56 protein-coding genes and 1 pseudogene (1 of these 57 running past the window's edge) are annotated in these 57,671 nt (G+C 40.4%); 45 read left to right on the top strand and 12 right to left on the bottom strand.

Annotation, left to right across the window (positions count from 1 at the left end; translation table 11 throughout):
- Positions 1-185: 185 nt before the first annotated feature.
- A pseudogene (locus tag ACNQGS_RS15700) lies at positions 186-665 on the top strand (transposase); the annotation flags it as partial.
- Positions 666-937: 272 nt separating this feature from the next.
- Here ACNQGS_RS15700 and ACNQGS_RS15705 read toward each other — a convergent pair.
- Entirely contained in the window at positions 938-2,107 is a 1,170-nt protein-coding gene (locus ACNQGS_RS15705; RefSeq protein ID WP_491488130.1) for a pyridoxal-phosphate-dependent aminotransferase family protein, read from the bottom strand.
- A 154-nt stretch (positions 2,108-2,261) separates the two neighbouring features.
- On the opposite strand from ACNQGS_RS15705, the gene ACNQGS_RS15710 reads away from it, so the two are divergent.
- The 3 genes from ACNQGS_RS15710 (at position 2,262) to ACNQGS_RS15720 (ending at position 6,373) form a co-directional block, all read left to right on the top strand.
- Positions 2,262-3,140, top strand: coding sequence for a GNAT family N-acetyltransferase (locus ACNQGS_RS15710; protein ID WP_491488131.1), 879 nt, complete (start codon positions 2,262-2,264; stop codon positions 3,138-3,140).
- Positions 3,141-3,240: 100 nt separating this feature from the next.
- Positions 3,241-4,407, top strand: a complete 1,167-nt coding sequence (trpB, locus tag ACNQGS_RS15715) for a tryptophan synthase subunit beta (RefSeq protein ID WP_491488201.1) — start codon at positions 3,241-3,243, stop codon at positions 4,405-4,407.
- 325 nt (positions 4,408-4,732) lie between these two features.
- A complete protein-coding gene (locus ACNQGS_RS15720; RefSeq protein ID WP_491488132.1) occupies positions 4,733-6,373 on the top strand; it encodes a long-chain-fatty-acid--CoA ligase in 1,641 nt (546 codons plus the stop codon).
- Between the two features lie 95 nt (positions 6,374-6,468).
- On the opposite strand, the gene ACNQGS_RS15725 is transcribed toward ACNQGS_RS15720, so the two are convergent.
- Complete coding sequence (locus ACNQGS_RS15725) at positions 6,469-7,272, bottom strand: alpha/beta fold hydrolase (RefSeq protein WP_491488133.1); 804 nt, start codon at positions 7,270-7,272, stop codon at positions 6,469-6,471.
- Between the two features lie 481 nt (positions 7,273-7,753).
- Between ACNQGS_RS15725 and ACNQGS_RS15730 the strand changes: the two genes are divergently transcribed.
- From ACNQGS_RS15730 to ACNQGS_RS15755, 6 genes are all read left to right on the top strand, one after another.
- Entirely contained in the window at positions 7,754-9,388 is a 1,635-nt protein-coding gene (locus ACNQGS_RS15730; RefSeq protein WP_491488134.1) for a long-chain-fatty-acid--CoA ligase, read from the top strand.
- A 23-nt stretch (positions 9,389-9,411) separates the two neighbouring features.
- Entirely contained in the window at positions 9,412-10,191 is a 780-nt protein-coding gene (locus ACNQGS_RS15735; RefSeq protein WP_213116569.1) for an SDR family oxidoreductase, read from the top strand.
- Positions 10,192-10,326: 135 nt separating this feature from the next.
- Positions 10,327-10,785: a hypothetical protein gene (locus ACNQGS_RS15740; protein WP_491488135.1), complete on the top strand. Its 459-nt coding sequence runs from the start codon at positions 10,327-10,329 to the stop codon at positions 10,783-10,785.
- Positions 10,786-10,788: 3 nt separating this feature from the next.
- Positions 10,789-11,394 carry a hypothetical protein gene (locus ACNQGS_RS15745; RefSeq protein ID WP_491488136.1) on the top strand — a complete coding sequence of 202 codons (606 nt, stop codon included), beginning with the start codon at positions 10,789-10,791 and terminating at the stop codon, positions 11,392-11,394.
- Positions 11,395-11,408: 14 nt separating this feature from the next.
- The gene (locus ACNQGS_RS15750; protein WP_241114071.1) at positions 11,409-11,972 is read left to right on the top strand and encodes a polyhydroxyalkanoate biosynthesis repressor PhaR; all 564 of its coding nucleotides are present in this window, start codon (positions 11,409-11,411) and stop codon (positions 11,970-11,972) included.
- Between the two features lie 24 nt (positions 11,973-11,996).
- Complete coding sequence (locus tag ACNQGS_RS15755; RefSeq protein WP_491488137.1) at positions 11,997-13,064, top strand: alpha/beta fold hydrolase; 1,068 nt, start codon at positions 11,997-11,999, stop codon at positions 13,062-13,064.
- Between the two features lie 84 nt (positions 13,065-13,148).
- On the opposite strand, the gene ACNQGS_RS15760 is transcribed toward ACNQGS_RS15755, so the two are convergent.
- Entirely contained in the window at positions 13,149-13,928 is a 780-nt protein-coding gene (locus tag ACNQGS_RS15760) for an alpha/beta fold hydrolase (protein WP_491488138.1), read from the bottom strand.
- 211 nt (positions 13,929-14,139) lie between these two features.
- On the opposite strand from ACNQGS_RS15760, the gene ACNQGS_RS15765 reads away from it, so the two are divergent.
- The 4 genes from ACNQGS_RS15765 (at position 14,140) to ACNQGS_RS15780 (ending at position 17,633) form a co-directional block, all read left to right on the top strand.
- Entirely contained in the window at positions 14,140-14,691 is a 552-nt protein-coding gene (locus tag ACNQGS_RS15765; protein WP_491488139.1) for a hypothetical protein, read from the top strand.
- A 164-nt stretch (positions 14,692-14,855) separates the two neighbouring features.
- On the top strand, positions 14,856-15,998 hold the full coding sequence (locus tag ACNQGS_RS15770) for a sensor histidine kinase (RefSeq protein WP_491488140.1): 1,143 nt from the start codon (positions 14,856-14,858) through the stop codon (positions 15,996-15,998).
- The gene (locus ACNQGS_RS15775) at positions 15,991-16,590 is read left to right on the top strand and encodes a response regulator (RefSeq protein WP_491488141.1); all 600 of its coding nucleotides are present in this window, start codon (positions 15,991-15,993) and stop codon (positions 16,588-16,590) included. Before ACNQGS_RS15770 ends, ACNQGS_RS15775 begins: the two co-directional genes overlap by 8 nt.
- Positions 16,591-16,754: 164 nt before the next feature.
- Entirely contained in the window at positions 16,755-17,633 is an 879-nt protein-coding gene (locus tag ACNQGS_RS15780; RefSeq protein ID WP_491488142.1) for a processed acidic surface protein, read from the top strand.
- 61 nt (positions 17,634-17,694) lie between these two features.
- Here the strand turns inward: ACNQGS_RS15780 and ACNQGS_RS15785 are convergent, their stop codons facing one another.
- On the bottom strand, positions 17,695-18,543 hold the full coding sequence (locus tag ACNQGS_RS15785) for an alpha/beta fold hydrolase (protein WP_491488143.1): 849 nt from the start codon (positions 18,541-18,543) through the stop codon (positions 17,695-17,697).
- Positions 18,544-18,727: 184 nt separating this feature from the next.
- Between ACNQGS_RS15785 and ACNQGS_RS15790 the strand changes: the two genes are divergently transcribed.
- From ACNQGS_RS15790 to ACNQGS_RS15835, 10 genes are all read left to right on the top strand, one after another.
- Positions 18,728-18,922, top strand: a complete 195-nt coding sequence (locus tag ACNQGS_RS15790) for an IDEAL domain-containing protein (protein WP_213140957.1) — start codon at positions 18,728-18,730, stop codon at positions 18,920-18,922.
- Positions 18,923-19,075: 153 nt separating this feature from the next.
- The gene (locus ACNQGS_RS15795) at positions 19,076-19,846 is read left to right on the top strand and encodes a nucleotidyltransferase domain-containing protein (RefSeq protein ID WP_491488144.1); all 771 of its coding nucleotides are present in this window, start codon (positions 19,076-19,078) and stop codon (positions 19,844-19,846) included.
- A gap of 79 nt (positions 19,847-19,925) precedes the next feature.
- Positions 19,926-21,101: an aminotransferase class I/II-fold pyridoxal phosphate-dependent enzyme gene (locus ACNQGS_RS15800; RefSeq protein ID WP_491488145.1), complete on the top strand. Its 1,176-nt coding sequence runs from the start codon at positions 19,926-19,928 to the stop codon at positions 21,099-21,101.
- Between the two features lie 91 nt (positions 21,102-21,192).
- Positions 21,193-21,642, top strand: a complete 450-nt coding sequence (locus ACNQGS_RS15805; protein WP_213140954.1) for an SRPBCC family protein — start codon at positions 21,193-21,195, stop codon at positions 21,640-21,642.
- A gap of 129 nt (positions 21,643-21,771) precedes the next feature.
- Positions 21,772-22,650 carry a cadherin-like beta sandwich domain-containing protein gene (locus tag ACNQGS_RS15810; RefSeq protein WP_491488146.1) on the top strand — a complete coding sequence of 293 codons (879 nt, stop codon included), beginning with the start codon at positions 21,772-21,774 and terminating at the stop codon, positions 22,648-22,650.
- Positions 22,651-22,811: 161 nt separating this feature from the next.
- Positions 22,812-25,565, top strand: a complete 2,754-nt coding sequence (gene ppc / locus ACNQGS_RS15815; RefSeq protein WP_491488147.1) for a phosphoenolpyruvate carboxylase — start codon at positions 22,812-22,814, stop codon at positions 25,563-25,565.
- A gap of 196 nt (positions 25,566-25,761) precedes the next feature.
- A complete protein-coding gene (gene adhE, locus ACNQGS_RS15820; RefSeq protein WP_491488148.1) occupies positions 25,762-28,365 on the top strand; it encodes a bifunctional acetaldehyde-CoA/alcohol dehydrogenase in 2,604 nt (867 codons plus the stop codon).
- A gap of 29 nt (positions 28,366-28,394) precedes the next feature.
- A complete protein-coding gene (locus ACNQGS_RS15825) occupies positions 28,395-29,009 on the top strand; it encodes a hypothetical protein (RefSeq protein ID WP_491488149.1) in 615 nt (204 codons plus the stop codon).
- Between the two features lie 18 nt (positions 29,010-29,027).
- Entirely contained in the window at positions 29,028-29,759 is a 732-nt protein-coding gene (locus ACNQGS_RS15830; RefSeq protein WP_491488150.1) for a hypothetical protein, read from the top strand.
- A gap of 20 nt (positions 29,760-29,779) precedes the next feature.
- Positions 29,780-30,859: an alpha/beta fold hydrolase gene (locus tag ACNQGS_RS15835; protein WP_491488151.1), complete on the top strand. Its 1,080-nt coding sequence runs from the start codon at positions 29,780-29,782 to the stop codon at positions 30,857-30,859.
- Between the two features lie 74 nt (positions 30,860-30,933).
- On the opposite strand, the gene ACNQGS_RS15840 is transcribed toward ACNQGS_RS15835, so the two are convergent.
- Entirely contained in the window at positions 30,934-31,716 is a 783-nt protein-coding gene (locus tag ACNQGS_RS15840; protein ID WP_491488152.1) for an alpha/beta fold hydrolase, read from the bottom strand.
- A 146-nt stretch (positions 31,717-31,862) separates the two neighbouring features.
- Here ACNQGS_RS15840 and phaQ point away from each other — a divergent pair, with 146 nt between their 5' ends.
- The 4 genes from phaQ (at position 31,863) to ACNQGS_RS15860 (ending at position 33,360) form a co-directional block, all read left to right on the top strand.
- Positions 31,863-32,300 carry a poly-beta-hydroxybutyrate-responsive repressor gene (gene phaQ, locus ACNQGS_RS15845; RefSeq protein ID WP_213140945.1) on the top strand — a complete coding sequence of 146 codons (438 nt, stop codon included), beginning with the start codon at positions 31,863-31,865 and terminating at the stop codon, positions 32,298-32,300.
- Complete coding sequence (locus tag ACNQGS_RS15850) at positions 32,281-32,883, top strand: hypothetical protein (protein ID WP_213140944.1); 603 nt, start codon at positions 32,281-32,283, stop codon at positions 32,881-32,883. Before phaQ ends, ACNQGS_RS15850 begins: the two co-directional genes overlap by 20 nt.
- 228 nt (positions 32,884-33,111) lie before the next feature.
- Positions 33,112-33,207, top strand: a complete 96-nt coding sequence (locus ACNQGS_RS15855) for a YjcZ family sporulation protein (RefSeq protein WP_213116542.1) — start codon at positions 33,112-33,114, stop codon at positions 33,205-33,207.
- A gap of 21 nt (positions 33,208-33,228) precedes the next feature.
- Positions 33,229-33,360: a YjcZ family sporulation protein gene (locus ACNQGS_RS15860; RefSeq protein ID WP_213140942.1), complete on the top strand. Its 132-nt coding sequence runs from the start codon at positions 33,229-33,231 to the stop codon at positions 33,358-33,360.
- A 60-nt stretch (positions 33,361-33,420) separates the two neighbouring features.
- Here ACNQGS_RS15860 and ACNQGS_RS15865 read toward each other — a convergent pair whose 3' ends face one another.
- A complete protein-coding gene (locus tag ACNQGS_RS15865) occupies positions 33,421-35,145 on the bottom strand; it encodes an AAA family ATPase (RefSeq protein WP_491488153.1) in 1,725 nt (574 codons plus the stop codon).
- A gap of 131 nt (positions 35,146-35,276) precedes the next feature.
- A complete protein-coding gene (locus ACNQGS_RS15870; RefSeq protein ID WP_491488154.1) occupies positions 35,277-35,537 on the bottom strand; it encodes a hypothetical protein in 261 nt (86 codons plus the stop codon).
- 168 nt (positions 35,538-35,705) lie between these two features.
- Here ACNQGS_RS15870 and ACNQGS_RS15875 point away from each other — a divergent pair, with 168 nt between their 5' ends.
- The 3 genes from ACNQGS_RS15875 (at position 35,706) to ACNQGS_RS15885 (ending at position 39,469) form a co-directional block, all read left to right on the top strand.
- On the top strand, positions 35,706-37,286 hold the full coding sequence (locus tag ACNQGS_RS15875; RefSeq protein WP_491488155.1) for a peptide chain release factor 3: 1,581 nt from the start codon (positions 35,706-35,708) through the stop codon (positions 37,284-37,286).
- A gap of 420 nt (positions 37,287-37,706) precedes the next feature.
- Positions 37,707-38,453 carry an RNA polymerase sigma factor SigI gene (gene sigI, locus ACNQGS_RS15880; protein ID WP_491488156.1) on the top strand — a complete coding sequence of 249 codons (747 nt, stop codon included), beginning with the start codon at positions 37,707-37,709 and terminating at the stop codon, positions 38,451-38,453.
- Positions 38,450-39,469, top strand: a complete 1,020-nt coding sequence (locus ACNQGS_RS15885; protein WP_491488157.1) for an anti-sigma factor domain-containing protein — start codon at positions 38,450-38,452, stop codon at positions 39,467-39,469. The genes sigI and ACNQGS_RS15885 overlap by 4 nt, the downstream gene beginning before the upstream one ends.
- Before the next feature lie 46 nt (positions 39,470-39,515).
- On the opposite strand, the gene ACNQGS_RS15890 is transcribed toward ACNQGS_RS15885, so the two are convergent.
- The gene (locus ACNQGS_RS15890) at positions 39,516-39,710 is read right to left on the bottom strand and encodes an alpha/beta-type small acid-soluble spore protein (RefSeq protein ID WP_213116535.1); all 195 of its coding nucleotides are present in this window, start codon (positions 39,708-39,710) and stop codon (positions 39,516-39,518) included.
- A 107-nt stretch (positions 39,711-39,817) separates the two neighbouring features.
- On the bottom strand, positions 39,818-40,171 hold the full coding sequence (locus ACNQGS_RS15895; RefSeq protein ID WP_491488158.1) for a DUF3905 domain-containing protein: 354 nt from the start codon (positions 40,169-40,171) through the stop codon (positions 39,818-39,820).
- Between the two features lie 134 nt (positions 40,172-40,305).
- Between ACNQGS_RS15895 and ykzP the strand changes: the two genes are divergently transcribed.
- Positions 40,306-40,467, top strand: a complete 162-nt coding sequence (gene ykzP, locus ACNQGS_RS15900) for a protein YkzP (RefSeq protein ID WP_213116533.1) — start codon at positions 40,306-40,308, stop codon at positions 40,465-40,467.
- Position 40,468: 1 nt separating this feature from the next.
- The gene (locus ACNQGS_RS15905; protein WP_277398204.1) at positions 40,469-40,594 is read left to right on the top strand and encodes a hypothetical protein; all 126 of its coding nucleotides are present in this window, start codon (positions 40,469-40,471) and stop codon (positions 40,592-40,594) included.
- Positions 40,595-40,950: 356 nt separating this feature from the next.
- Here ACNQGS_RS15905 and ACNQGS_RS15910 read toward each other — a convergent pair whose 3' ends face one another.
- Positions 40,951-42,693: a B12-binding domain-containing radical SAM protein gene (locus ACNQGS_RS15910; protein ID WP_491488159.1), complete on the bottom strand. Its 1,743-nt coding sequence runs from the start codon at positions 42,691-42,693 to the stop codon at positions 40,951-40,953.
- Between the two features lie 462 nt (positions 42,694-43,155).
- On the opposite strand from ACNQGS_RS15910, the gene ACNQGS_RS15915 reads away from it, so the two are divergent.
- The 3 genes from ACNQGS_RS15915 (at position 43,156) to ACNQGS_RS15925 (ending at position 47,717) form a co-directional block, all read left to right on the top strand.
- Entirely contained in the window at positions 43,156-44,169 is a 1,014-nt protein-coding gene (locus tag ACNQGS_RS15915) for a 2-oxoacid:acceptor oxidoreductase family protein (RefSeq protein WP_491488160.1), read from the top strand.
- A complete protein-coding gene (locus ACNQGS_RS15920) occupies positions 44,169-46,463 on the top strand; it encodes a thiamine pyrophosphate-dependent enzyme (protein ID WP_491488161.1) in 2,295 nt (764 codons plus the stop codon). Before ACNQGS_RS15915 ends, ACNQGS_RS15920 begins: the two co-directional genes overlap by 1 nt.
- A gap of 147 nt (positions 46,464-46,610) precedes the next feature.
- The gene (locus ACNQGS_RS15925; RefSeq protein ID WP_491488162.1) at positions 46,611-47,717 is read left to right on the top strand and encodes an ATP-binding protein; all 1,107 of its coding nucleotides are present in this window, start codon (positions 46,611-46,613) and stop codon (positions 47,715-47,717) included.
- Positions 47,718-48,453: 736 nt separating this feature from the next.
- Here ACNQGS_RS15925 and ACNQGS_RS15930 read toward each other — a convergent pair.
- On the bottom strand, positions 48,454-49,362 hold the full coding sequence (locus ACNQGS_RS15930; protein WP_491488163.1) for a carbon-nitrogen family hydrolase: 909 nt from the start codon (positions 49,360-49,362) through the stop codon (positions 48,454-48,456).
- Between ACNQGS_RS15930 and ACNQGS_RS15935 the strand changes: the two genes are divergently transcribed.
- The 6 genes from ACNQGS_RS15935 (at position 49,354) to ACNQGS_RS15960 (ending at position 55,080) form a co-directional block, all read left to right on the top strand.
- Positions 49,354-50,535, top strand: coding sequence for a pyridoxal phosphate-dependent aminotransferase (locus tag ACNQGS_RS15935; RefSeq protein WP_491488164.1), 1,182 nt, complete (start codon positions 49,354-49,356; stop codon positions 50,533-50,535). The two genes, ACNQGS_RS15930 and ACNQGS_RS15935, sit on opposite strands and share 9 nt — an antisense overlap.
- A 364-nt stretch (positions 50,536-50,899) precedes the next feature.
- Positions 50,900-51,160, top strand: coding sequence for a Spo0E family sporulation regulatory protein-aspartic acid phosphatase (locus ACNQGS_RS15940; protein WP_491488165.1), 261 nt, complete (start codon positions 50,900-50,902; stop codon positions 51,158-51,160).
- A 451-nt stretch (positions 51,161-51,611) separates the two neighbouring features.
- Positions 51,612-52,436: an electron transfer flavoprotein subunit beta/FixA family protein gene (locus ACNQGS_RS15945; RefSeq protein ID WP_491488166.1), complete on the top strand. Its 825-nt coding sequence runs from the start codon at positions 51,612-51,614 to the stop codon at positions 52,434-52,436.
- A gap of 40 nt (positions 52,437-52,476) precedes the next feature.
- Positions 52,477-53,508 (top strand): electron transfer flavoprotein subunit alpha/FixB family protein, encoded by a 1,032-nt coding sequence (locus tag ACNQGS_RS15950; protein ID WP_491488167.1) that lies wholly within the window; start codon positions 52,477-52,479, stop codon positions 53,506-53,508.
- The gene (locus ACNQGS_RS15955) at positions 53,501-54,796 is read left to right on the top strand and encodes an FAD-dependent oxidoreductase (protein ID WP_423801561.1); all 1,296 of its coding nucleotides are present in this window, start codon (positions 53,501-53,503) and stop codon (positions 54,794-54,796) included. The genes ACNQGS_RS15950 and ACNQGS_RS15955 overlap by 8 nt, the downstream gene beginning before the upstream one ends.
- Positions 54,796-55,080 carry a ferredoxin family protein gene (locus ACNQGS_RS15960; RefSeq protein ID WP_040204690.1) on the top strand — a complete coding sequence of 95 codons (285 nt, stop codon included), beginning with the start codon at positions 54,796-54,798 and terminating at the stop codon, positions 55,078-55,080. Before ACNQGS_RS15955 ends, ACNQGS_RS15960 begins: the two co-directional genes overlap by 1 nt.
- A 202-nt stretch (positions 55,081-55,282) precedes the next feature.
- Here ACNQGS_RS15960 and ACNQGS_RS15965 read toward each other — a convergent pair whose 3' ends face one another.
- Complete coding sequence (locus ACNQGS_RS15965; protein ID WP_491488168.1) at positions 55,283-55,630, bottom strand: hypothetical protein; 348 nt, start codon at positions 55,628-55,630, stop codon at positions 55,283-55,285.
- Positions 55,631-55,853: 223 nt separating this feature from the next.
- On the opposite strand from ACNQGS_RS15965, the gene ACNQGS_RS15970 reads away from it, so the two are divergent.
- The 3 genes from ACNQGS_RS15970 to ACNQGS_RS15980 form a co-directional block, all read left to right on the top strand.
- The gene (locus ACNQGS_RS15970) at positions 55,854-56,396 is read left to right on the top strand and encodes a hemerythrin domain-containing protein (RefSeq protein ID WP_491488169.1); all 543 of its coding nucleotides are present in this window, start codon (positions 55,854-55,856) and stop codon (positions 56,394-56,396) included.
- 170 nt (positions 56,397-56,566) lie between these two features.
- The gene (locus ACNQGS_RS15975) at positions 56,567-57,007 is read left to right on the top strand and encodes a MarR family winged helix-turn-helix transcriptional regulator (protein ID WP_213116522.1); all 441 of its coding nucleotides are present in this window, start codon (positions 56,567-56,569) and stop codon (positions 57,005-57,007) included.
- Between the two features lie 95 nt (positions 57,008-57,102).
- Positions 57,103-57,671, top strand: the 5' portion of a protein-coding gene (locus tag ACNQGS_RS15980) for a M3 family oligoendopeptidase (protein ID WP_491488170.1). Its footprint extends 1,126 nt past the window's final position; only the first 569 of its 1,695 coding nucleotides appear in the window; it begins with the start codon at positions 57,103-57,105; its stop codon lies off the right edge, out of view.

Consider the following 57,671-nt stretch of genomic DNA (forward strand, 5'->3'; position numbering starts at 1 on the left):
AAATCAACAGGTGTTATTAAGAGGACGTGGAACTCAACCATAATGCTAAAAAAGTGGTGAAATCAACGTTTAAACCAAAAGAGTCTAGTCAAAGTGAATATGAATTTGTATGTATTGATGAATTAGTTCCGGATGATCACCTTCTTCGTTTAAAGAGACAAAAGAATTTCGGGTAAGCACAACAGAGAAGATTCCATCCTACTAACGGCTTATTCCCTAAATGGAAATTTACGTATGACAAAGAACAGGATCTTTACATTTGTCCCAATAACCAAGAATTACCCTACAAGACAACAACCCGAGAGGTCTATAGAGAGTATAAATCGGATTCAAAGAAATGTGAAACCTGTCCGTTTTTATCTCAATGCACACGATCAAAAAATAAAGTGAAAGTTGTCACCCGACATGTATGGGAGGAGCACAAAGAGAAGGTAAGAATAAATCGCTTATCAAAATCAGGAAAAGAACTTTATAAATTTAGAAAGGAAAAAATTGAGCAAAGCTTCGCAGACTCAAAAGAGCTGCACGGGCTTCGCTACTGGAGGTTAAGGGGAATAAAAAAAGCAAGTGAGCAGGCCCTTCTTACTGCAGCTTGCCAGAACATGAAAAAGATTGCAACACACCTATTCAGACTGGAAAAAGTGTGTTGCAATTCTTTAGGTTGATTATCTCCTGTTGATTGGAGCGGAAGGTGCGAAGACTCCTGCGGGAGTACGGGACTGGGGAGACCCCGCAGGCGCGGAACGCGCTGAGGAGGCTCCCCGAACCGCCCGCGGAAAGCGTAGCACCTGGAGCGGAAATCAACAGGCCCATTAGCAGGGACAATTTTGAAAAATATCGGACATTCAAATTACTATAAAATAAAAAATTGCCGAGAAAAATACACTTTCTCGATAACCTGAAGACCTGTCCTTATTTTGGGACAGGTCTTTCTGCATTACATTTTCAATGGAGTCAGGCACTGCTGGAAAATTACAGCTGCCTTTTCCGGATTTACTGGAAAGCCCATTTCCTTCATCGTTTCCCCGATTAAAACAACTGCTTGCTCAAGCATTTCATTTGTGGTGTTGCCCATATGGCCGATTCGGAACGCCTTTCCTGCTAAATGCGCAAGTGCACCGGCGACAATGACACCTTTTTCGGCAAGGGCAGCGCGGAAGGCTGCATCGTTCAAGCCTTCTGGGTACAGAATACAGCTAAGAGTAGCGGCAGCTACATTCTCATCTGCGATTGCCTTCATGCCGTATTCGGCAAGAGCGGTCCGGACTGCTCGTCCGTAAGCTTTGTGACGTTTATAGCGATTTTCCATCCCTTCGGCAAGCACCAATTTCATTCCTTCGTCATAGGCGTAAATGAGGTTTACCGGCGGTGTTGCAAAGTATTTGCCAGGATCATTCATAATGGGGATCCAATTATGGATGTCACAATAATAGGCTGGTACACGCCCGATTTTTTCACGTGCGGCCAATGCCGATTGGTTAAAGGCGACAACTGCCAGTCCTGGAGGTACACCGATTGCTTTCTGCGACCCTGTTAACACAACATCGATTTTATATTCCGGATGTCCGTACGTCTTACTCATGTCTTCTTCCATCGCCGCAGTGGCGCAAACGCCATCCAAAATAACCAATGCCCCATGTTTTTTAATAACAGGAACAAGTGCATCCAAGTTTGCGGCTACACCTGTTGAAGTATCGGCATGGGTAATGGTAACCGCTTTGTAATTCCCGGCAGTTAATTTTTCCTCTACATCCTTTGTCTGAACCTGACTGCCCCATTCTGACTGAATGACGTCAACCTCAATTCCAAATGCTTTTCCTAAATGGATAAAGCGGTCACCAAAGTAGCCTTGACTGATGACAAGTATTTTCTCTCCTGCAGCCACTGTATTTACAAGGGCCATTTCCATCGCAAGGGTACCGGACCCGGAAACAACAAACACTTCCCCGTCTGTTTTAAACATCTCTCTTGTTTTTTCAATAGCACTCTTAAATATTTTCACAAATCTTGGGTCAGTATGACCCCGGGTTTCCTGTGCCAGCGCATCATAAACGGAATCAACGACAGGTGTCGGGCCAGGGATAAGCAGCATCTCTTCGTTACGCATTTTTCGTTCCTCCTAAATAGACTTTTTGGATGAAAAATAAACCAACATTTACCTCTTCTATATCATTTTCGAAAATCCTTTAATATTTTTATGGATTCATCTATTATATGAAATGGTATAATATGGTTTGGTTTCCAGGAAGGATGGTGTCCGCATGAAAGAATTGATATTCGCAAAGGGCTATCAAGAAAACGAACTCTTAAGAAAAAGTTTTAATGAATTAGCTTCCTCCATCTTTGGCATTGACTTCGAAGTTTGGTATCAGCATGGCTTCTGGACAGAAAAATATATACCATATTCGTATATTGAATGTGATAGAGTCGTAGCAAATGTATCAGTAAATCTTGTGGATTTAATCATTGATAACGAAAAAAAACAGTCTGTCCAAATCGGTACAGTTATGACGCATCCCGATTATCGAAATCAAGGTTTGTCCAAAAAACTGATGGATCAGGTTTTGGAAGATTACAAGGATATAGATTTAATGTATTTATTCGCTAATCAATCTGTGCTAGATTTTTACCCAAAGTTTGGTTTTAAAGAATATGAAGAACTCCGATTTTCAATGGATCGTTCGTTCGAGGCAAAAGACGAAACCGGCATACGAAAATTAAATGGGAGAAACGTTGAAGATTTAGCATTTATTTATAGATTGGCAGCTGATCGGCTATCAGGGTCAGCTGCCTTTGGGACACACGGAACAGAGGAGCTGCTAATGTTTTATTGTTTGATGGTCTTTAACCGAGACCTCTACTATGCCCAGGATGAGCAGGCTGTGATCATCATGCAGCATGAGGAGGATACGCTCCATCTTTATGATGTTATTAGTAAGGAGAAAGTAGAATTAATAACGATCTTAAGGAAACTTGTTAATAAGAATACTGCAAAAATTGTTTTTCACTTCCAGCCTGAGGATGACGTGCTGCCGCTTAAGACTAAGGTTGATAAATCTAGTAATGTTTTATTTATCAAAAATCTTAAAGGTGTTTCATTGCCAAATGGCTTTAAACATCCGCTTACCTCACAGGCCTAAAGCTGATTATTGGCAGAATATTAAAATAGTGATAATATTTTAATATTCAGTTATTGTTTTGCTTATAAATTGTTTTTGAAGGAGACGAGTAGAGATGAGTATGGAAAATTTGAGCGTAGCAAGCAAAGGATATTTTGGCGAATTCGGAGGCAGTTTTGTTCCAGAGGATTTACAAGGAGTTCTAAACAAATTGGAACAGCAATTTTTAAAATACAAGGATGACCCCGAATTCATTGAAGAATATAATTATTATCTCAGGGAGTACATTGGAAGAGAAAATCCATTAACATTCGCCGAAAACTTAACCAAACAAATTGGCGGGGCGAAAATCTATTTGAAACGGGAAGATTTAAATCATACCGGGGCCCATAAAATTAATAACGCGATTGGGCAGATTTTGCTGGCAAAACGGATGGGAGCGAAGCGGATTATCGCAGAAACGGGCGCTGGCCAGCATGGTGTAGCAACCGCAACCGCCTGTGCGATGTTTGACATGGAATGTATCATCTATATGGGAAAATTGGACACAGAGCGGCAAGCGTTAAATGTTTTCCGTATGGAATTATTGGGGGCAAAGGTGATTCCAGTAACCAAAGGACAGGGGCGTTTAAAGGATGCTGTAGATGAGGCTTTAGGGGACCTTGTCCAAAACTATCAAAATACCTTTTATTTGCTTGGTTCAGCAGTTGGCCCGCATCCATACCCAACCATTGTGAAGCATTTCCAAGCGATTATCAGTGAGGAATCAAAGCGCCAGGTTCTTGAAAAAGAAGGAAAGCTCCCAACAGCCGTGATTGCCTGTGCAGGTGGGGGCAGCAATGCTATCGGTGCATTTGCCCACTATATCGATGAGAAAAATGTCCGGCTAATTGGTGTTGAACCAGCAGAGGCTCCGACCTTGACAGAAGGGGTGCCGGCTGTTATCCACGGTTTTAAATGCTTGACACTAATCGATGAAAAAGGGGAGCCAAAGCCAACCTATTCCATTGCGGCAGGTCTGGACTATCCAGGTGTTGGTCCAGAACACAGCTATTTAAAAGAGAGCGGCAGAGCGGAGTATGTTACAGCAACCGGTCAGGAAGCGTTAGAAGCGTTTCAACTTTTGAGTAAAACAGAAGGCATTATTCCAGCGCTTGAAAGTTCTCATGCGGTTGCCCATGCAGTGAAGCTGGCCAAAGAATTATCATCGGACGATGTGTTAATTGTAAATCTTTCAGGACGCGGGGATAAAGACGTTGAGCAGGTTTTCCAGATGTTAAAACAATAATGTAAATGAAGGATGACCCTTTTAACGGGTCGTCCTTTTTTTTGTCAAAAGTTATTCACAAAAAATTGTTAAAGTTTTGTGAAATACTTCTGATAAATTGCCGAATTTCGACATCTTTCTGTCGTTGACAGCTCCAGAGGCAGATAATTAAGGGAGTTTAGTCCGTAAATAACAGGGGACATGCCGAAATGTGTCGAGATTATCGCGTTTACAATTTTTCCAAACCTATCAATAATTTAAATTGAATTATATTCCAATAAGTATTTTTTATGAAAATTGCCTGTTGGAGTATGACCATTCATTAAATTTTTGAGGAGGATGTGTAATGGTGTATCAGCAAAAGCCTTGGTTGAAATGGTATGATCCTAGAGTGGAAGAGCATGTAAGTGTAAAGCACGAGTCTCTTTATGATTTTTTAGAAAGTGCCGTAGATCGTTTTAGCGAAAAACCAGCATTTACTTTTTATGGGAAAGTTTATAGCTTCAAGGAAACAAAATGGATGGTCGACAGACTCGCGTCTGCTTTACATAAAGAAGGCTTTAAAAAGGGCGACCGAGCCGCAATTATGCTTCCTAATTGCCCTCACTATATATTCAGCTTATTTGCAGTTTTTCGTTTAGGCGGGATTGTTGTCCAAATGAATCCAATGTATGTCGAAAGGGAAATCGAATACGTTTTGGAGGACTCGGGTGCTAAATATATGATTGTGCTGGACTCATTCTATCCTAGGGTTAAAAAGGTCCAGCCGAGCACATCTCTAAAAAGGGTCGTAGCAGTGAACTTAACCGGTAACCGAGGCGAGCTCGGCGAAGGAGATTATTATTTTGAAGCAGCACTTCAAGATGATGTCAATCTTCCTGAAGTGGAAATAGACCCGCATGAGGATGTCGCGGTCCTGCAATATACTGGTGGAACAACTGGTGTGCCGAAAGGCGTTATGCTGACCCACTACAATCTTTTAGCGAATTTCAATCAGGTCTGCGATTTTATTTATAATACCTGTGATGATGTCCCAGACTCTTTTAAAATGATTACCGTCCTGCCTATGTTTCATGTCTATGGACTGTCAAGTGTAGCTCTTTGCGGAATTCGCGAAGGCGCTAACCAGATTATCCTGCCTCGCTTTGATTTAAAAGAGGTTATGGAAACCATTAAGCGGGAAAAGCCATTTATCTTTGCTGGAGTTCCAACCATGTATTTTGCATTGAATAGTTTGCCTGAAGCATTAAAGGATTGCGGTTTTGCAGATGTATATTATGCAGGCAGCGGCGGGGCGCCGTTACCAGTGGAGCAGGCGAAAGCATTTGAAAACATTACAGGTGCAACCCTACGCGATGGCTACGGGCTTTCTGAAGCAGCTCCAACGATTGCATTCAATCCGCCTTTTTTACCAAGAAAGTATGGAAGTATCGGCATACCGGTACCAAGTACAGTGGTTAGAATTGTCAGGGAGATTGAAGACGGAGAATATGTGGATGTCCCTGTTGGTGAATCAGGAGAATTAATTGTTAAAGGGCCTCAGGTCATGAAAGGATATTGGAACCGTCCGAAAGATACGGAAGATGTAATCAAGGATGGCTGGCTGTTCACTGGTGACATTGCAAAAATGGATGAAGATGGCTATCTTTATATTCTTGACCGGAAGAAGGATATGATTATCGCCAGCGGTTACAATGTTTATCCGCGCGAGGTGGAGGAAGTCCTTTATAAGCTGGAGGGTGTAGAAGAGGCGATCGTGATCGGTGTCCCCGATAGCTATCGTGGGGAAACGGTGAAGGCGTTTATTAAACTAAAAGAAGGCTGTGGACTTTCTGTAGAAGAGATTATTGCGTTTGCAAAAGCCAACTTGGCACCTTATAAGGCTCCTAAAGAGGTGGAAATACTAGCGGAATTGCCAAAATCATCAGTTGGAAAGCTGCTTAGAAGAGTTTTGCGGGATGAAGAGATTGCAAAAGTGAAGGCTTGATATCTTTATATTCCATTTGCTTGTATGAATAAAATTTAATAGTTTTAGCTGCACAGAAAAATGCCCAGTCGTGATCGATAGGGCATTTTTCTGGATTATTGTTTTTTTAGAAATTCCAGTGCTTTTTGATTAACTAGCTCAGTGGCTTCGGTAACATAGATATGCCCTGCACCTTTAACTGTCAGGAATTCGGCATTTTCGATATTCTCTGCCAGGGTAACGCCATTTTCATATGGGACTAAACGATCTTCATCGCCGTGAATAACTAGAGTTGGTACCTTCAGTTGTTCCAGTTCACTGTAAGTGTCGTGGGCAAGGCATGCTTGGAGCTGAAGCATGTATGCGTATGGAAGAATCGGCCTTTCGATTCTTACTTTAATATCCTCTGCTACGAGATTGCGCTGATTTTCAATAAATGATTGGCTGTATAGGATGGGTGCTGTGGCCCAAGCCATTTCCTCAGGAGTCGCAATGGACGAAGCCCTGGACAGCATAAGCATAGAGACATCCGCCCCTGGCTGAACATGATTTGTACCGCCGGAAGTGGTACACCCAAGGATAAGGGATTTAATCCGTTCTGGATATTTTATTGCCAGCCTTTGGGCAATCATGCCGCCCATGGAAATACCATAAACATGTGCGGCTTTAACTCCTGCAGCATCGAGGACTGCCCGGGCATCCTCTGCCATCAATTCAATAGAATACGGGGTATTGGGCTTATCGCTTAAGCCTACACCGCGATTATCAAAAATAATAACTTTATAGTGTTCCGATAGAGCTGGCAAAGTTCTATACCATGACCTGGAATCAAGGGATAACCCCATAATCAATAAAAGCGGCTCCCCTTCACCATGAACCTCATAATAGAGATCAATTCCATTTGCATTCGTAATCGGCACGCAAGCACAACTCCTTTAATCATAATATTAAAATATATGACCATAGCCCTAAGGACATGTCTAAAAAATCACAAATTCATGGACTGATTGTCTGCACCTCCAACGGAACAAGGACAAATGTCTTTTTGTGGCGCATGATACCTTTTTGTTATTCACCTCAAAATGAAAGCGTTTTCCTAAGATAGTGTCATTCAGTCGGCTTCGGCAGGGGGATAGATTGTGCGGGGAGTGATTGGGGAAAAATTCCAACAATATTCGACAAAGAACTATTTTGGGTAAAAGGGATTTTATTTAAAAAACCCATGAATTAAATATGGAATGAATTTAATAAATGGCACCTTAAGGGTATTTGGTGCTATTTGTGGAATTTTGTCGATAAGCATTGGTTTACAAATCTAAACTTTGCTTCAATAATTAAAATTATATTAATATTCTAACAATCTTTGTTTTACTTTAATATCAAGAGGAGGCATAGTTTTTTATGGTTTATCAGCAAAAGCCGTGGCTTAAAGTTTATGATTCAAGGTTGGATGAGCATCTTCAGATTGAGTATAGTTCTCTTTACCACTTTCTGGAGGAATCGGTAAATCGTTTTAATACGAAACCGGCAATGACGTTTTTAGGAAATGTAACCAGCTTCAATGATACTAAAACGATTGTTGACCAATTTGCTTCAGCCTTACATAGAGCAGGATTTGTTAAAGGCAGTCGTTTAGCCATAATGCTGCCAAATTCACCTCATTACTTATTTACTTTATTCGGGACTTTTCGCCTTGGTGGGATCAATGTCCAAGTTAATCCCATGTATGTTGAAAGGGAAATAGAGCATGTTTTAAATGACTCCGGTTCAGAGTACATGGTGGTCCTCGATGCGCTTTACCCAAAAGTGAAAAAAGTCCAGTCAAATACTTCGTTAAAAAAGGTGATTGTTGTTAATTTTGGCGGTGCCAAAATTGATCTTGCAGATGGTGATGTTTATTTCGATGAATTCCTTGATAAGGAAGCTAGTCTTCCAGAGGTAGACATTGACCGTGATGAAGATGTCGCTGTGCTTCAATATACCGGTGGCACAACCGGTCTCTCCAAAGGGGTAATGCTTACCCATACGAATCTTTTAGCCAATTTAACACAGGTTTGTGATTTTGCTTATAAAACATGTGATGACAAACCAGAAGATTTTAAAATCATAACTGTATTGCCGATGTTCCATGTCTATGGATTATCAAGTGTTGCACTTTGCGGAATCAGAGAAGGTGCCAACCAAATTATCCTGCCGCGCTTCGATCCAAAGGAAGTAATGGAGATTGTCAAACGTGAAAAACCATTCCAATTCTCAGGTGTTCCAACCATGTTCTTTGCATTAAACAGCCAAGAGGGTCTAGAGGATGCTGGTTTTGATTCACTATACTACGTGAACTGCGGTGGTGCTCCACTTCCAATAGAAGCAGCCAAAGTGTTTGAAAAGAGGACAGGGAAACAGCTGCGTGATGGATACGGTTTATCTGAAGCAGCACCAACAGTCATTTTTAGTCCTCCATTTGTGCCAAGAAAGCACGGAAGTATCGGCATTCCAGTTCAAAGTACAATTGCCAGAATCGTTCACGAAACAGAAGATGGCTTTGTCGATGCACCGGTTGGTGAGGCTGGGGAGATCATCGTCAAAGGGCCGCAGGTAATGAAAGGATACTGGAATCGTCCTGAAGATACGGATGCAGTAATAAAGGATGGCTGGCTGTTTACTGGCGATATGGCAAAAATGGATGAAGATGGATACTTTTATATTGTTGACCGCAAGAAAGATATGATTATTGCAAGCGGCTTCAATGTTTATCCAACAGAAATTGAAGGGGTTCTCTATCAGCTGGAGGAAATCGAAGAAGTGGTGGTAGTGGGCGTTCCAGACCCTTACCGCGGCGAAACCGTAAAGGCTTATGTAAAGCTAAAAGCGGGTTATTCTATTAGCGAAGAAGAAATCAAACAGTTTGGAAAGGAAAACCTAGCACCATATAAGGCACCAAAAGATGTAGAAATCCTTCCTGAGCTGCCAAAATCTTCAGTTGGGAAACTGCTAAGAAGAGTATTAAGAGACCAAGAAAAACAAAAAGTAAAAGCCTAATAGTCAACTAGGAGGAATTTAAGATGAGTTTGCAAGATTTATTTAGTTTACAAGGAAAAACGGCGATTGTTACAGGCGGCGGCAGAGGCTTAGGACAGCAAATTGCCACTGTGTATGCAGAAGCAGGTGCTAATGTTGTTGTTTGTTCAAGAGATGTTGAAGCATGTCAGCAATTAAGCGATGCCCTTAAGGAAAAAGGTGTTCGCTCACTTGCATTTAAATGTGATGTATCAAATCCTGAAGATATCCAGCATGTTGTGGACGAAACGCTAAAAGAATTTGGCTCAATAGATATCTTGGTTAATAACAGCGGCACAAGCTGGGGAGCCCCTGCACTTGAAATGCCAGCAGATAAATGGGATAAGGTAATGGATATCAATCTGAAAGCAGTGTTTTTATTTTCTCAGGCTGTTGGAAAAATTATGGTCGAGCAGCGTTCCGGAAAAATCATTAATATTGCTTCGATTGCCGGTATGGGCGGTCAGAAACCTGAAGTAATGGATGCCATTGGTTATTCTGTCAGCAAGGGTGCCGTCATTACATTAACGAAAGATTTAGCAGTAAAATTGGCACCGCATAATGTCCATGTGAATGCCATTGCACCAGGGTTTTTCCCAACAAAAATGACCAAAGCCATTTTGGGCTATTCTGGTGAAAGTATTCTTGATCGTACACCTGCAGGACGTTTTGGTTCCGATGAAGATATGAAGGGGCCGGCGCTATTTTTAGCATCATCAGCATCAGACTATGTATTCGGTCATGTACTGGTTGTTGATGGTGGAACGACTGCAAGTGTGGAATAAGTCCGCAAGCACTTTTTAAAATTTTTCTGAATTTTTAAGAGATACCCTTGAAGGGTTGCAGTATATATGTTTAGATTGACATATTAGTACATATGTTAAGAAGAACATACCAACCGGTTAGTAAGAGGGAATCAAATGGAAACCACGCACCAGGACGAAGTTGCTTTTTCCAGAGAACTCGAAGCGAAAATAAATAAAAGAATCCATGAACTCACTAATAGCCGGAGCTTTACCCTAGCATGGGGGAGGGCAATGGATGCCCATTTGGCTCGGTTAAAAATTCACAGAAAATTAACAACTAGATGGTTAAAACGATTAGACCTTCCCAATAAAGATGAAGTAGCAGAGCTTTCAATTAGATTGGTAGATTGTGTGGAGAAAATCGACCTGCTCGACGACACAATCTATAGTTTTAAAAAAAGGCAGCAAATAAATTTAACTCATTTAAAAATGATACGACAATCATGGGAAGAACTGCTGGTTGTTTTGCGGACGGAAGAAAAAGAATTAAAAGCAGGTAATCTTACATCGCTTGAAAAGGAATTAATACAACTAAAGCGATTATTTCAAATAGAATTCGAAATGGAGGAATAACCAATGACTGAGAAAAATGAAAAAGAGTTAGAGGTTGAGGTTAATGTTGAAAATCAATTGTCAAGCCTTGAGCTGATTTGGAAGATTGGCTTTGATGAATTAGATGTATGGGCTAATCGTTTTAATAAGCGCGATGAGCTATTCTTGTCAGCGGTTAAGAACTATGTAGAAAGCGTTAAGCGCAATCAGGACAATCTAAAAGCGGTCACTGAGCAATTTGACAGAGAAGTCAAGGAATGGGAAAAAGCTGCGCGTGAAGAATTACTTGTGACAACCACGACTTTGCAGCATTTCTTCCCTGTTAAATCTTATGAGGAAATCAATAAAGTTGTGGATGACATTCAACAAAAAACGGCAGCTCTACTGTTAACTCCGGTAAAGGCGTTAACCGGCGGTCAGGCACTAGACAAGTATCTGGATGCCGTCGAGCAATATCTGGCTTTCAGGAAAAAAGCACGTGAAAAATATATTGATAGTGTAAAGAAAACTACTAATGTACTATATGAAAATCAAAAAATATTTGTTGATTTATTCTCAAAACAATTAAAAGCAGCCATTTTTCCTTTTCAAAAATTCATGAAAAACGCGGTTGAATCAACAAAATCATAACGAGGTGAATGTTAATGTCAGAGAAAAAATATGATCCGTATGAATCCTTTCATAAGTTAAGTCTTTTGTGGGAAAAGCAAATCAATGATTTTATCTACCTGTGGACAAATAACAATGAGTTTGTCAAAATGTCCAATTTCGGAACTGAAGTGCAAACCCGTTATCTGGAGCAATTGAAAAAAAATCAAGAAGCCTTCGCAAGTGTCCTAAATTTACCGACGAAGAGCGACGTTACAAATGTGGCAAACTTAACGATTCAAGCAGAAGAGAAAATGGAGGCTCTTGAAGAGCAAATTTGGGATTTACAAGATTCTGTAAAATCACAGAGTAAAGAGATTGAAAGTGTCGTAGAAGTCTCCAAGGAAATCATTAAACTGACAAAACAGCTAAAACAAGATCTGGTTAAGTCAAAAAAAGAACTGTCCGATACAAAGAGCCTGCACGCCGAACTTCAGGAAATGAAATTTGAACTATTGAAGTTAAGTAACTTTAAAGAAGAACTTGACGCTATTAAGGGTCTGATTGAAAAGGAAAAAACGGAGCAACCTGTGTTTTCTAGTGCAGGATCATCTAAATAATTTTAAAGGGAGGGAAACATTACCGTGGCTGTAGAGACACCTTTTAGGAATTTGATTCCGGAATTGAATTATGAGAAAGAAACGGCTCGTTGGAAGAATGTTGTTAAAGCATTAACTGGACCTGCGCCGAAAATGGGGCACTCGCCAAGAAACGAAGTATGGCGGAAAAATAAATCGGTATTATGGCATTATCCAGCTAAACAAAAAAAATATGAAATTCCATTATTTTTTGTTTACTCCTTGTTTAATAAGCCATATATATTAGATGTTGCTCCCAAGACCAGCGTAATCGAGGGTCTCACAAATTTAGGCTATGAGGTGTATTTGTTAGATTGGGGTGCACCAGGCTATGAGGACAAAAAAATTGGTCTCGATACTTATATCGACAAGTATTTAAGAACTGCGGTCAAGCGTGCAATCCGCCATTCAGGTGCGGATGAAATTACCGTGGTAGGCTATTGCCTGGGCGGAACGATTGCTGCCATTTATGCGTCAATTGCTGATGAGCCGATTAAAAATTTAATTGTTGCAACTGTGCCAATTGATTTCAAACCGGCTATCGGTCCGGATAAATGGACAGAAGCCATTAGAAATGGTGATATTAACCTAGACAGCTTTATTGATGTTTATGGCAACATCCCGCCTAAAATGGTCGAAGGCATGTTCAGGGCAATGCAAGCACCTGTTTATTTTACTAACTACACAATGCTGCTTTCGAGGGCACATGACCAGCGTTATGTTGATAAATGGCAGCGGATGAACAAATGGACAGTTGATCAGGTTCCATTTGCAGGCGAAGCCTATCGTCAATTAACTAATGAACTTTTTAAAGAAAATAAACTTGTTAAAGGTGAGTTAGTTATTGGCAATAAAAAGGCGGACTTAAAAAATATTAAAGCCAATTTATATGTTATTTCTGGTTCTAGAGACCAATTAATCCTGGAAGAACAAAGTAAACCAATCATGGACCTAGTTTCCAGCGAGGATAAAACGTATGTTGTTGTTGAAACGGGGCATGTAGGCCTGGCGCTTTCTGGATTATTTGGCAAAATTGTAGATCAATGGGCATCCAGCCGTTCCAATCCCCTATAACAAAGAAATAGGAATATAGTACGGTACAAGGGCATATATAGTAAATAGTGTTGCATAAAAGAGGAAGGAGTAATTTCCTTCCCCTTAACTTGCAGCCTGGTGTTTATTCAAAAAATTGCGAAGCACTTCATTAAACGCGTCTTTTGCTTCAAGTTTAGCAACATGGCCGGTATTTCTAAATACGACAAACTCGGAGTGGCGGATTTGTTTATGCATTAAATATTGAATCCAGACAGGTGTAACGGAATCATATTGTCCGCCAATAATAAGGGTCGGCACCTCGATTTTTGGAAGAAGTGTTAAATTATTGACCTTAAGACACGCTTCCATGGCTTTAAAATAATATTCCTTGTTCGGACGGTAAAATTCGTAAAATTGTTCAAAATTCTCATCCGACCAAGTATACAGGCAAACCTTTGCTGCAGTTTCCCTTGTAATGTCTGGAGACTTATTTGCTGCCCGTGCCTTTCTATAGGCTAAAAATAATTTCCCGAAATTTTTCGGGGCATAATGGAACGTGCTGACCAGCATTAAGGAACGGCACACTTCTGGTGCCTGACGGTAAATTTCTTGTGCAACCATACCGCCCATGGATAAACCGCATATGTGGGCGCTTTCAAAGCCTAGCCCTTTTATAAGACTTATACAATCGGCTGCGAAGTTTTTTATTGAAATCTCACCAGGCTTTTGATATTCACCGTGTCCTCGTAAATCAGGAATAATTAAATCATATTGATCTGCTAATTCAAACTGATGTAACCAACCTTCTTTTACCTCCCCAAGTCCATGAATAAAAACTAAAGGCTCACCGGCACCGAGTCGTAAATAAGGAATTTCATGGGTGACTTTAAAAAAATTACGCAAATTGCATTCCTCCCTGTGATTTTTAATAACCTTTGTTTCCTTCATTTCTATAATATATACATTTATAATATTCTGATTATTTTATTATATAATCGGTGTTGACAAAATATAACACATAGGTGTAAATTACATATATAGACTAGCAATGAAATTACATAAGGAATATGCCAGCCTTAAGCGACTGGACTAATTTGAAAGAGGAGGAAGAAATATGAGCACAACAAAGAAAAATGGCCAAGCTGAAGAATCTCATCCGACCAACCAATTAGTTGACACACTTTGGAATCAATATGAACAGTCCTTAGACCGTGCCAATAAGCTTCGTGAAAGCAGGGAGGACGCTTATTTAAATGCAGTTAAAGAGGTAGTCAAGTTTAATCAAGAATTCAGATTTTCGCTTGGAAATCTATACCGTACTTTTAGGAACACCAATAGTGAATTAGTCAAGGGTATTTCAAACGGACTTGTAAAAGAAGCAGAAGCAAAAAAAGTTGTTCGCCCAGAATTAAAAGAACAAATTGAGGAAGTAAATGGCCGGATTGAACAATTGGTGGCGGCTCCGATTGCTGCGGGACTTGATTTGGTTGCCCGCACCGAAAATAGCTTTATTGAGAATACTGAAAAATATGTTGAGTACTCAAGAGCGCGCAGAGGAAGCTGGCAGCAAGTTACAGATGGTTATGTAAAAGCGGCAAGAAGAAGCCATCAACAAGTGGTTAATCGCCTTGAAGAAAGTGTAAAAGTATTTGTAAATGCAAAATAATGATTTTAAACACTGCTGTCCATTTGGATAGCCGTGTTTTTATTTTTTACTCGTTGGCTTTAAAGTTGTTTTGTTTTCATAAAATAAATAGTATAAAGAGGAAAATTTAATCATTTTCGGCTATGATAGAAAGTAAAGGATTTCAGGAAAAAAGAGGTTCAGCTATGCTAAAGAGTTTACTGACATTCCAAAAAGCGAACGGGATTGCACCGTATATTTGGACTGTTCTTTGTATTTTGCCATTTTATTTTATATTTCAGGCTCCAACAACACTGCAAATCGTTGTTGGGATTGCGCTGACATTGGCGTTCTTTATTTTCTATCGGATTGCCTTTATTTCCAAAGGCTGGCTTGTATATGTTTGGACAATGATTTTGATTGCGATTTCCATAACGGCAACCAGCCTTTTCAGCTATGTATATTTCGCTTTTTTTCTTGCTTACTATCTAGGAAATATCAAGGATCGGGTTGCTTTCTTTACATTGTACTTTATCCATTTGCTAAGTACTTCCGCTTCCATCAATTACAGCATTGTCATCCATGAAAAATTGTTTTTGCAGCAACTCCCATTTGTCATCATTATTTGGATTAGCGTCATTCTCCTTCCATTTAGTATTCATAACCGCAAGGAGAGAGGGCAGCTTGAAGAAAAACTCGAGGATGCCAACAAACGGATTTCTGAACTGATTAAACTCGAGGAGAGGGAACGGATTGCCCGTGACCTTCATGATACACTGGGGCAAAAACTTTCCATGATTGGGTTAAAGTCTGATTTAGCAAGAAAATTAATCTCGAAGGACCCCGATCAAGCCCGAAACGAACTAAAAGATGTTCAAGCTACGGCCCGAACTGCATTAAGTGAAGTAAGAAAAATGGTTTCCTCCATGCGGGGAATTCGTTTAAAGGATGAAATTCAGCGTATTAAACAAATGCTTGCAGCCGCTCAAATCGATCTGGAATGCAGCGGAGAATTTATTTTAACAAATGTCACGCCATTTACTGAGAATATTTTAAGCATGTGCTTAAAAGAAGCGATTAATAATGTTGTGAAACACAGCGGGGCTAGCAGTTGTTTAATCTCTATTAATCAAACGCAGAAAGAAGTCGTGATGACGATACATGATAATGGTTCATTTAAAACTGCCAAGGAAAAATTTTCTGATGGTCATGGTTTAAGAGGGATGCAGGAAAGGCTGGAATTTATCAATGGCAGTTTAGAGCTATTGACAAGCAATGGTACTGCTCTAATTATTAAAGTCCCTGTAGACTTAAAACCTCGCCAGGATAGGAGAGTTGGAAATGATTAGGATTGTCATCGCCGAAGATCAACAAATGCTACTCGGTGCTTTTGGGTCATTACTTAATTTGGAAGAGGACATGGAAGTAGTGGGGAAGGCCACCAACGGAGAAGATGCCGTTACTCTTGTCAAGAATCTTAGTCCTGATATCTGTATAATGGATATTGAAATGCCCGGTAAAAGCGGACTTGAGGCCGCAGAGGAAATTAAGGGTCTAAGCTGCAAGGTGATCATTTTGACAACCTTTGCCCGTTCAGGGTATTTTCAGCGGGCTTTAAAGGCTGGGGTAAGCGGATATCTTTTAAAGGATAGTCCAAGTGAAGAATTAGCAAGTTCCATCCGTAGTGTTGTGGCAGGAAGACGAATTTATGCGCCAGAATTAATGGATGATGTGTACGCCGCAGAAAATCCCTTAACAGACCGGGAACGTGAGGTATTAGAACTGGTAGCAGACGGCAAAAACACAAAAGAAATAGCGGAAGAGCTTAGCATCAAAACAGGGACGGTCCGGAATTACATCTCCATTATTCTCGATAAACTGGAGGTGAAAAACCGGATTGAAGCCATAACCCAATCAAAGGAGAAAGGCTGGTTTAAATAGGTTTTCCAGCTTGCTTATTTTTATTATTCAAAACAGGTGCCGATATAAGGCATCTGTTTTTTTTCAATTTTTTATTTAACCAAATCAGCCAATAATTTTCATTTCTTAACTTTTTTACAAAGGGAACATTAATATTGAACAATGTTCTGAGGAGGGAAATAAATTTGAATTTAAAGAGGATCATTAGCTTTTCCTTCATCCTGTTCATGTTTTTGTTTAGTGTTCCTTTTGTATCTGCAGCGCCATCAGATTCAGAATTAAACCAGTATTTGCAGGAAATTGGCTGGACGAAGCAAGAACTTCAGGATTATCTTGACTTTTATGAAATTCCCTTGGATGAATTTGCTTCAATTGATGAACTTCGTGAGTTCCTCGGAACACCTATCAATGAACAAAATTTGCAGGAACTATTAACGAAGTATCACCTGTCCCAGAAAGAATTAGATGATTTGTTGAATCATTTTGGTGATTCTCTGGGGGAATATAAGTTCGTAGAGGATTTGGATTCTGCATTAGACTTTTATGTCAATCATGATGAGTATATGGCTGATATTGAAAGTGAATTAAACGAAATTGGGATTACTGAAGAAGAGTCTGAGAAGTTTTTTAATTATCTTGGGCAGGTAGAAGAGAAAAACAAATATCAGCTTGACCAAATGGATTTGTACGACTCCCTTTTGGAAAAATTTGCAGGTCTTGATGATACTACCGACCTTACAGAAGAACAGCTTGATGAATTGGTGCAAATACTTACTGAAACCATTGACACTTATGAAATCAAGGTTCAATTTAAAGTCAACAATCAGAATATCTCCTTAAAAGAACTGCTTAAAATGAAGAAAGCACCTGATAATTTGTATGTCGGTATATCCAGTATTGCAGGTGAACCTTTAATTGACTTTTCAATTCCAGGGTCATATTTCCAAACTGGAGAAACAATTGACCAAGGAGAACAAATGATTCATTTGGGGGAAATCTCCAATGAGTTTATTGATCATCTTCATGATGAAAAATACCAAAATGCAGATAACCGATATAAATAAGGAATTACCCGCCAGTATCGCAAACCTGGCGGGTTTATTTGCATAATGTTCATAAAGTATTTCAGCTGGATGCATTTGTTTGGAATTTGCCAATGTAGTTTTTTATATATTCGAATACTTCCATGGGACGTTCCTCTGGCAGAGCATGGCCGGTTTCTTTTAAGATAATCAATTCCGAGTTTGCTAGGTCCTTGTTCAATTTCTCTCCAATTTTTAAAGGCACTGATTTGTCCTGGTCACCCCATATTAATAAGCAAGGTGTTTTGATTTGTTTTAAAATTTCCGGTGGAAGATCGCCTTCGCGGTCGCGAATCATCCGTGTTAAGGCAACAAATATTTCATCCTGTAAAAAGGGCTGCAGATATCCATTTATCATCTCTTCATTAATAATGGAATGGTTATAAAGGGCCTCCTGAAGGTTTTTCTCTACCCCGGTTCTGGCAAACCAATACTTTACGAAGCGATGAAAGTAAGGCAGGTAGCTGGTAAGAATGAGCGGAAGTTTCGCGCGTTTTAAATATGCTGAGCTGCAGAGTAAAATAGCCTTGTCGGCAAGCTCCTGCTTTAGGTGAAGAATATTTAAGACAATTTGTCCACCCATAGAATGGCCGATAAAAGTCATTTTTTTTAAGCCCAGTGATTCGATTAGCTGTATGACGGTATCGGCTAAATTTTTATAGGAGTAGATATATCGGCTGCATTTTGCACTTTTCCCAAAAGGGGGAAGATCAATAGATAACACCTGATACTCATTCTTTAATAACGAAATTAAATGTCGATAGGTGAAGGTGGAAGAAAGAAAACCGTGCAATAAAACGAAGGTCCTTTCTGCGTTTGGATTAGGATAAAATTCATAATAAACATTAATGTTATTTAGCGGCTTATACCCTGCTTCAACATTCTGCTCCATCATCCTTCCTCCCAATTAACAAAAATAGATGAAATTAATATTCCCCCTTTTATGAATCCATACAACAATAAATTTAAATAACTCCTTTTTTAATTCCTAAATTTTTTAAAATTTCCAAAATAAAGTGTTTGAATTTTTAGAAAACTAACTGTATAATAAAAAAAAGCTCAAGGAGTTGATTTCCATGGAAAAGAAGTTACTTAATTCCCCGCAACATTCGGATGAAAACACTGATTCTGTCCTTGCTGAGATGTTTTTAAACAACGCCCTGCTTGAATTTAAAAGGGAGAAGATCCGGAAGGAAATCGACCAAACGTTACAAGATGGTAACAAGGAGTTATTTCTTCAATTGACAGAAGAACTGAAGAAAATTAGCTAGTTCCGAACAACCTACTATCTATTATGACAAAACTTTAAAAAAGAAGCCCTATCCAATACGGATAGGGCTTCTTGGCCGTTCTGACGAGAATTTCATTTGGACCCTGAACCCTTTTTTTGTATGATAAAGAAAAGGAATAGGGGGCGGTTAGTAGTGAAAGAGAAAATTATCGAGGAATTAAAAAAAATCGAAGAGCAATATGCCGTTAAGATTTGCTATGCTGTTGAGTCAGGCAGCAGGGCATGGGGATTTCCTTCAAAAGACAGCGACTATGATGTTAGGTTTATTTATGTCCCCAAAAAAGAATGGTATCTTTCCATTGAAGAAAAGCGGGATGTTATAGAACTGCCAATAAATAATCTCTTGGATATAAATGGATGGGAGCTTCGTAAAGCACTCAGGCTTTTTAAAAAATCAAACCCGCCCCTAATGGAATGGCTTCATTCGGGAATTGTATATTATCAGGCCTATTCTTTAGTAGATAAAATGAAGGCAATCCAAAACCAGGTGTTCCGGCCGCAGTCGGCCCTTTATCATTACCTGAATATGGCCAAAGGGAATTACCGTGACTATCTTCAAGCAGATGAAGTGAAAATTAAGAAATACTTTTATGTGCTGAGGCCGGTTTTAGCCTGTAAATGGATTGAAAAATATAATAGTGTCCCGCCTATTGAATTCCAGGCATTAGTGGCGGACCTTATTATGGCCGGCCCTCTTAAAAATGAAATCAATACCTTGCTTGACAGGAAAATACGGGGCGATGAACTTAACCTCGAACCCAAGGTTGTTATTATTAATGAATTTTTGGAGAATGAAATAAATCGTATTGAAGATTACGCAAAGAAAACGTCTTTTCCGAAACAGGATATTTCTCCAATACTGGATGAACTATTTAGGGACATCCTTGACGAGGTATGGCCTTGATTACCAAAAAATATGTTAAAATATATAAAAATATTATCTTGCGAAAAATTTCGAATAAATAAAGAATGAGGGGAATTCTATGAATATCGTTGCATCCGAGAAACTTCAAAAAATGTCATCGAGTATTTTTCAAGAGGTGGCCGATCAAAAGCAAAAGGCATTAAAAAATGGAATTGATGTCATCGATTTGAGTGTCGGAAGCCCGGATTTTGCACCGCCAGCGTTTGTGGTCGAGGCATTGGCAGAAGCGGCAATGGACCGAAGTAAATATGGCTACACTTTAAAAGGGATTCCTGAATTTAATGAAGCTGTCAGTTATTTTTATAAACAGCGTTACGGTGTAGAATTTAATCCGGCATCTGAGGTTATTCAGCTAATGGGTTCGCAGGATGGACTTGCTCATTTAGCGATGGCAGTTATTAACCCTGGCGATTATGTTCTGGTACCTGACCCTGGATATCCAATCTATGAGGCAAGTGTGACGATTGCTGGCGGGAATATTTATCCAATGCCGTTATTGGAGGAAAACAGGTTTCTCCCTCAACTAGATGAAATTCCTTTAGTGGTTCTAGAGAAAACCAAATTGATGATTATCAGTTATCCAGGTAATCCGGTTACCGCTCTCGCTGACAGAAGCTTTTTCCAAGAGGTGGTCCGTTTTGCCCAAAAGCATGAAATCCTGGTTCTGCATGATTTTGCCTATTCTGAGTTAATTTTTGATAACAATCCGCAAATCAGTTTCATGTCGGTTCCGGGAGCAAAGGAGGTCGGGATTGAGTTTAATTCACTTTCCAAAACATTTAATATGGCAGGCTGCCGGATTGGCTATGCGGTCGGAAATGAACAAGCACTTGCCATCCTGGCTTCTTTAAAATCTCATATCGATTATGGTGTGTTTTATCCAATCCAAAAAGCAGCCATAACTGCTTTGACTTCGGATTTCTCATTTTTGCAATCACAAGTGAGAGAATACGAGAAACGTCGTGATGCATTGATATCAGGCCTTTCAAAAGGCGGGTGGCAGGCGGCAAAATCTCCGGCAACTATGTTTGTCTGGGTAAAAATCCCATCAGGATGGACATCCCGTCGCTTTGCCTTTGAACTGATTGACAGTAAAGGAGTTGCGGTTATTCCTGGAGATGCGTTTGGAAAGCTTGGTGAAGGCTATGTCCGGATTGCCTTGGTTCAGCCTTCGGAACGGCTCTCTGAGGCGGCAGAGCGCATTCAAGAGTTCCTTAGGGAAACTCAAGTTTAATTCTTCTAATTAAACCTTTCTTAACATATATCTTTAACAAAAGGCCTTCACACCACTGAAGGTCTTTTACTTTGAAGGGGAGAGGGAGATTATGCCTAGCGGAATGCATCAGGTCGAACTGGATTTGCCAATTGATGTGATTTGGGACTTTGTAAAGGATATGGACAATTGGGCACCGCTTGTGCCGAACTATATTCAACACGAAAAGCTAAATGAGCATAGGTCCACATGGGAGTTTAAAAGCGATATTGGAATAATGAAGAAGAAAATCAGTTTAATAATTGATATTAATGAATGGAAAGAACCAATAAGAGTCAGCTTTGCCTTAAAAGGAAAAAGTGAAAAATATTCTGGCGAAGGATTTTTCGAAGCGAAGGCAATAAACGTAAAAAAAACAAGATTAACAGGCTTTCTTGAAGTGAACGTTATTGGGAAGATGGCCGGAGCGCTGAACTCGAAGCTGGAGACTGCACTCCCAGAAGCGGTGAAAGAAATGGCGGAGGCTATTTCGGAAAAGCTTGTGGAAGTTAAATCTGTTTAATGGGTGCATTGATATCGATTAAACAAGAAATTCGCCATATCTAAAAGTTAAGGTAATCTTAAGCTTGACATGGTATGTTAGTCCCAAATCCACTATCAATCAGATAGTAGACAGGGGGATTAGCAGCTTATGTTAAGTACAGGGCTTAAAAGAAGTATAAATTTATTTCTTGTTACCGCTATGGCCGGTATGAGTTTGGTCCATTTTACACCTGTTGTGTATGCAGAAACGACTGAAACAACTCTACAGCCCCAGACAGCAAGTGCATTGACAAAACTGGAACTCGACGGAGTAAAGCTCGACAAGGAGTTCTCAGCAGATGTAAAAGAATACTCCGCTTCCGTTGTAAATGAAGTTGAAACCATAAAGATGCTGGTAGAAGGGAATGAATCAGCCTCTGCCATCACCATTAATGGTCAATCTGTTCTTAGCGGGACACCTGCTGTTTTTTCACTTCAGTCTGGTGACAATATTTTTCAGATTATCATCTATGATGCCAATCATGCAGAAGCTACCTATACAGTTCATGTAACCAGGTCCGCAAAGGTTGAACCGGTAACTCCAGCCGCTGCTGTAAATCCGTCAAACCCGGCTGCAGGCAATGTTGCTCAAGCAACCATTTTGAGCAGCACTAATTCCAGTTTTCAGTCAAGCCTTACACGTACGAATACAAATGCAAATATTGCTTCTCAGTCTTCCACACAGGCTATGAGCGGAACAACGCAGCAAACGGTGAGCAAGGCTAAATTGTCTGCTTTAACGGTCTCCGAAGGCACATGGGATAGTTCGTTTACTTCTGATGAGTATACATACCATATTGCTGTACCAAGCGATACAACAGCCGTGACGATTCACCCAGCCGCCGCATCTCAAGGAGCCTCAATAAAAATTGAAGGCGGAACTAACAAAACAGTCCAGCTTGACAATGATAATAAAACAATTATTTCCGTCGTCGTCACATATAACGACAGTGACCGGAAAACCTATGTACTCGTCTTTGATAAATAAATATCACATACTCAAAAAGCCTGCCTTCGCAGGTTTTTATTTTTTTCTTGAAATTTTTTCCATTAAAAAAAGAAATTTATCTTTTAACAAATTTCTGAAGATATGATATATTTATAAATAAAAATTTTAGTACATCACATGATTAAAGGGAAGGTGAGAGAATGACAGCAGATTTGATGAAAAAAGACAGCAGTCTTCCGTTGCGTCGCGATGTTAAACTACTTGGCAAAATGCTAGGTGAGATTCTGGTGAACCACGGTGGCCAGGAGCTATATGAGAAAGTTGAAAAAATAAGACTTATGGCCAAATCACTAAGAATTCACTTTGACGAAGAAATTTATTCTGCATTAAAACAGGAAATCGTTACCTTGACCCCACCAATGCGCAAGCAGGTAATCCGGGCATTTTCTATGTATTTCCATTTAATAAATGTTGCTGAGCAAAACCACCGAATCCGCAGGCGCAGGCAATATCAGCTTCAAAGTGACAACATCGTCCAGCCTGCTTCAATTGAAAGTGCAATCCTTTCACTGAAAGAAAATAACATTAACTTGCATACTATTCAAAATGTGCTGCAAAGCATATCCCTTGAGCTTGTTATTACGGCACATCCAACAGAGGCAACAAAGCGTTCCATTCTTGAAATACAACAGCGGATTGCTGAAATTCTAAAAAATCTTGATCATCCACTTCTTTCAGGCAGGGAACAAAAAAAGCTCGAAGAAAGTTTGTTTAATGAAGTCGCTATTCTTTGGCAGACCGATGAATTGCGGGAAAATAAACCAACCGTAATGGATGAGGTTAGAAATGGGCTGTATTATTTTGATCAGACATTATTTGAAGTCCTCCCTGATATCCATCAAGAGGTTTCGGATAGTCTCGAGAAATATTATCCTGAAACCTCCTGGGATGTTCCAAATTTCTTGAGGTTCGGGTCATGGATTGGTGGGGATCGGGATGGTAATCCGAACGTTACCCATGATGTAACCTGGGAAACATTGGGCCGGCAAAGACGCCTTGTCTTGAAAAAATATAAAAATGTTTTAGTAGATTTAATGAAACGCTACAGCCATTCCACCTCAAGGGTAAAGGTCAGCGAAGAACTGCTGAAATATATTGATGAAAAAGAAGATTTCTATTTGACAGAAGATAAAAAATGGCCGGTCCAAGCGGAGGTATACCGTCGGGCTTTCGCCATTATAATTGAGCGGGTCAAGCAGACTGGGAAATCTGAAGTAGGTTACAGCAGTGCGGAAGAATTGCTGGAAGATCTGTTTTTAATCAAAAGAAGCTTAAAGCAGAATCACCCTGCCCGCCACGAACTCGGGAACATTGAAAAATTGATGCGTCAGGTCCAGCTGTTTGGTTTCCATTTAGCCACACTTGATATTAGAAATCATAGCGGGGAGCATGAGGCCGCTATAACTGAGATACTTGGAAAAGTGGGCATCACTGAAAACTATGCAGCACTAAGCGAAACAGAAAAATTAGAAATATTGCAGAGGATTCTCCTTGATCCCCGGCCGCTCCTTTTATTACATGAGGATTACTCCACGGAAACACAGGAAATGATTAAAGTGTTTCAGATGATTAAAAACGCTCATGAAGAATTTGGACAAAGAGCAATTACAGTTTATCTGGTAAGCATGACTAAATCACCGAGTGATTTATTGGAAGTTTTAGTTTTAGCCAAAGAAGCTGGACTCTATCGTCTTCATGCGGATGGGACGTTGACAAGCCATTTAAATGTTGCTCCACTATTGGAGACCATTGATGATCTAACTGCCGGTTCACTTATTATGGAAGAACTTTTCAATATGCCAGTTTACCGCAATCATTTGCAGTGCTTGCGGAATCAGCAGGAAATTATGCTCGGCTATTCTGATGGCAGCAAAGACGGCGGCACGCTGACTGCAAACTGGAAGCTTTATAAAGCACAGGTTGAAATTCATGAGATGGCCAAAAAATATCAAATCAGCCTGAAATTCTTCCATGGGCGCGGCGGTTCATTAGGCCGCGGCGGCGGTCCTTTAAACAAAAGCCTTTTATCACAGCCGGCTGAAACAATTGGTGACGGCGTTAAAATTACCGAGCAGGGTGAGGTTTTATCTTCGAGATACCTCCTTGAGGATATCGCCTACAGAAGCTTGGAGCAGGCTGTATCGACCCTGATTCTTGCCGCAGCGCATGTTACGGAAGAAGGAGAAATGCGGGAGGCGTCATGGGAAAAAGCAATTGAAGAAATATCAAATGCTGCTCTTGCTAAATATCAATCTCTTGTCTTTGAGGATCCCGATTTCCTAACCTATTTTCAATCTGCAACACCACTAAGGGAAGTGGGTGCATTAAACATTGGCTCAAGACCAATGAGCCGTAAAAACCAAGGACGATTTGAAGACCTGCGAGCGATTCCATGGGTTTTTGCTTGGACCCAAAGCAGACAACTCCTTCCGGGGTGGTATGCGGCAGGATCAGGTCTGGAAGCTTTTGCATCAGGCAGTGAGCAAAACTTAAAGCTGCTAAAGGAAATGTATCTGAAGTGGCCTTTCTTCCAATCAACGATTGATAACCTGCAAATGGCTCTTATGAAGGCTGATATTACAACAGCTAAAGAATATTTAACACTTGTTGAAGATAAAACGATTGCTGAAAGAATTTTTACAAATATATTCGAAGAATATGAGAAAACAAAAGCGATTCTTTTGAAAATTACGGGGGACCAAGAATTACTTGACCATACACCGAACATAAAAGAATCTGTGTTCCGCCGCAATCCGTATGTCGACCCGCTTAATTTCCTTCAGGTCGAATTAATAAAAGAACTTAGAAAACAGGACGAGCCTGACGCTGCTGTTTTGACGGAAGTTCTCTTGACCATTAGCGGTATCTCCGCCGGTTTGCGTAATACAGGTTGATTTTTAGCCACAAACCTATTTTAGGGTTTGTGGCTTTTTTTGAACCTTTTTGAACTTTTTGTGAACATTTGTAAAATGAATGGCTGTTCATTCATTTTGTCGCAAAATTCGACAAAATCGAAAAAAGTCACGTGCTATATTTATGCAGAGGGGAAAAGGAGTGATTCCATAATCCTATTACCGGAGGGATGTCTACATGGCGGTAAAAGAAAAAGTTGTCCAGGAGAAACATCAGGTTTATGCAATGATCGATGAATTAGCAAAAAAAGGCGTGAAAGCACTGAATGAATTCCGCTGTTTTAATCAGGAAATGGTGGACGAAATTGTTAAACAGATGGCTCTAGCTGCACTTGAAAACCACAAGTATTTTGCCAAGCTTGCAGTTAAAGAAACACAAAGAGGGCTTTACGAAGACAAAGTTTTTAAAAACATGTTTGCCACTGAAATGATTTACAACAACATCAGGGATATGAAAACGGTGGGAGTCATTGCCGAAAATGATAATGAAGGGATGGTCGAAATTGCCGAACCGGTGGGTGTCATTGCCGGTGTTATCCCCATCACCAATCCGACCTCAACAGTCATATTTAAATCGTTGATTTCACTTAAAACTAGGAATCCAATTATCTTTGCATTTCCACGATATGCTCAAAAATGCTGTACAATAACAGCCCAGCTACTTAGCGAAGCGGCTGAAAAGGCTGGCGCTCCAAGGAATTGCATCCAGTGGATAGAGGTACCTTCACATGAAGCCTTTCAGGCCCTAATGAAACATCCGCAGATATCGCTCATCCTTGCAACCGGCGGCCCGAATCTAGTGAAGGCAGCATACAGCTCAGGAAAGCCTGCACTAGGTGTTGGTGCCGGAAATGTACCTTGTTATATTGAAAAATCGGCCAACATTAAACGTGCAGTCAATGACTTAATTTTGTCAAAGACCTTTGACAACGGTATGATTTGTGCTTCCGAACAAGCTCTTATCATTGATCAAGAAATTTATGATGAAGTAAGACAGGAGTTGATCGCCAATCACTGCTATTTTCTCAATGGCGAAGAAAAGCAATTGCTCGAAAGCGCTACAATTGATCCAAGAACAAAAGAGCTTAACCCAATGATTGTCGGTCTTCCTGCTTATATGATTGCAAAAATGGCTGGAATCAATGTGCCGCTCAATACAAAGATTCTACTTGCCGAGTTGGATGGTGTGGGGCCGCAGTATCCACTATCCTGTGAAAAATTAAGCCCGATATTAGCGTGCTACAAGGTCAATAGTTTTGCAGAAGGAATTCTTGTTGCTGAAGAGACACTTGAATATGGCGGTCTTGGGCATTCGGCAGCGATTCACACTTCCAATCAGGATGTGGTTGATACATTTTCGCAAAGAATGAAAGCTGGCAGGATTATTGTCAATACACCATCCACGCACGGGGCAATCGGCGACATCTATAATACATCTTTACCGTCCTTAACCATCGGATGCGGAACATATGGAGGGAATTCTGTGTCACAGAATGTGGGAGCAGCAAATTTACTCAATATCAAAAAAGTAGCCAAAAGAAGAACTATGACACAGTGGTTTAAAGTTCCATCACAGATTTTCTTTGAGAAGAATTCGGTTCAAACACTTGCGGCCGTTCCCAGTATTTCAAAAGCGTTTATTGTGACCAGCGAAAGCCCGCTAAAGAATGGCTATGTCGAAAAGGTGCAGTATTACTTAAAAAAGAATCCGAACAATGTTCTTTGTGATATTTTCTGGGAGATTGAACAGGACCCAAGTATTGAAACGGTGATGGCCGGTGCAGAACGGATGAAAAAGTTCCAGCCTGATTGTATTATCGCCCTTGGCGGAGGTTCGGTCATGGATGCTGCCAAAGCCATGTGGCTGTTTTATGAACACCCAGACACAGATTTCAAGAGCCTGACCCATAAATTCTTTGATCCGAACAAGCGAGTGGTTAAATTCCCGGCTCTTCGAACTAAGGCGAATTTTATTGCGATCCCAACCACATCCGGTACTGGATCCGAGGTAACATCCGCCTCCGTTATTTCAGATAAAAAGGCTAATATAAAATATCCAATGGTTGATGCGCAGCTGACACCAGATGTTGCCATTGTCGATCCACAGTTTGTCATGACTGTTCCTAAACATGTAACAGCGGATACGGGCATGGATGTATTAACACACGCGATTGAAGCCTATGTATCGGTTCTAGCCAATGATTATACGGATGGACTTGCAATGAAGGCTATTCAGTTGGTCTTTGAATATCTGCCAAAGGCATACAGGGATGGAAGCGATGAACTTGCCCGTGAAAAAATGCATAATGCGGCTACGATTGCCGGTATGGCATTTGGCAATGCTTTCTTAGGTATTAATCACAGTCTTGCTCATGTCATTGGTGCGGAATTTAATATTCCTCATGGACGGGCCAATGCCATCATGCTGCCGCATGTCATCCGCTTTAACGCGATGAAGCCCAATAAATTAATGACTTTCCCTAAATATGAACACTTTATTGCGGATGTACGTTATGCGGAAATTGCCAAAATGCTTGGCCTGCCTGCAAGCACGACCGAAGAGGGAGTGAAAAGCTTAATCGCAGCAATCGTTGAACTTGCTGAGGAATTGGATATATCAATGAGCATAGAAGCGTCTGGTGTTAGGAAAGATGAATTTGAAAGCAAATTATCAGAACTTGCTGAACGGGCATTTGACGATCAGGATACAATTGCCAATCCAAAAATGCCTCTAGTAACTGAATTAGCAGAAATCTATCTTCTAGCATACAAAGGTGTCTAAATAAAGTCAGTCAATGGAGGGAGAAAAAATTGTCGGAGGAAATGGAGCAAAAACAGGAAACCAGAACAGTAGGCGAAGAGCATATTCAGCTCGAGGGCAGCGGTTTAGACCTGCTCTGGCGTGCAGCTTTTAGGAAAATGGATGAATGGGCAAAACGTGCTGAATTCGAAGACGAGGTATTTTTGAAGAGAGCTAAGCTATTTGCAGATAGTGTAGGACGAAGCCAAGCAGATATGAAAGATATCACTGATAAATTTACAAAGGAATTTGCTCAATGGGAAAAAACAGCACGCGATGAATTTTTTATGTCAACAACCAGTCTAGCACACTTTTTCCCGATTAAGTCCTTTAAAGAAATAAATGAGCAACTCGAGCGCATTCATCAAAAAACACTGTCACTTCTTAACAGGCCATGCCAGTTTATAACTAATACGGAGGCAGCAGATAAATATTTTGCAATGATCGAACAGTATATTTCGCTAAGAAAAAAGGCAAGAAGCCGATATCTTACAACTTTAAAACAGGCTGGAAATCTAGTCTATGAAAATCAAAAAGTGTTTGTAAACTTATTTTCCAAACAAATCAGTACGTTCGTTTTTCCGCTTAACAAATATCTGGAGAGAAGTACGATTAGAAAATTTTAATACAAGGAGTGAGGCGGCATGTCTAAAGAAAAAACCTATGATCTATTTGCAGGTTATAAACTGTTAAGTGAAATGTGGGAAAAACAATTAATGGATGTTTTATTTAAGGCGACTGACAACAAAGAATTTGTCCGCACGGCAAATATAGGACTTGACCTGCATTCGCGATATATGGAAAGGCTGCGAAAAAATCAGGAGTTTATTGCTGCATTAATGAATATTCCAACCAAAAAGGATGTCGCAAACGCGGCAAAAATGTCGATTCAGGCTGAAGAAAAATTTGATAGTTTAGAAGAACAGGTATGGAATTTACAAGACGGTTTGGCAAGCTTTAGTAAAGAAAATTTGATTTTCCTTCAAGAGATAATCAACACTATCAATCTAATGAAAGCTGAATCACTGAAAACAAAAGAAGAGCTGGCAGAAACGAAAAAGATTAAGACAGATCTTCAAGATTTACGGCAGGGTTTTGTTGATATCAAAATCCTCCAGGTGAACCTCCAGGAAATGCGCAAGGAGCTTGAGGGACTAAAGGCAATTCAAGCAGAACTTAAAGATTCTCTCACCCATCAAGAACCGCCAAAAATAGATAGCGGTTTGGAGGAACTAAGGCAGGAGATTGCCCAATTGGCTGAACTAAAAAGGGAAATTGCCTCATTAAAGGAATTAATGGGAAATGAGAAAGAAAGAAAACAAAAAAAGGAACCGGAAAAAGAGCTGGTCCTGCCAGGGGCCAGCACCACAAAATAACGTAAAGGGGGTATTGGTAAATGAGTACTAGAGTTTCGACAAAAAGTTTTTTACCGCTTTTAAATATCGAGAAGGAAATGAAACGATGGAATCAGCTTTATAAAGTTATGACTGAGCCAAAGCCGGATATCATCCCTACACCTAGAAAAAGTGTATGGAAAAAAAATAAAACGACTTTATGGTATCATCCTGCAAAGGAAAAGAAGCATGCCGTACCAGTATTTCTTGTATATTCGCTTTTGAACAAAGTGTACATTTTGGATGTAGGAGAAGGCAGCAGCGTGGTTGGCGGATTAACGGAAAGAGGATACGATGTTTACCTGCTGGATTGGGGTACTCCGGGCCTGGAAGATGCTGATCTTACTTTAGAAAACTATATTATCGATTATTTGGAAAACGCACTTAAACGGGCAATAAGGCATTCTGGTGCAAAAGAAATATCCTTAATGGGATATTGTTTAGGCGGGACAATGGCTGCTATTCTTGCCTCTATTACAAGCTTGCCAATTAAGAATTTAGTATTAGCCGCAGTCCCAATTGATTTTAGCATAGGAACTGTACCGCAAAAATGGCTGGATGGGATTCAAAATGGTGAACTAAGCTTTGACCGCTTTGCCAATGCTTATCAAACCCTTCCATCCGAGTTCCTTTACTTGATGTTTAAGCTGATCACACCGTTAAACGCGGCCACAATGGCCAACCTATATACCCGCGCCCATGATGAGAAATATGTTGAAAAATGGCGCCGGATGGATAAATGGACGAAGGATGCTCAGGCATTTACGGGTGCCGCCTTTAAGCAATTTTTTAATGATTTTTATAAAGAAAACAAATTGTTACAAGGTGAATTAGTGATGGATGGCAGGAAAGTAGATTTAAAGAATATTAAATGCCCGTTGTTTGTGTTCTCTTGTTCGCGCGATACTTTAATTGCTGAAAAGCAAAGTCTGCCGATTATGGACCTTGTTTCAAGTGAGGATAAGACATATGAAGTATATGAAGGCGGCCATGTTTCTCTTGTGCTCACAGGAGTTTTCGCAGAAATAATGGACCCATGGTTATCCACTCGTTCACATGATTTACAAGAAGTTCGCTCATAATTTCCAAGGACGAGAATAAATTTATTAACGGGAGGAACGGGGTGGGGGCCCCATCCTTCCCGGCTAATATAAATTTATCCGGCATTACGATGCTGGTTGAGGAATTCACGTAAGAGAAGGTTAAACCGGTCTTTTGCTTCGAGTTTGGCAAGATGGCCGGTATTCCTCATAATAATGAATTTTGAGTTTGGTATTAACTTATGCATCCATGCCTGTATCCAAACCGGCAATACAGAATCATATTGTCCGCCAATTATAAGGGTTGGAACTTCAATTGTTGGCAGTAATGATAAATTATTCACTTCCAGGCAAGCTTTCAATGATTCAATAAAAATCTCATGTTTAGGTCGAAAAAGTTGGTTGAATTGTTTAACAGTTTCCTTATCCCAGGAATACAGGGCCATTCGGGCTAAATATTCTGATTCTTTCCCGGCAGAAGCGACTTTCTGAAACTTTGCTTTTCGATTTTCGAATAGTAGGCGTTTGAGTTTATTTGGAAAGTAGTGGAATGTACTTACTAGCATGAGAGAACGGCAGATAGAGGGCGACTGGCGGTAGATTTCCTGTGCAACGGCTCCACCCATTGATAATCCAACAATGTGAGCGTTTTCAATTTTTAACTCCTTCAATAGGCTGATAATGTCTGCAGCAAAATTCTGGATCGTGATTCCATCGGTCTTGGTGCATTCCCCGTGGCCTCTCAGGTCTGGAATAATTAATTCATATTCATCGGCAAATTCAAATTGGTGCTGCCACCCCTCCTTTATCTCACCTAGACCATGAATAAACACTAATGGCTCGCCTTTACCTAAATGTAAATAAGGAACACCCAATTTGCTAACCTTTGCTTTTTCCATTTTACACCACCTTTCATTTTTAATAGTTTATATCCAAGTTGGTAAAATTGTAAACAGGTTTATTCAGCATTTAGTAATATTTATTGACAAGATTGACAAAATATTACTGATAGGTGTAAAATACATATAGGTGAGGTGATAAAGACATGGTAAACCAAGATAATCAATCAGTCAATCCATCAAAAAATTTTGTGCTGCCATTTATTTTATTGCTTCTTAGCAGGGTATCTCTGCATGGGTATGAATTGAGTCAAAAGCTGGAGTCATTTGGCTTTAAAACTTTGGATCAAGGAAACCTGTACAGAATGTTAAGACAATTAGAAAAAGAAGATTTGGTTTCATCTGAATGGGATACAACTGGTGCAGGGCCTGCCAAAAGAAGGTATTCCATTACAAAAGCTGGTATTACATACTTAAAAGGATATGCCAATCAACTAGAAACGTATCAATCACTCCTTGATCAATTTTTCAAAATGTATACCAGTGTCCTTGAGCTCTATATTCCTTCTTTCCAAAAGAAGGATGCAATAGAGAAAGTAAATAATCGTAAGAGGAGGAAGGACGATGGCGCAGAAGAAGATTGAAGCGATTCCTGAAGTCGACGTAAAAACAGTTCCACAAGCTGCGGAGGAATCTATTGCTGAAGTTTCGTTTGTTAACACTTTTTGGGAACAATATGAGCTTTCCCAGGAACGGGCACGGAAGCTAAGGGAGAGCCGGGAGGATGCCTACCTTAATTCTGTAAAGGAAGTCATCAAGTTCAATAAGCAATATAGAAAATCCGTTGCGAAATTATATGACCAGGCAAGAAAAACAAACAAAGAAATGGTATCTGAGGTTGCCCAGCAAGTTAATTTACGAAAAGAGGATGCAAAGGCTGAGGCAGTGCCAAATAACGATCGGGAAGAACTTAAAAAGCAGCTTAGCGAAGTTTCCAGCCAATTGGAGATATTGGCTTTGACTCCAGTTAAAACCTTTTTCCAATTTGTCGAACAAATGGAAGACAATTTTGTGAAAAATACTGAAGCAGGAATTGGCTATGCTCGCGACCGCAGAAATGCGTGGCTGCAAGTTAGAAAGGAATACGTTAAATTGGCACGTAATACCCATCTTGATTTAGTTGAACGCGGGAAGAATAGTTTGAAAGAGCTTGTTAAAACGAATTAACTACTAGGATATCTGCAGCAAAGGATTATTACAGAATGTGTATTTACCTGAATTAAAGCCGCACTCTCTATTTACAGGGAGTTGTGGCTTTTTTACTTTAAGCCCATTTACTTTCTAAGAATGGGCTTTTCCTTTTTTACAAATCTGGGTAATAGGGATAAGTGTCTATTGCACATTTTTATCTAGGTGAATAGGATATATGGAATTCAAAAAAGGAGGTAATGTTAAATGACTGGTGTAGCAGGTGGCTACGGAGCAGGATTTGCCCTAATCGTGGTTCTGTTCATTTTGTTAATCATTGTAGGGGCTTCTTGGGTTATATAAAAATATAAGGAGGTAAAAAGTATGTTTGGATATGGCGGTTTTGGCTATGGCGGCTGTGGATACGGCGGCTTTGGCTATGGCTATGGTGGCTTCACTTTAATCGTGGTGTTATTTATCCTCTTGATTATTGTAGGAGCAGCTTGCTACTATTAAGAAAATGAATGGGTAATTAGCCCAAAAAACCCGCTTGGTTTCCCAAGCGGGTTTTGTATGTTAGCCGGCTACATTCATTTTCGCACAAATAATTTCGTCGACTTCATGCCCTTCCAAAGTTTCCTTTTTTAATAATGCATCCACCAATAGCAGATACTGCTCTTGATGGCTTTCGATTAATTTTTCTGCTTTCTCTATACCCTTTGCAAACAGTTCTTGCATTTTGATTTCTTTATCCGGTTTACTAAAGGTTAGCGTAAAGCCGTCCTGAAGCATTCCGGTTTCAACCATTTGTTCAATAATATGTTTAGCCTGTTGCACATCGCCGGATACACCGATACTGTGTTCACCAAGAAACATCCTTTCGGCGGTACCGCCGGCTAATATCATGGCAACTCGGTCAAGCAGGTCGCTAGTTGTAGATAAATTCAATTCTTTCGGAATTGGTGCTACATACCCCAAGGCTTCACCCCGTGGAATAATCGTCGCTTTTCTGACTGAACCCGGTTTTGTTACAGAAGCAACAAGGGCGTGCCCGGCTTCGTGGATGGCTACCCGCCGCTTTGTCTCATAATCCTGCAACGGCCTTGAAGTACTTCCTAAAATGGTTCGGTCAAGAGCATAATCTAAGTCCTGTTTTTGAATCATATCACGCCCATTACGAACTGCATGACGGCTTGCTGATTCAAATAATGAAAACAGCTCTGCTCCGGAAAACCCGGAAGTACTTTCCGCTAAACCATCTAATGACGTAAGGACTTCTTTGGCAATCGCTTTTCCTTTTGAATGAATGTCAATGATTTCCCTGCGTCCTTTTGTATCAGGCAGCGGAACATGGAATGAGAAATCTATTCTCCCTGGACGCAAGAATGCTTCATCAAGCATATCTTTTCTGTTTGTAGCGGCAATAAATAAAATGCCGTCATTGGAATGGCCGCCGTCAAGCTGGACAAGAAGTTCAGTTAATGTTTTTTCTCCTTCTTCACCGCCATGGGCTTTACGTCTGCCTGCAAGGGCATCTACTTCATCGATAAAAATGACAGCAGGACGCTGTTTTCTGGCCGCCTGAAACAAGGAGCGGACACGGCTTGCACCAACGCCGACAAATAATTCATTAAACGCTGACCCGCTGGCAGAGAAAAACGAAGCATTCAGCTCATGGGCAATTGCTTGCGCAAGCAAGGTTTTTCCGGTTCCAGGGGGTCCGTATAACAGGATTCCTTTCGGTGGTTTAATCCCAAGCTTTAACGCTCTTTCCTTATCCTTTAATGTTGTCAAAGTTTGCAATATCTCTTCTTTCATTTCATCGCCTAGACCGCCTACATCCTTTAAACTGATGTTTGGCAGAGGTTGGGCTTTTGCGACGCTGTTTTTCATGGAATTTCCTAAGCCGATGCCGCCCTTTGTTTTTTGGACAGCGTAGACAGCACCTCCTAATAAAAGAAGGACTCCAGCCATGATCCATTTACCATAGCGGCTGCTTGAAGAAAAGGAATATTTGATATTATATTTCTCAACCAGTTTATCCACCATTTGGCTATTAGGGGGAACTTGGGAAACATATTCGGATTTGCCTGCTTTTATAAAGAGACTTCCATCGGATTGTTCTGTTATGGTGACTGTTTTCCCGTTTTGCTCTTGAATAATTTTTTCTACAGACGAAAACGGTATAGATACTTGGTTAGTTGTTGATTGAACGAACCAAATAATTCCGGCAATAACTATAATAAATGCTGCGAACAGCGGAAAGAACTTTTTTGAAACTGTTTTTTTGCTTTGATTCATGGGCTATTCCTCCTTTAACAGAAGTACAACCTCTATTATAAGGGGATTTCCAATAAAATGGATGTGGGAATCGATGGAAGCTGATCGAAGAAAAAACACTTCCCACAAAAAACAGGAAGTGCAGCTCAAAATTATGATAATAGCCGAAGATGGGGAATAATGGGCGTGAGAACGCTTTGCGCCAGAACACCGATGCTGACGCCAATACTCGATGCCTTTTTCCATCTGAATACATGAACCTTTTCATCTTTACCTTCATATAAAAATACAAGCTGCTCAGCTTCTTCGGCAATCCCGATTTTTTTATAGGGAATCTTGTTTTGTTCAAGCACGATTTCAAATGCCTTTTGCAATAAATTTAATGTTTGCCGATCAAATTTTGTAATTTCCATAAATCCTCCCAAAAGCATCAATTATGTATAATTTTATTATAGTCATTATTTCAGCCCGATTAAAGAAAATCTCAATTGTATTTTATTGAAATATTGCAAAGTAACCGTTTGAGCGATAAGATTGAAGTTATGGAAAAATCTTAGGCTGTTAAAAGAGAGGAAGACATAATGGGAAACGATTTAAAAAAAGAAGTATTATCGCGCCGTACATTTGCGATTATCTCGCACCCGGATGCGGGTAAAACAACCTTAACGGAAAAATTGCTATTGTTTGGCGGCGCAATCCGCGATGCCGGAACAGTAAAGGCAAAGAAGACAGGGAAATTTGCCACTAGTGACTGGATGGAAATTGAAAAGCAACGGGGAATTTCTGTTACCTCCAGTGTCATGCAATTTGATTATAGCGGTTTTCGCGTCAATATTTTAGATACTCCTGGACACCAGGATTTTAGTGAAGATACGTACAGGACCTTAATGGCAGTTGACAGTGCCGTGATGATTGTCGATTCGGCAAAAGGAATCGAAGATCAGACCATCAAGCTTTTCAAGGTTTGCCGGATGCGGGGAATTCCTATTTTTACGTTTATTAATAAGCTTGACCGTCAAGGAAAACCACCGCTAGAACTTCTGGCAGAACTGGAAGAAGTTTTGGGAATTGAATCCTACCCTATGAATTGGCCAATTGGAATGGGAAAAGAGTTCTTAGGAATTTACGACAGATATTATAATCGTGTTGAACAATTCCGGGTTGATGAAGCTGCACGCTATATTCCCTTAAATGATGATGGGGAAATTGATGGTGATCACAAGCTGAAATCTTCAGGACTTTATGAGCAGACATTAGAGGAAATCATGTTGTTAAATGAAGCGGGAAATGATTTTTCTGCTGAAAAAGTGCAAGCAGGAAGCCTGACACCTGTGTTTTTCGGAAGTGCATTGACGAATTTCGGGGTCCAGACATTTCTAGAGACCTACCTGCAATTCGCGCCGCCTCCTAAAGCGAGAAATTCATCGATTGGGGAAATTGATCCGCTTTCCGACCAATTTTCGGGTTTTATTTTTAAAATTCAAGCGAATATGAATCCCGCCCACAGGGACCGGATTGCTTTCGTACGAATTTGTTCTGGAAAATTTGAAAGAGGAATGACCGTAAACGTTCCACGGCTTGATAAGCAATTAAAGCTTTCTCAATCCACTTCCTTTATGGCAGAAGAACGAAATACCGTGGAAGAAGCCGTCAGTGGAGATATCATCGGTTTATACGATACGGGAACCTACCAAATTGGCGATACGATTACGACGGGTAAGAACAGTTTCCAATATGAGAGGCTGCCGCAGTTTACACCTGAGCTTTACGTAAGGGTATCTGCGAAGAACGTAATGAAGCAGAAATCATTTTATAAGGGGCTGCATCAGCTTGTTCAGGAAGGGGCCATCCAGCTCTTTAAAACGGTCAAAACAGACGAGTATTTATTAGGGGCTGTAGGACAGCTACAGTTTGAAGTATTTGAGCACAGAATGAGAAATGAATATAATGCAGAGGTCATTATGGAACGGCTGGGATCGAAAATTGCCCGCTGGATTGAAAAAGATGAAGTCGATGAAAACCTGTCAAGCTCAAGAAGTCTTCTCGTGAAGGATCGTTATGAGCATTATGTATTTTTATTTGAGAACGATTTTGCATTACGGTGGTTCCAGGAGAAAAATCCGAATGTAAAGCTTTATAATCCAATGGACCAGCATGACTAATCTCCAAAAAATTAAGGCTGCCTCGTACGAGGCAGCCTTAATTTTTTTATTGTCTAGCTGCAAAAGGGATACTTCGTCAGCATATGCTTCGCACGACTGAAAGCGATAGCTTTTAGGAGGAGCGCCTAGGGGCTCGGGGTCATAAGCCAATCCGTCAAGAAGGCTAAAAAGCAGCCTTCTCGCCGGCTCGTCTTATGCCTGTCGCCCCTGGTCAAGGCGCTTCCGCTTTTCTTATTGGGAAATTTTTTGAAAAACCCCCATAAAGAGTATTTCTATATACGTAACATTTATTAAATAAGACATGAACAATAATAAATAAACAAAGGCTCGCGGGCTAAATGCAGTCTTTTCCTATGCTTATCCCCATAAAGACCAAAGCTTGTTTCATATGTTATAATTGGTCGAATAAGAGGTGAGCAAATGCTAGGTTTATTGTTTATGGCTAAAAAGAATAAAAGAACATTAGAAGATACAGTTGTCTTGATTCAGCAAGGTGATAAGTCATTGCTGAATGAACTCATCCAGGCCTATAAACCATTTATCGCTAAAACTGTTTCTTCAGTATGCCGCAGGTATATCTATGAATCCGATGATGAATTTAGCATTGGCCTTATTGCTTTTAACGAGGCGATTGAAAAATATTCAAAAGACCGTGGCAGCTCTTTATTAAGCTTTTCAGAAGTGATTATTAAAAGACGAGTTATTGACTACATTCGAAAGCAAACAAAAAATCAGCACATCAGTATTGATATAACGAATGCCCTCCAAGATGAGGAATTACCTGGTACGGCAATAGTCAATGAGCTTTCCCTTGATGAATATCAGAAAAAGACTGACGAACAGCTAAGAAAAGATGAAATTATTCATTTTCAATCAATACTAGCTTCATTTGATTTAACCTTTAGCGATTTGGTGGAGAATTCCCCGAAGCATGCGGATGCCAGGAAAAATGCCATCATCGCGGCAAAAACATTGGTTGACAATGAAGAATTATTTAAATCATTACGCGAAAAGAAGCGGCTGCCTATTAATCAGCTTGAAAAAATGGTAAATGTCTCAAGAAAAACCTTAGAAAGAAATCGCAAATATATTATTGCCATTGCTTTAATTTTATCAAGTGATTATGTGTATATGAAGGATTATATAAAGGGGGTGCTTGATACATGAAAAAAGGAATAATAATGGAAATGGATGATTTTTTTCTCACGCTTTTAACCCCTGAAGGTGAGTTCTTACGGGCTAAGAGACTTAAGCAATCCTATTCAATTGGAGAGGAAATAACTTTTTATCCCGTTGAAGGCAAGAATCAATTAAGATATTTTTCGTCCATAAAGAAAGTTGCCAAAATGAAAACCGTTTGGGCTGCAGCGGCTGCAGTTTTACTTTTTTCCGGTTCATTTATTCCAATGTATCAAAATAATAAAGCTTATGCCTATATGTCAATTGATGTAAACCCAAGCATTGAACTCGGAATAAATAAAAAGATGCAGGTTGTTGAATTGACAGGCTATAATCCTGAAGGTAAAAAGATTATATCCCATTTGGATGATTGGGAGAAACAAGATGTTACGAAGGTGACGGAAGAAATTTTATCGGAAATAGGTAAAGAAGGGTATTTCAAAACGAACAAGCATGTCATTATTTCAACTGTTCCGACCAGTAAAATGGAAAAGAAGGAAGAGCAAAAGCTTGAAACTGATATTAAAGAGATTACCAAAGCTGTTTCTGAGCAGAAGCTAGCGTATACTTATTTATCAGGCACTGAAAAGGATCTTGAAACTGCTCACGAAAAAGGTGTCACTGCTGGTAAATACAAGGCAGTAAATAATCCAGTGGCAAAAGAGAAAGTGGAGAATAATTGGAAAAAGTACAAAAATCATAGTAATCCTACTGAGCCGGAAGAAAAGATACCGCCAGGGCAATTAAAGAAACAAATGGAGGAAAATATTACCCAGGAACCTCCTGTCGTTGATGATAATACTCCGCAGGCGGCCGCAGGCCAATCTCCAGTCGAAGATAAAATACCACCTGGACAGGCAAAAAAGATAGATGGTAACCAACAAAAGCAAAATCCAGGGCAGGCTAAAAAGCAAGCCAATCAACAGGGGAATTCACAGGGAAATCCCAATCCAAAAGGAAAATACCATTATTCTGACAACCAAATTAAACAAAGAAACAAATAAAAAGAGGCGCTCTCAAAAGAGCTGCCTCTTTGCCATTTTTATGAAATTATTCACGTCCTGATAATTGTGCCTGTGCCTGCTGGACAAGTCTTTTTGTTATTTCCCCGCCGACCGAACCATTGGCTCTAGAAACGGTATCGGACCCCAAATGTACTCCGAATTCTTGGGCTATTTCATATTTAACTTGATCAAGGTATTGTTCAATCCCAGGCACTAATAATTTATTTCTGCTGTTAGCCATATTTTTCACTCCTTATTCTATCCAGAGATTTTTTTCTCTGTAAGGGTAGTATTGATTGCTTTGACTTTATTCATAAGTGGAAATGTTTATCGAATCTGGTTAGCTTTTCAATCTGTCCCTTTGCTTACATCCTTGGTGGGATGCATAAACGGATAAGCTTGCGGCTTTCTTTTGCTTTCTAGCAGTTCCCGATTTTCTGTCGTGTTCCAACCGATATCGTTCGTCGGGTGCACCCACTCATCCCCCGACATTATGGCTGGGTCCGTATCCTCTGACCAGTTTTCCAGTGGAGAATTTTCTGAAGCATATAAGCTATCCCCAATGACTACACCGTGCTCATTAACAAATGGCGCTTCCATTTTTATTCCTGTTCCTTCAAAGCTTGGTGCATTTATTTGATGCGGCAAAGTTTCATCGATAGTTACTTTCTGTTCAATTTTCTTCCTATTATCTTTTTTCATCCAGCAATCCCCCTGTTTTCATTTATTATTTGCGTAAACCTTTTTTTTATTTATGAAAAATAAGGAAACGAATGATTCGACAAAAATTGCTTAAAACTATCTATGTAACATGAATTTTAAGGAGGTTTTCCAAGATGGCTAAGCGGAAGGCTGAATTTGATGCAGTGGAAAAGTACACCAAAACCCCAAAGAAGAATGTCCAGGAAAGTGAATTTTCCGCTGAATTTACCGATAACAATAATGCAATCAGATTTCAAAACCGCAATTCAAAGCTAGGAAAAAAGGGAAGAAGTTAAAATGAAAGGCCGCCGCAAGACCCCGCCAAGAATACCTACTGAGGAATTTAGTGTAGAATTTGGTGATGTAAACGGTATTCCATTGGTTGAAAAAATAAAAAACAAATTTAAGAAAAAACGCACCTAAAAAAGAAAAATAAGCCGTGAGCACTTGCTTAACTGCTTGTCATTGATTTCTATGCAAACAGGCCTGTTAAATTTCCGCTCCGGCACTCGCTTTCCGCGGGGAGGTCCTGAAGCCTCCTCGGCGCTTAGGCGCCTACGGGAGTACGGGGCAGGGGAGACCCCGCAGGAGCTTTAGCGACGAGGAGGCTCCCCTGCACGCCCGCGGAAAGCGAAGCGCCTGGAGCGCTAATCAACAGACCTGTTGAAGTGTCTTTATTTTAATAAACATCATTACAAATTAAAAAAGAATATGAGTAAAATAAAAGGCTATCGAAAGTTTTTCGACAGCCTAATAAACCGGTAGCACCGGTATATTTTTTAAATATTAAAAGGAAATAAGATTGTCTCTAGGTTAGTAGGGTCGAAATACGCCAATAAACCTGAGGATTGGTGGTCTATTTCACCGTTTAGAAAATACTTTGTCAAGTCAAAAGACAGAAGCTCCAGCATGGTATGCTTATAAAGTTCTTTTTCATCCAGCTCAAGTTTGAGAAATTCCGGTCCTAAAAGCAGCGGATTCTCGGAAATGCGTTTGTAGATTTTCGAACGTTCGCTTTTCTCCAGCCCTGCTTCCCACCAAGGTTTTCTCGGTTTGTACTTATGATGTTTTAAATAATCATATTTCATTAAACCGGAAATGACATCAAGGTTCGGAACCGCCCTCTTGATTAAAAATGAATGTAATCGCCGAAATAGATCCTCCAACTGATGGCCGATTCTTGACCATCCCTGTTCATCCCAGTAGGAACCAAAATCCTGAAAGAAATCGAACGGTGAAGGGAAAGCATGTGTCACCAGGTATTCAACTGTGTGATCCATACGGTGGTCATTCCAATATTTTTCTAACACATCTTCCACTTGCTTTATTTTAACAATATCGTCAAACGATAGAACATTGTTGCTTAAAATTTCATATGGGGAATGATCCATATATACATAATCATGTTCTGAAGCACGTATACGTACCCCTGTTCCGCGCAGCATTTTTAAAAACCCTAACTGCAGTTCTTCCGGCCTCATTTCAAACACATCGTTGAAGGTTTTCCGGAAGGAGGCGTAATCTTCTTCAGGCAGTCCCGCGATAAGATCAAGATGCTGATCGATTTTCCCCCCATCTTTCACCATTGTCACTGTTCTTTTCAGTTTTTCAAAATTTTGCTTTCTTCTCACAAGCTCATTTGTATAGTCATTCGTTGACTGTACACCAATTTCGAAACGGAAAAGCCCTTTTGGTGCCTCTTGGTTAAGAAATTCAATCACTTCCGGCCGCATAATATCCGCAGTAATTTCAAATTGAAACACAGTTCCTGGAAGATGTTCATCAATAAGAAAGCGGAACATTTCCATTGCATAGCTTCTGCTAATATTAAAGGTCCGGTCAACAAATTTAATTGTTTTTGCACCGTTTGCCATTAAATAGCGAATATCCTCTTTAATTCGTTCCCGGTCAAAATAGCGGACACCGACTTCGATGGAAGATAGGCAAAATTGACAGCTGAACGGACAGCCTCGGCTTGTTTCGATATAAGTAACCCGTTTCCCCAACTGGGGAATATCCTCAGTAAAGCGGAAGGGGGAAGGTAATTCTTTTAAATCAAGCTTATTTCTCTGTGGTGTGCTGGCTAAGGTTCCATTGTCACGATATGCAACTCCATGGACATTATCGATATTTTTGTTTGTATCAAGCTCCGTCAGCAATTGTTTAAAGGTTTGTTCCCCTTCGCCCATTACGATAAAGTCGATTTCCGGATGTTTTTCCATCCATTCGCGTGTGTCGTAGGAAACCTCAGGGCCTCCTAATACAATAATGAGGGAAGGGTCAATTTTTTTTAACATATTGATGACCTTAAGGGTCTCTTCGATATTCCAAATATAACAGCTAAAACCGATAACATCCGGCTTTTGCTGGTGGAGATCGGAGACAATGTTCATCACCGGATCTTTGATGGTGTATTCCTTTAAAATGATATCAAATTCAGGTGCTGCATATGCCTTTAAGCACCTGATGGCCAGATTGGTATGAATGTATTTTGCGTTAAGGGTGGAACAAATGACTTTCATAATAAAGCTCCTTTTTCAGCTAATAAGAAAGTATAAACTTTCTGTCGAAAGCTTTATACTTTCTCAACGCATAAGTGCAACTACGCCTCTGTCTTCGCCCTTAGGGGCTCGCCAATCGGCGAGTTTTCTTTATAATAAAACAAAATAATATTATAGCTTATTTTAGCCGAAAAGGACAGGGGACAAACCGGTGCCACATTAGCTTATGCTAAGTTGATTATCAATTGCAATTGCGCTGTTATAATACAATGCGTAACCTGTTATATAATTAAAAAACAATGAAGATGCTTTGTAAATAAAGAATTTTTTTGATGGATTAAAATGTGTTTTAAAAAAAATGTTTGGATGTTTGATTTTTGTCACAGATTTAAAAAATAATATAGCCTACAATAGCGGTGAGATAAGTTAATTATTTATGTCTTTTTCGGGTAGTTTTATTGAACAAAGAAGGAGAGGGACATTATGTCTATTTTACCGCAAAAAAATGAGCTGGGTTTTTTTGAAATCCGTCTCGAATCAATCGGTGGTCTTGGAGCAAATCTTGCCGGAAAAATGCTGGCGGAAGCAGGGGTATTAGGGCTTGGGTTAAATGGCTCCAACTTTTCGTCCTATGGCTCGGAGAAAAAAGGAACTCCGGTTAAAAGCTTTATCCGCTTTTGTGAACCTGGGGTTGAAATTCGTGATCACAGTCCAATTGAGCAGCCCCATATTGTGGGCGTTTTCCACGAAGCATTGTATAAAACGATTAATGTGGTCAGCGGTTTAAATGCTGACGGCATCGTCTTAGTCAACTCATCAAGGGATTTCGATGATGTGAAAAAGGACTTAAAACTAGAATATGGAACATTAGCGATTGTAGATGCGTTAACCATTGCTGTCGAGGAAAAAACAAAAGTAAATACAGCGATGCTCGGGGCGTTATTCCGCATTTGTGATTTTTTGGACCCGGACGCCATGAGAAAAGTTATCCGGAAGACATTCGAAAAAAAATACCCGCACTTTGTCGAACCGAACCTACGGACGTTTGACCGCGGCTATAAGGAAGTTGAATTTAAAACATACCATGTTCCGGAGGATGCACAAGGTAAAGCCTTTACCCGCCCGCTTCCGCAGCTAGGCTATATGACCCAAGAGCTTGGTGGTGTAATCACCACTCAGGCAAATAGTATATTAAAAGATTTGAGCGGCTCAAGACAGGGCTTCCTGCCACAGTTTGAACGCGATAAGTGTATAGACTGTGCAGCCTGCGATAACGTTTGTCCAGATTTCTGTTTCGTCTGGGAAGAGGGAGAGGACAAGCGCGGCAGGAAGCAAATGTTTCTTAAGGGAATTGACTATCAATATTGCAAGGGCTGCTTAAAATGTGTGGAAGCATGTCCGACAAGTGCTTTAACGGATCTTCGCGAAATGATCGGATACGCAGATGCAAATCGTGTGAAGCAAAACTTTCCTTATGCAGTAGGAGGGAATTTATAATGGGTATTTTAGAGGAAAAATTAACAGCGCAGGTTGGAGCCGAGCAGATTTCAACCTTTGAATCCGGCAATGAAATGGCTGCGATGGCGGCAGCGCAAATCAACTATCATATTATGGGTTATTTCCCGATTACTCCATCTACAGAGGTGGCACAATTCTTAGACCAAATGAAAGCCCGGGGTGAGCATGATATTAAGCTGATTCCGGCAGATGGTGAGCATGGATCGGCCGGTATTTGCTATGGTGCTGCCGCCACAGGGGCTCGCGTCTTCAATGCAACAAGTGCGAACGGTTTTTTATATATGATTGAACAGCTTCCAGTTCAGGCGGGTACACGATTCCCAATGGTCATGAATCTGGTCACTCGGGCTGTCAGTGGTCCGCTTGATATCCGCGGAGACCACTCAGATCTTTACTTTGGTCTAAATACTGGTTGGGTTATTTTAACGGCTAGAACCCCGCAAGCAGTCTATGACATGAATATTATGGCATTAAAAATTGCCGAACACTCCAAAGTCCGGCTCCCTGTCATTGTAGCCTATGATGGATTCTGGACGTCCCACCAAAAACGGAGAGTTCAATACTTCAAGGACCGCCGGGTAGTGCAGCAATTTGTCGGCGAGTGCCCGACTGATTACAATTTTATTAGAGATCCGCAAAAACCGGTAACGATCGGTGCCCACATGAACGGCGAAGATTTGATGAACAATCACTTCCAGCAATCCGAAGCTATGTACAATGCCGGAGAGGTATTCAGGGAAGTGTCTGCTGAATATGCAAAACTTTCAGGAAGAGAATATTCTGTTTTGGACTTATACAAAATGGAGGACGCTGAAGTTGCGTTATTCCTATTAAACTCTGCAGCCGAATCGGCAAAGGATGTTGTCGACCAGCTGCGCGCTCAAGGAATTAAAGCAGGGGTAATCAGTCCAAATATTATTCGTCCATTCCCGGCTAAAGAAATCCGTGAAGCCCTTAAAAATGTGAAAGCATTATTAGTCGGTGAGCGTGCTGATTCCTATGGTGCACATGGTCCAAACTTAACGCATGAGATCAAGTCTGCCCTGCAGGATGACAAGAATAATCAAACCATCGTATTAAGCCGTGTATTCGGAATGGGCGGTAAGGATTTCTATGCAAGTGATGCCCATGAATTCTTTAATATGGCAATTGATGCGATGGAGAAAGGCTATGCGGAAAAACCATTTGATTATTTCGGGCATGTACCGGGAAATCCGGAAAAAATCCTGAAGCCTGTTATCACTCCGCAGCAGGGTGATGCTTATAAAACTGGTTTAATTGAAGTAAAAATGGATGAAGAAACAAATAAATTAAAAGTGAAAATCCCGCCACTGCGGATGCTGACAAATAAGCCGAAAAGAATTGCTTCCGGTCACGGCGCCTGCCCGGGCTGCGGCATATTTGGCGGGCTGGAGTTGTTCTTTAAAGGGATTGAAGGGGATATTGTCACTCTATTCCAAACTGGCTGTGCCTACGTTACAACAACTGCCTATCCATATAGCTCGCATAAGCAGACAATGATGCATAACCTGTTCCAGAATGGTGCAGCAACCCTCTCAGGTACTGTTGAGGCCTTCATGGAATTAAAGCGGCGCGGGGAAATTCAAGTGTCCGATGATGCAACATTCGTGATGATTACCGGTGACGGCGGAATGGATATCGGTATGGGATCGGCAATTGGGACGGCACTTCGCGGCCATAAGCTGATTATGCTCGAATATGATAATGAAGGCTATATGAATACTGGGTCGCAAATGTCTTATTCGACACCACTTGGGCATATGACGAGTACATCTGGTGTTGGAAAAACTCAGCAAGGGAAAAGCTTCCACCACAAGGATACGGTCCAAATTATGGCTGCGACAAATATCCCTTATGTATTTACCGGATCAGAAGCATTCCCGCAGGATTTGGTCAAAAAAGGCGCGAAAGCCCAGTGGTACGCGCAAAATGTCGGACCAGTGTACGGAAAACTTTTAATTACCTGTCCATTAAACTGGAAGTCTGAGGACCGTTATGGTACAAAAATTCTTGAAGAGGCCGTCAATTCCTGCTTCTTCCCACTGTATGAAGTAGAACAGGGTGTTACCGCTATTACCTATAACCCTGAAGAAAAGAAAAAGCGCGTTTCGGTAACAGAATGGTTTAAATATATGGGGAAAACGAAACATCTCCTCAAAGAGGAAAACAAACATCTAGTAGACGAATTCGAAAGAGAAGTAGAAAAAAGGTGGCAGCGCCTTAAAGCAAAGCATGAAAATCCATGGCTATAAAAAAGAAAAACGCAAAGCAAATTAGCTTTGCGTTTTTCTTTTAAACTAATAAAATTATTGGCAGAAAAAAGGAATTTCCAAGTTTTATATAGAATATATCTTTTTAAATTAACGCTGAACTTTGGTTGATAGCGGGGTGGCCGTTTATTGGAAATCAAATTGGAACAGGATGGTACGTTACCAAGTAAGCCTGATGTAGTGTTTTCAAAAAATGCAAAATTGCAAGAGTACGAACGAAGATATGAACGCATTTTTGAAGATTCCATTGATGGACTCATCCTTTGGGATTACCAATATCGCATAGTGGATGTAAATTTTACAGCAGAAAAGCTATTTGGTCTTCCAAAGGAAAAATTAATAGGTAGATTGTTTTATGAGCCATTTAGCAAGCTTGAAAAACAAACGCTAGAAATAAAGAAACATATAAAGCAGGTAATTGAAAAGGGTTATTATACATCCATTATTGTTTTTGAGATGATTTCCGGCAAAAATAGGCATATCGAAATCAGTTCAAAATTAGACATTATGACGGACTTGAATTTTACCGCCTTAAAGGATATTACTGAAAAGATGGATATGCAGGAACAGCTTAGGAAATCAGAAACGTTAAAGGTTATAGGCGAGCTTGCGGCCGGAATTGCCCACGAAATCAGGAATCCGATGACCGCTTTAAAAGGCTTTATCCAGCTGCTTGAAGGTAGCATCAAACAAGAACATTCCATGTACTATGAAGTGATTACTAGTGAGCTAGAGCGGATTGATACCATCATTAACGAATTTTTACTATTGGCTAAACCCCAGGAAATCCGTTTTCAGGAGAAGAATCTGAATCAAATAATGAGGGAAACCTTAGACATTTTACATGCCCAGGCTGTATTACATAATGTTCAATTCTCAACAGGGTTTGATGAAAAGCTTTCTCCGATTTTTTGTGAACCCAATCAGTTGAAAAAGGTTTTTATTAATTTAATCAAAAATGCGATCGAAGTCATGCCAGGCGGCGGAACAATTACGGTTACGATAGAGGCCTTTGAGAATAATCAGGCTCTTATTTCAATCCAGGATGAAGGGATCGGAATATCCAAAGAGAAATTACAAAGGCTGGGGGAAGCCTTTTTCACAACCAAAGAAAGAGGCACAGGACTTGGATTAGTGGTTAGCTATAAAATCATTGAGGAGCATAAAGGCTCAATACGGATTGAAAGCGAAGTAGGAAAAGGGACTACATTCTTTATTACCCTGCCGCTCCATTAAAACTTAAAAAGTATGATAAAGAGGCTGACTTGCAGCCTCTCAAATTGTCGAGAAAGGTTATTTTTCTTGGCAATTTTTTATTTTATCTAAATCTAAATTAATAGTCTCTGCAACTAGGCCTGTTGATTTCCGCTCCGGGCACTCGCTTTCCGCGGGGAGGTCCTGAAGCCTCCTCGGCGCTTTGGCGCCTGCGGGGGTCTCCAGTGACCTCTATATCCCGCAGGAGTCGAGTGCCCTCCGCTCCAATCAACAGGGAGACAAATTAATCTAAATTATTGCAACACACTTTTTCGAACCTTGCTAAGTGTATCGGCTTTATGAAGGACATTTCTCTCCTAGATTCCTTTGATTTTGTCCTTCATCGGCTTTATGAAGGACATTTCACTCTCAGATTCCTTCAATTTTGTCCTTCATCAACTCTGGCAAGAAAATACTTGTTCATCTTGTAAAATTGAAGTTTTAATTTAATGAACCTGTTGATTGGCGCGGAAGGCACTAAGACTCCTGCGGGAGACCCCGCAGGAGCGATAGCTCTGAGGAGGCTCCCCGGCACGCCCGCGGAAAGCGAAGTGCCTGGAGCGCCAATCAACAGACTTGTTGAAAGGGCAATATATTAATTATATTATAATTAATTACCGTATTAAATCGCTAAAGAATAAGAGCTAAATAAAAGGCTATCGAAAGGTTTTCGATAGCCTAAGAGGCTGATTTACACCCTCTTATTTGCTGTAAAGAATCATTTATAATAATCCGGTCTGCGGTCTTCGAAAATTGGAATCTGCTTACGGATTTCTCCGACAAGCTTTAAATCAATCTCTGCAGTTAAAATCTCCTCATCTGCGCCAGCTTCGGCGATAATCTCACCCCATGGATCAATTACCAGTGAATGTCCGGCAAATTGATTATTCGGATCGCTTCCGGAACGGTTACAGGCAATCACAAAGCATTGGTTTTCGATTGCTCTGGCAATTAATAGATTTCTCCAATGCGATAATCTTGGTGCAGGCCATTCCGCCACTACAAACAGCGCTTCCGCTCCTTCAGATGTATGGGCACGAATCCATTCCGGGAAGCGGATATCATAGCAAATGACCCCGGCAAATGCATGATTATCAAGCTTAAACAGACCTTTTTCACAACCCGCTTCCAAATAAAGGTGCTCATCCATCAGCTTGAATAAATGCAGTTTACTATATTCGGAACTAAGTTCCCCCTCACGGTTTATGATAAGAAGGGTATTTTTCACTCCCTTGTCATCCCGATTGGCGACAGAACCGCCGACAAAGTTAACATTGTACTTTTTGGCGGCATTTTTTAAAAATTCTATTGTTTGAAGCGCTCCTTTATCAGCGATTGTATCAAGGCGGGTCAAATCATAGCCTGTTGTCCACAGCTCGGGCAAGATAATGATATCCGGCTGATCGCTAACAGCTGCTTCGATTAGTTTTTCTGCATTCTGATAGTTTTTCTCGGGATTGCCAAAGGCAATATCCATCTGCAAACAAGCAATCTTTAATTTCATTATTATCTCTCCCTTATGAAATTTCGGAATTTTTCCTTTACAAGCCGTTATAAAAGTTATATCATTTGTGACTAGAATTTCAACCTTAAAATTTAGAAAATAGCAGGTGAGAACATGAAGCATTTTCCTCAATCGGAAATATTGAATAGTCTTCCAAAGCAATTTTTTGCATCACTCGTCAAAAAAGCTGGAGAGTACATAGAACGGGGATTTGATGTGATCAATTTAGGCCAGGGGAATCCCGACCAACCGACACCAGGGCATATCGTTGCTAAGCTTCAGGAGGCAGCGGCAAACCCTATAAATCATAAATATTCTCCATTTCAAGGATTTCCTTATTTAAAAAAAGCCGTTTCTGATTTTTATTTTCGGGAATATGGTGTAGAACTCAACCCCGAAAAGGAAGTCGCAATCCTTTTTGGAGGCAAAGCAGGTTTGGTGGAGATTCCACAATGTTTGTTAAACCCTGGGGATACCGTTTTGGTTCCTGATCCAGGATATCCTGACTATTGGTCCGGGGTCGCACTGGCTAAAGCCGTAATGGTCACCATGCCTTTGAAAGAAGAAAATCGTTTCCTTCCTGACTATAGCGAGCTAGGGACAGAGAATCTTAAGAAGGCAAAATTAATGTTCCTCAACTATCCTAATAATCCGACCGGGGCTGTGGCTGACCTAGAATTTTTCGAAGAGACTGTAAGGCTTGCAAATGACCATGATATTTGTATTGTACACGACTTCGCCTATGGAGGCATCGGTTTCGATGGTGTAAAACCACCAAGCTTCTTGCAGGCACAGGGTGCCAAAGATGTCGGTATTGAAATATACACACTCTCTAAAACTTATAATATGGCAGGCTGGCGCGTTGCTTTTGCAGTAGGAAATGAAAGTGTGATTTCTGCATTAGAGCTCATTCAGGATCACTTATATGTCAGTTTGTTTGGTGCCGTCCAGGAGGCAGCGGCTGAAGCGCTGACAGGCCCTCAGGACTGCGTGAAGGATTTAAATGAGATGTATGAGCAAAGACGAAATTGCCTCATTGACGGCCTCTGTTCGATAGGCTGGGATGTGTCTGCTCCAAAGGGATCTTTCTTTGCCTGGCTAAAAGTGCCGAATGGTTTTTCTTCTGAGGAATTTTCCAACATTTTGTTGGAAAAGGCTCAAGTAGTAGCAGCGCCGGGAGTTGGTTTTGGTTCGTATGGTGAAGGATATGTTCGAATCGGCCTGCTGACCTCAGAAGAGCGCCTTAGAGAAGCAGTCAAACGAATCAGTGAGTTAGAGATATTTAAAAAAAGCTAAAAATATAAAGTTACAAAGCTGGCTTAGATTTTTTTAGAGCCAGCTTTTTTATATTAGATTCGGGACTTTTGTGCTAAAAAAATATTTTAAAAAAATGTACAATCCGTCCATAGTAGTGAATACGCTTTCATCTTTGGCGCAAAGCGGTTTTCTTCAATAATCCCAATCCACAACTAACGATTTGGGAATTTATGTCGAAATTTCAAGAAAACAAGCAAATAAACTGTCGAAAATAGAAAGTTTTAGAATGTTTTGTCTACTTTTGCGAATGTATTTACATTTGAAGAAATTCTTGTCATAATTCATCAAGTAGTCTAATTTTTTAGCGAATTACAGTAAGTGTGTAAGAGGTAGGAGGATAACATTGTACGAGTATAGTAATACCACTAGTCACAGTCCGAACCATAGTCAAATGATTGAAGAGATAAAAGCAAAACGAGAACTTATGATAAAAAGTGCAAATACATTGGGATTTACAAGTGAACAAACCATTAAATACAGTCAAGAACTGGACGAGTTAATCAATGAGTATCACCGAATGATGGGACAAGCCTCCAAACCACCTGAAGAAATCAAATTCGCCTTAAAGCAGATGATCATGATTTGGCCCAAAGTATTAGTCTAACTAATTAGTAATTACCTAACTGTAAAATGCCCAGAAACCTCAAAATAAAGGCCTTCCGTTACATTTAATCATTGTAGCAGAAGGCCTATTCTTTTTAGTGCCTCCTTTAAAAAAATATTTTTCAGATAGAAAAATATTTTCTACATGTATAGACAGTGCTGTGATTTTTATCATTGTCTATATCTCAATATTTCATATAGTTAAATTAGTACTATTTTCTATCTAAAATACCCACACCATGATGAACTTCACCCGTGCTTGCTGCACATGCAGCAAATTTTCTCTTAAATGAATTTTCCAACTTTTTTCATTCAATTAAAGAAATCTATTAATTTTGGGTAATATGCTTAAATTGCGATTCATATATCGTTAATAAAAGCATTTTTAATAACCAACCAGTAAGTCAAACGCTTTCATTATTTTTAGCTTATTTGGAGGAGGGAAGTCCTACATGCACATTGTCGTATGTGTCAAACAAGTACCCGATACAAAAATCATCAAAATCAATCCGAAAACAAATACACTCGACCGCAGGAGTGCCCCGGCTATTTTGAACCCATATGATGCCCATGCGGTTCAAGAAGCAGTTAAAATCAAAGAAAAAACTGGCGGGACCATCTCGGTTTTATCAATGGGACCTCCGCAGGCAACTGCTGTCATTAAGAAAAGCGTTGAAATTGGCGCAGACCAAGGGTATTTAATATCGGATCGTGCTTTTGCCGGTGCCGATACACTTGCAACCAGTTACGCCTTATCAAAGGCGTTGGAGAGAATTGCCAAGGAACTCCCGATTGACATGATTATTTGTGGAAAGCATGCCATTGATGGAGATACCGGTCAGGTTGGCCCTGGTATCGCCCGGAGATTGGATATTCCTCCTGTTACAAATGTGATTGAGGTAACAGAAGTGAATGAGCGTGAGAAGACGGTCTTAATTCAACGGAAATTAACCAACGGATACGAACTGGTCCAGTCGGAAATGCCTTGTCTATTAACAGTTGAAAAAGAAATCAATGATATCAAGTATTCACCAATGCCGAACATGATTAGTGCTGCAAGATATGAACCGATTATTTGGGCAGTGGATGATCTTGAAAATGTTGACCGCTCACAGCTTGGACTAAAAGGGTCACCTACGGTTGTCGGCAAAATGTTCACACCTCCACGGCCTGAAGGCGGGAAAAAGCTAGATGGTTCCGCCGATGAGCAGGTAAGTCAGCTAATGGATATTCTGATGGAGAAAAAAGACCTGTTTACATTACAGTCAACTAAATGATGTTAATAAATTTTAGGGTATAGAGCAGGGAGGGTCTTAAATGAATCTTGACGATTACCGTGGAGTCTGGGTATTCATTGAACAAAATGACGGCAAAATTGAAGATGTTTCACTAGAATTGCTGGGTGCCGGCAGGAAGCTGGCAGATAAGCTTGAGGTCCCATTAGGGGGATTCTTGCTGGGCAATCAAATAAGGCCATTAGCTAATCAGGTTATTTCTTATGGGGCTGACGAGGTCTACGTAATTGACCATCCAGTTTTGAAGGATTATCGTACAGAATCCTATATGAGCGGTGTTATGCTGCTAGCGCAAAAATATATGCCGGAAATTATTCTTTACGGTGCAACCCCCAACGGAAAGGACTTGGCAAGTGCTGTTGCAACTGATTTAGTTACAGGATTAACAGCAGATACGACGATGCTGGATGTGGACGTAGATAATAGATTGCTAGAAGCAAGCCGGCCGGCATTCGGCGGTAATATTATGGCAACGATCCTCTGTAAGAAGCATCGCCCGCAAATGGCAACAGTAAGACCTAAAGTAATGAAGGCACTTGAGCCGGATGCAGGAAGACAAGGAAACATCATTGAAGAGAAAATAGCTCTGCACGAAGACGAAATGCGTACAAAAGTACTACAAATTGTGAATGACGTAACAAAAAAAGCTAAATTAGCCGATGCCCATGTCATCGTATGCGGTGGCAAAGGAATGGGCGACCTGCAAAATTTCCAGCTAATCCATGAATTGGCGGAATCAATCGGCGCAAGCGTAGGCGGAACCCGCGATGTCGTTGAAGCAGGATGGCTGCCTCATGAGCAGCAGGTTGGACAGACAGGAGAAACGGTCACACCGAAAATTTATTTTGCCATTGGAGTATCCGGAGCGATTCAGCATGTGGTCGGTATGAAGAATTCCGAGTTTATAATTGCCATCAACAAAGACCCGAACGCCCCGATTTTTGACGTGGCAACGTACGGCATTGTAGGAGACGCAATGGAAATTCTCCCTAAACTAATCGAGCAATTTAAAAAGCTTAAAGCTGAAAAGGGCGGTGAACTGAGCTATGCCTGAGAAGTTTGACGTGATTGTGGTAGGGGCTGGCCCTGCAGGAACCTCTTGTGCTTACACTTGTGCTAAAAACGGTCTGAATGTACTGCTGATTGAACGCGGAGAGTACCCAGGGGCAAAAAACGTTATGGGTGGAGTATTGTACCGCCAGCAAATGGAAGAGTTGATTCCTGAATTTTGGAAAGAAGCGCCGCTTGAAAGACCAGTCATTGAACAGCGGTTCTGGATGATGGACAAAGAATCAGTTCTTTCGTTTGGATATAAAGGCCTTGAATGGGGTGTGGAGCCATATAATAACTTTACAGTTCTAAGGGCCCAGTTTGACCAATGGTTCGCAAAGAAAGCTGTGGAGGCAGGAGCGCTTCTAATTACCGAAACAGTTGTCACGGAATGTATTGTCGAAAACGGCAAGGTAGTTGGGGTCCGCACTGACCGGCCGGATGGTGAGGTTTTTGCAGATGTAGTCGTCCTTGCTGACGGAGTTAACTCGTTGTTATCCAAACAGCTTGGGTTTCATAAGGAGTTCCGCCCGGACGAAGTGGCGCTGACAGTTATGGAAGTTGTTAATCTTCCAAAAGAAAAAATAAATGACCGCTTCAATTTGGAGGACAACCAAGGCTGCACAATTGAGATCTTTGGAGATTCCACAAAAGGAAATCTGGGTACGGCTTTCCTATATACCAACAAAGAAAGTTTGAATATCGGTGTGGGGACAACACTATCGAGTATGATAAAAGCAAAAATGAAGCCCTATGAACTGCTGGATTACTTAAAGAATCATCCGATGGTCAAGCCGTTCATTGCTGGCGGCGAGTCTGCTGAATATCTTGCCCACCTCATTCCGGAAGGCGGCTACCGCTCAGTTCCTAAAGTGGCAGGCAACGGAGTTATTGTTGTTGGGGACGCTGCCCAGCTTGTTAACGCTATTCATCGTGAAGGTTCGAACATGGCGATGCATTCTGGCTTATTGGCTGCTGAGACTGTCATTGAGGCGCATCGCCACGGCAATTTCAGCGAATCAATGTTAAATAACTACCGCGAGGCCCTTTATAATAGCTTTATCATCAAAGATTTAGAGAAGTACAAAGATGCGGCCCATACGTTCGAAAAATACCCGCAATATTTTAAAGAGTATGTTCCGATGATGAATCAGGCAGCTAGCAAATTCTTTACGGTTGATGGCACGCCAAAACGTGATAAACAAAAGCAAATTATTAAGAATATGACCTCACAAAGAGGAACGCTTCGCGTATTGCAAGATCTCTATCGTGCTTGGAAGGCGGTGAAATAATGTCAACGAAGAATATTGAGGAAAAACAGTATCTTCTCAGGTTTAAGTGTGACACAAAGTCCCATCTTACCGTTCTTGATCATGACGTTTGCATGACCCAATGTCCTGATAAAATTTGTACAGTATTTTGCCCAGCCGAGGTATATAAGTGGGAAGGAACGCGGATGCAGGTAGGTTATGAAGGCTGTCACGAATGCGGAAGCTGCCGGATTGGCTGCCCTTACCAAAATATTAAATGGGAATATCCAAAAGGCGGACACGGGATTGTCTTCAGGTTAGCATAAAAAAAGGTGCTGTTTGCTATTGCAGACAGCACCTTTTTTAGGCTAATAAGAAAGTATAAATTCAATTACGCCTCATGAACCGTCCAATCGAACTCGTCAATCGGCGAGTTTCCATTTACTAATTGCAATTTACACTATATGTATATTTTTTCACATGGGATTATAAAAAGAAGGTGAAGCTAGAAGGTAAGTATTTAAAGGGTCAGCTTATTTTCTCTAAAAGGGCTGCCGAGGAAAGTTCATCTTTTTTGCAGGAGGCTGCAAGCGAGGAAGCAAGGGTTATGGCATGATCCATTTGTGCCATATTTTCTGAGCAATAATATGGCTTTTTCCAATTGAAGTCGCCGTCATTTGCGGCTGGATATATACTGACTTTCCAATGATAATAAATCCGTGGCTGAGGGAGCTGAACCCCTTCTACGGCAATTAGCCAATGTGTAGAATTGGATTCTGGAATATAGGCATCTGTATCCTTAAGCGAAACAAGATCATTTGCACCAATTGGTAAAAATGCCGTTTGATAAAAGTCATGATAATTTGGGGTTTTCAATATATTTACCTCCCTTTCATAATATCTAACTTTATTATATGAAACTATAAAGACTTTTTTGAGTGATAAATGTTATAATTTTTCAAAAAAATAAAACGTTTTCAAAAAGTTGTCAATTATATTATGAGGAAGTTGTAATTTGGGTATAGATGTGACGATTGTCACTACATAATTGTAATGGCGCTTTTATACTGAAAGCAGAAGATTGAAAGAGGTGAATGTAATGAGCAGTTGTATGAGCGGTTTCGGCGGGATGCCGAGTGCTGAGCTAAAAAGTAAGGGATTAAGGCAATTGAAAGAAGAACATCCCCCATTAAGAAGCCAAATGGAAGGATTGTACAGCCTAACCCAAAAAATTGATAAAGATATTGATATAGAAGTTAATTTCCAAGAGTTAATTACGAAGGTAAAAGAATTTCAGGCAGCGCTTGACCCGCATTCGGAAAGAGAAGAAGGTGTGCTGTTCCCAATGATGGGGACTTATATTGGGACAACTTCTGGACCAATAGCGGTAATGGAGTATGAGCATGACCAAGCAAAAGCACATATTAAATCCTTTCTTGAGCCGGCTGCCGGCAGCCTTGCTTCACATGATGAATTAAAAAAATTAGCTGGATACATCCAAAATGCTTACTTTATTTTAACGGAGCATTTTAACAAGGAAGAAAACGTCCTTTTTCCAATGGCCGAGCGAATGCTCTCTGATGAAGAAAAAGAAGAGTTATATCAAAGAATTCAAGAAATTAAGAAAAAAGGATGGGCATAGATTCCATCCTTTTTTCTTTTTCTATCATATAAACATTTAGGATAAGAAGTGTGACTTTGCCGTTAATTGACATAGGTTCGAAATTTTTTTATAATAATTTTGAAATCGAGATATTATGGGTGTTTTGCTTTTGAGGGCAATTTCCCAATAAAGATAAAGGATGGGTTGTTATGGAAAAAGATTCAACAGCCGTTTCGCTAAAGCTATTTATTGTTCTCTCTAGAGCCTATAAAGCCATTAATGAACACGTTAATAAAGTGATCCAAGCAAGCGGTCTAAACCCAACTGAGTTTGCCGTATTAGAGCTACTTTACCACAAAGGCGACCAGCCGCTGCAACAAATTGGTGCAAAAATCCTGCTTGCGAGCGGAAGTATTACGTATGTTGTCGATAAGCTAGAACAAAAGGGATTATTGAGAAGGAGTGCCTGCCCGACAGATAGACGTGTCATTTTTGCACAAATAACAGATGAGGGGAAAAAATTGATTCAGGATATTTTTCCTGAACATGCCCAACAAATTGATAAGCTTATGTCAAGTTTATCTGATTCCGAAAAGCTGGAGGCAATTGACCTGTTAAAAAAATTAGGTCTGCCTGCAGGGAAATTTTAATACGGCTTTTAGTCGTATTTTTTTTGCAAAAAGGAATATTAATCATTAGTGTCGAAATGAATATAGCCAAAAAAAATGAAAAAGGGGGTTTTTTCATGGGTTTTGAACAGTATACATACATACGACCTAACTTAGACGAGGTTCGGGCAAAATTTAATGAAGCATTGGAGCGTTTCAAAAAAGCTGACTCAGTGGAAAAGCAGAGCGGGGCTATGAATGAAATCAATCAACTGAGAAATGACTTGGGAACGATGTTCAATCTTTGTAATATTCGCCACACCATTGATACGAATGATGAATTTTATAAAAATGAGCAGGATTACATGGATGAAATCCAGCCTGAGGTGGAAGGGTTGATCACTGAATATTATCAGGCTTTGGTTGATTCCAAATTCCGCCCGCAATTGGAAAATAAATGGGGCACTCAGCTTTTCGCCCTTGCTGAAAGTCAGCTAAAGACGTTTAAACCGGAAATTGTTCCTTTGCTGCAAAGGGAAAACCGATTATCGTCAGAATACACCAAGCTTGTTGCATCGGCGAAAATCGAATTTGAAGGGGAAGAGCGTACACTTGCGCAAATCGACCCGTTTATTGAATCGACAGACCGGGAGATGCGCAAACGCGCCAGCACGGCGAAATTTGGCTTCTTTGCAGAGCATGAAGC

It is taken from the genome of Neobacillus sp. PVCKKU3 (genome assembly GCF_058323225.1).

Coding starts and splice junctions, on each gene's coding strand:
- ppc (WP_491488147.1), top strand. CDS start 22,812: ATGACAGCAGATTTGATGAAAAAAGACAGCAGTCTTCCGTTGCGTCGC.
- ykzP (WP_213116533.1), top strand. CDS start 40,306: ATGGCTAAGCGGAAGGCTGAATTTGATGCAGTGGAAAAGTACACCAAA.
- ACNQGS_RS15790 (WP_213140957.1), top strand. CDS start 18,728: ATGGAAAAGAAGTTACTTAATTCCCCGCAACATTCGGATGAAAACACT.
- ACNQGS_RS15830 (WP_491488150.1), top strand. CDS start 29,028: ATGTCTAAAGAAAAAACCTATGATCTATTTGCAGGTTATAAACTGTTA.
- ACNQGS_RS15915 (WP_491488160.1), top strand. CDS start 43,156: ATGTCTATTTTACCGCAAAAAAATGAGCTGGGTTTTTTTGAAATCCGT.
- ACNQGS_RS15730 (WP_491488134.1), top strand. CDS start 7,754: ATGGTTTATCAGCAAAAGCCGTGGCTTAAAGTTTATGATTCAAGGTTG.
- ACNQGS_RS15945 (WP_491488166.1), top strand. CDS start 51,612: ATGCACATTGTCGTATGTGTCAAACAAGTACCCGATACAAAAATCATC.
- ACNQGS_RS15800 (WP_491488145.1), top strand. CDS start 19,926: ATGAATATCGTTGCATCCGAGAAACTTCAAAAAATGTCATCGAGTATT.
- ACNQGS_RS15975 (WP_213116522.1), top strand. CDS start 56,567: ATGGAAAAAGATTCAACAGCCGTTTCGCTAAAGCTATTTATTGTTCTC.
- ACNQGS_RS15870 (WP_491488154.1), bottom strand. CDS start 35,537: ATGGAAATTACAAAATTTGATCGGCAAACATTAAATTTATTGCAAAAG.
- sigI (WP_491488156.1), top strand. CDS start 37,707: ATGCTAGGTTTATTGTTTATGGCTAAAAAGAATAAAAGAACATTAGAA.
- ACNQGS_RS15775 (WP_491488141.1), top strand. CDS start 15,991: ATGATTAGGATTGTCATCGCCGAAGATCAACAAATGCTACTCGGTGCT.
- ACNQGS_RS15765 (WP_491488139.1), top strand. CDS start 14,140: ATGAGCACAACAAAGAAAAATGGCCAAGCTGAAGAATCTCATCCGACC.
- ACNQGS_RS15885 (WP_491488157.1), top strand. CDS start 38,450: ATGAAAAAAGGAATAATAATGGAAATGGATGATTTTTTTCTCACGCTT.
- ACNQGS_RS15785 (WP_491488143.1), bottom strand. CDS start 18,543: ATGGAGCAGAATGTTGAAGCAGGGTATAAGCCGCTAAATAACATTAAT.
- ACNQGS_RS15705 (WP_491488130.1), bottom strand. CDS start 2,107: ATGCGTAACGAAGAGATGCTGCTTATCCCTGGCCCGACACCTGTCGTT.
- ACNQGS_RS15805 (WP_213140954.1), top strand. CDS start 21,193: ATGCCTAGCGGAATGCATCAGGTCGAACTGGATTTGCCAATTGATGTG.
- ACNQGS_RS15970 (WP_491488169.1), top strand. CDS start 55,854: ATGAGCAGTTGTATGAGCGGTTTCGGCGGGATGCCGAGTGCTGAGCTA.
- ACNQGS_RS15710 (WP_491488131.1), top strand. CDS start 2,262: ATGAAAGAATTGATATTCGCAAAGGGCTATCAAGAAAACGAACTCTTA.
- ACNQGS_RS15865 (WP_491488153.1), bottom strand. CDS start 35,145: ATGAATCAAAGCAAAAAAACAGTTTCAAAAAAGTTCTTTCCGCTGTTC.
- ACNQGS_RS15895 (WP_491488158.1), bottom strand. CDS start 40,171: ATGAAAAAAGATAATAGGAAGAAAATTGAACAGAAAGTAACTATCGAT.
- ACNQGS_RS15875 (WP_491488155.1), top strand. CDS start 35,706: ATGGGAAACGATTTAAAAAAAGAAGTATTATCGCGCCGTACATTTGCG.
- ACNQGS_RS15905 (WP_277398204.1), top strand. CDS start 40,469: ATGAAAGGCCGCCGCAAGACCCCGCCAAGAATACCTACTGAGGAATTT.
- ACNQGS_RS15930 (WP_491488163.1), bottom strand. CDS start 49,362: ATGCTTCATGTTCTCACCTGCTATTTTCTAAATTTTAAGGTTGAAATT.
- ACNQGS_RS15840 (WP_491488152.1), bottom strand. CDS start 31,716: ATGGAAAAAGCAAAGGTTAGCAAATTGGGTGTTCCTTATTTACATTTA.
- ACNQGS_RS15810 (WP_491488146.1), top strand. CDS start 21,772: ATGTTAAGTACAGGGCTTAAAAGAAGTATAAATTTATTTCTTGTTACC.
- ACNQGS_RS15950 (WP_491488167.1), top strand. CDS start 52,477: ATGAATCTTGACGATTACCGTGGAGTCTGGGTATTCATTGAACAAAAT.
- ACNQGS_RS15770 (WP_491488140.1), top strand. CDS start 14,856: ATGCTAAAGAGTTTACTGACATTCCAAAAAGCGAACGGGATTGCACCG.
- ACNQGS_RS15745 (WP_491488136.1), top strand. CDS start 10,789: ATGACTGAGAAAAATGAAAAAGAGTTAGAGGTTGAGGTTAATGTTGAA.
- ACNQGS_RS15935 (WP_491488164.1), top strand. CDS start 49,354: ATGAAGCATTTTCCTCAATCGGAAATATTGAATAGTCTTCCAAAGCAA.
- ACNQGS_RS15860 (WP_213140942.1), top strand. CDS start 33,229: ATGTTTGGATATGGCGGTTTTGGCTATGGCGGCTGTGGATACGGCGGC.
- ACNQGS_RS15740 (WP_491488135.1), top strand. CDS start 10,327: ATGGAAACCACGCACCAGGACGAAGTTGCTTTTTCCAGAGAACTCGAA.
- ACNQGS_RS15720 (WP_491488132.1), top strand. CDS start 4,733: ATGGTGTATCAGCAAAAGCCTTGGTTGAAATGGTATGATCCTAGAGTG.
- trpB (WP_491488201.1), top strand. CDS start 3,241: ATGGAAAATTTGAGCGTAGCAAGCAAAGGATATTTTGGCGAATTCGGA.
- ACNQGS_RS15835 (WP_491488151.1), top strand. CDS start 29,780: ATGAGTACTAGAGTTTCGACAAAAAGTTTTTTACCGCTTTTAAATATC.
- ACNQGS_RS15855 (WP_213116542.1), top strand. CDS start 33,112: ATGACTGGTGTAGCAGGTGGCTACGGAGCAGGATTTGCCCTAATCGTG.
- ACNQGS_RS15750 (WP_241114071.1), top strand. CDS start 11,409: ATGTCAGAGAAAAAATATGATCCGTATGAATCCTTTCATAAGTTAAGT.
- ACNQGS_RS15890 (WP_213116535.1), bottom strand. CDS start 39,710: ATGGCTAACAGCAGAAATAAATTATTAGTGCCTGGGATTGAACAATAC.
- ACNQGS_RS15910 (WP_491488159.1), bottom strand. CDS start 42,693: ATGAAAGTCATTTGTTCCACCCTTAACGCAAAATACATTCATACCAAT.
- ACNQGS_RS15955 (WP_423801561.1), top strand. CDS start 53,501: ATGCCTGAGAAGTTTGACGTGATTGTGGTAGGGGCTGGCCCTGCAGGA.
- ACNQGS_RS15735 (WP_213116569.1), top strand. CDS start 9,412: ATGAGTTTGCAAGATTTATTTAGTTTACAAGGAAAAACGGCGATTGTT.
- ACNQGS_RS15850 (WP_213140944.1), top strand. CDS start 32,281: ATGGCGCAGAAGAAGATTGAAGCGATTCCTGAAGTCGACGTAAAAACA.
- ACNQGS_RS15960 (WP_040204690.1), top strand. CDS start 54,796: ATGTCAACGAAGAATATTGAGGAAAAACAGTATCTTCTCAGGTTTAAG.
- ACNQGS_RS15920 (WP_491488161.1), top strand. CDS start 44,169: ATGGGTATTTTAGAGGAAAAATTAACAGCGCAGGTTGGAGCCGAGCAG.
- phaQ (WP_213140945.1), top strand. CDS start 31,863: ATGGTAAACCAAGATAATCAATCAGTCAATCCATCAAAAAATTTTGTG.
- adhE (WP_491488148.1), top strand. CDS start 25,762: ATGGCGGTAAAAGAAAAAGTTGTCCAGGAGAAACATCAGGTTTATGCA.